General features: G+C 43.7%; 51 protein-coding genes, 3 tRNA genes, 1 rRNA gene and 2 other RNA genes. 47 read left to right on the top strand and 10 right to left on the bottom strand.

What is annotated here, in order from left to right; translation table 11 throughout:
* Positions 1–157: 157 nt before the first annotated feature.
* From G3RUM_RS02125 to ftsA, 8 genes are all read left to right on the top strand, one after another.
* A tRNA-Asp gene (locus G3RUM_RS02125) sits at positions 158–234 on the top strand.
* 88 nt (positions 235–322) lie between these two features.
* Positions 323–1,204 carry a hypothetical protein gene (locus G3RUM_RS02130; protein ID WP_129734928.1) on the top strand — a complete coding sequence of 294 codons (882 nt, stop codon included), beginning with the start codon at positions 323–325 and terminating at the stop codon, positions 1,202–1,204.
* Between the two features lie 52 nt (positions 1,205–1,256).
* Positions 1,257–1,475, top strand: a complete 219-nt coding sequence (locus tag G3RUM_RS02135) for a 30S ribosomal protein S21 (RefSeq protein ID WP_129734930.1) — start codon at positions 1,257–1,259, stop codon at positions 1,473–1,475.
* A 56-nt stretch (positions 1,476–1,531) separates the two neighbouring features.
* Positions 1,532–2,125: an adenylate kinase family protein gene (locus tag G3RUM_RS02140; RefSeq protein ID WP_129734932.1), complete on the top strand. Its 594-nt coding sequence runs from the start codon at positions 1,532–1,534 to the stop codon at positions 2,123–2,125.
* The gene (map, locus tag G3RUM_RS02145) at positions 2,064–2,891 is read left to right on the top strand and encodes a type I methionyl aminopeptidase (RefSeq protein WP_129734933.1); all 828 of its coding nucleotides are present in this window, start codon (positions 2,064–2,066) and stop codon (positions 2,889–2,891) included. Before G3RUM_RS02140 ends, map begins: the two co-directional genes overlap by 62 nt.
* A gap of 47 nt (positions 2,892–2,938) precedes the next feature.
* Positions 2,939–4,678, top strand: a complete 1,740-nt coding sequence (locus tag G3RUM_RS02150; protein ID WP_129734935.1) for an ABC transporter ATP-binding protein — start codon at positions 2,939–2,941, stop codon at positions 4,676–4,678.
* Positions 4,671–6,449 carry an ABC transporter ATP-binding protein gene (locus tag G3RUM_RS02155; RefSeq protein WP_129734937.1) on the top strand — a complete coding sequence of 593 codons (1,779 nt, stop codon included), beginning with the start codon at positions 4,671–4,673 and terminating at the stop codon, positions 6,447–6,449. The genes G3RUM_RS02150 and G3RUM_RS02155 overlap by 8 nt, the downstream gene beginning before the upstream one ends.
* A gap of 42 nt (positions 6,450–6,491) precedes the next feature.
* Entirely contained in the window at positions 6,492–7,727 is a 1,236-nt protein-coding gene (gene ftsA, locus G3RUM_RS02160; protein ID WP_129734939.1) for a cell division protein FtsA, read from the top strand.
* Positions 7,728–7,754: 27 nt separating this feature from the next.
* On the opposite strand, the gene fic is transcribed toward ftsA, so the two are convergent.
* Positions 7,755–8,324 (bottom strand): protein adenylyltransferase Fic, encoded by a 570-nt coding sequence (gene fic / locus G3RUM_RS02165; protein ID WP_129734941.1) that lies wholly within the window; start codon positions 8,322–8,324, stop codon positions 7,755–7,757.
* A gap of 80 nt (positions 8,325–8,404) precedes the next feature.
* On the opposite strand from fic, the gene ftsZ reads away from it, so the two are divergent.
* The 16 genes from ftsZ to G3RUM_RS02245 all read left to right on the top strand — a co-directional run bounded on the left by ftsZ (position 8,405) and on the right by G3RUM_RS02245 (position 24,251).
* Positions 8,405–9,559: a cell division protein FtsZ gene (gene ftsZ / locus G3RUM_RS02170; RefSeq protein WP_129734943.1), complete on the top strand. Its 1,155-nt coding sequence runs from the start codon at positions 8,405–8,407 to the stop codon at positions 9,557–9,559.
* Between the two features lie 20 nt (positions 9,560–9,579).
* A complete protein-coding gene (locus tag G3RUM_RS02175; protein ID WP_129734945.1) occupies positions 9,580–10,029 on the top strand; it encodes an ATP cone domain-containing protein in 450 nt (149 codons plus the stop codon).
* 3 nt (positions 10,030–10,032) lie between these two features.
* The gene (locus G3RUM_RS02180; protein WP_129734947.1) at positions 10,033–10,287 is read left to right on the top strand and encodes a hypothetical protein; all 255 of its coding nucleotides are present in this window, start codon (positions 10,033–10,035) and stop codon (positions 10,285–10,287) included.
* Positions 10,288–10,294: 7 nt separating this feature from the next.
* Positions 10,295–11,095, top strand: a complete 801-nt coding sequence (locus G3RUM_RS02185; protein ID WP_129734949.1) for a mechanosensitive ion channel family protein — start codon at positions 10,295–10,297, stop codon at positions 11,093–11,095.
* Positions 11,096–11,319: 224 nt separating this feature from the next.
* The gene (ileS, locus tag G3RUM_RS02190) at positions 11,320–14,280 is read left to right on the top strand and encodes an isoleucine--tRNA ligase (protein WP_164998338.1); all 2,961 of its coding nucleotides are present in this window, start codon (positions 11,320–11,322) and stop codon (positions 14,278–14,280) included.
* Between the two features lie 237 nt (positions 14,281–14,517).
* Positions 14,518–14,742 carry a hypothetical protein gene (locus tag G3RUM_RS02195; protein ID WP_129734953.1) on the top strand — a complete coding sequence of 75 codons (225 nt, stop codon included), beginning with the start codon at positions 14,518–14,520 and terminating at the stop codon, positions 14,740–14,742.
* 265 nt (positions 14,743–15,007) lie between these two features.
* Positions 15,008–15,337 carry a DUF5663 domain-containing protein gene (locus tag G3RUM_RS02200; RefSeq protein ID WP_129734955.1) on the top strand — a complete coding sequence of 110 codons (330 nt, stop codon included), beginning with the start codon at positions 15,008–15,010 and terminating at the stop codon, positions 15,335–15,337.
* Entirely contained in the window at positions 15,330–16,997 is a 1,668-nt protein-coding gene (locus G3RUM_RS02205) for a hypothetical protein (protein ID WP_129734956.1), read from the top strand. Before G3RUM_RS02200 ends, G3RUM_RS02205 begins: the two co-directional genes overlap by 8 nt.
* 19 nt (positions 16,998–17,016) lie before the next feature.
* Entirely contained in the window at positions 17,017–18,414 is a 1,398-nt protein-coding gene (locus tag G3RUM_RS02210) for a DUF11 domain-containing protein (RefSeq protein WP_129734958.1), read from the top strand.
* Positions 18,415–18,439: 25 nt separating this feature from the next.
* Complete coding sequence (gene rplU, locus G3RUM_RS02215; protein WP_129734960.1) at positions 18,440–18,748, top strand: 50S ribosomal protein L21; 309 nt, start codon at positions 18,440–18,442, stop codon at positions 18,746–18,748.
* A 47-nt stretch (positions 18,749–18,795) separates the two neighbouring features.
* Positions 18,796–19,572, top strand: coding sequence for a ParA family protein (locus G3RUM_RS02220; protein ID WP_129734962.1), 777 nt, complete (start codon positions 18,796–18,798; stop codon positions 19,570–19,572).
* A gap of 2 nt (positions 19,573–19,574) precedes the next feature.
* Positions 19,575–20,420, top strand: a complete 846-nt coding sequence (locus tag G3RUM_RS02225) for a ParB/RepB/Spo0J family partition protein (protein ID WP_129734964.1) — start codon at positions 19,575–19,577, stop codon at positions 20,418–20,420.
* Between the two features lie 45 nt (positions 20,421–20,465).
* The gene (locus G3RUM_RS02230) at positions 20,466–21,953 is read left to right on the top strand and encodes a RelA/SpoT family protein (protein WP_129734966.1); all 1,488 of its coding nucleotides are present in this window, start codon (positions 20,466–20,468) and stop codon (positions 21,951–21,953) included.
* Positions 21,954–21,969: 16 nt separating this feature from the next.
* Positions 21,970–22,563, top strand: a complete 594-nt coding sequence (locus G3RUM_RS02235) for a peptide deformylase (protein WP_129734968.1) — start codon at positions 21,970–21,972, stop codon at positions 22,561–22,563.
* Positions 22,560–23,618: a hypothetical protein gene (locus tag G3RUM_RS02240; protein WP_129734970.1), complete on the top strand. Its 1,059-nt coding sequence runs from the start codon at positions 22,560–22,562 to the stop codon at positions 23,616–23,618. The genes G3RUM_RS02235 and G3RUM_RS02240 overlap by 4 nt, the downstream gene beginning before the upstream one ends.
* Positions 23,619–23,621: 3 nt before the next feature.
* Complete coding sequence (locus G3RUM_RS02245) at positions 23,622–24,251, top strand: HD domain-containing protein (RefSeq protein WP_129734972.1); 630 nt, start codon at positions 23,622–23,624, stop codon at positions 24,249–24,251.
* Positions 24,252–24,313: 62 nt separating this feature from the next.
* Here the strand turns inward: G3RUM_RS02245 and G3RUM_RS02250 are convergent.
* A tRNA-Thr gene (locus G3RUM_RS02250) sits at positions 24,314–24,389 on the bottom strand.
* 96 nt (positions 24,390–24,485) lie between these two features.
* On the opposite strand from G3RUM_RS02250, the gene G3RUM_RS02255 reads away from it, so the two are divergent.
* From G3RUM_RS02255 to G3RUM_RS02285, 7 genes are all read left to right on the top strand, one after another.
* A complete protein-coding gene (locus G3RUM_RS02255; RefSeq protein WP_129734974.1) occupies positions 24,486–25,076 on the top strand; it encodes an HdeD family acid-resistance protein in 591 nt (196 codons plus the stop codon).
* Position 25,077: 1 nt separating this feature from the next.
* Entirely contained in the window at positions 25,078–25,443 is a 366-nt protein-coding gene (locus G3RUM_RS02260) for a hypothetical protein (RefSeq protein ID WP_129734976.1), read from the top strand.
* Between the two features lie 2 nt (positions 25,444–25,445).
* On the top strand, positions 25,446–27,071 hold the full coding sequence (locus G3RUM_RS02265) for a glycosyltransferase family 2 protein (protein WP_129734978.1): 1,626 nt from the start codon (positions 25,446–25,448) through the stop codon (positions 27,069–27,071).
* Positions 27,071–27,856, top strand: a complete 786-nt coding sequence (locus G3RUM_RS02270; protein WP_129734980.1) for a helix-turn-helix domain-containing protein — start codon at positions 27,071–27,073, stop codon at positions 27,854–27,856. The genes G3RUM_RS02265 and G3RUM_RS02270 overlap by 1 nt, the downstream gene beginning before the upstream one ends.
* Positions 27,857–27,918: 62 nt before the next feature.
* On the top strand, positions 27,919–28,941 hold the full coding sequence (locus G3RUM_RS02275) for a C45 family autoproteolytic acyltransferase/hydrolase (RefSeq protein ID WP_129734982.1): 1,023 nt from the start codon (positions 27,919–27,921) through the stop codon (positions 28,939–28,941).
* A 15-nt stretch (positions 28,942–28,956) separates the two neighbouring features.
* Positions 28,957–29,550, top strand: a complete 594-nt coding sequence (locus G3RUM_RS02280; RefSeq protein WP_129734984.1) for a class IV adenylate cyclase — start codon at positions 28,957–28,959, stop codon at positions 29,548–29,550.
* Positions 29,551–29,591: 41 nt separating this feature from the next.
* Positions 29,592–29,668 (top strand) — tRNA-Val (locus tag G3RUM_RS02285).
* Between the two features lie 125 nt (positions 29,669–29,793).
* On the opposite strand, the gene G3RUM_RS02290 is transcribed toward G3RUM_RS02285, so the two are convergent.
* A complete protein-coding gene (locus tag G3RUM_RS02290) occupies positions 29,794–30,390 on the bottom strand; it encodes a formate/nitrite transporter family protein (RefSeq protein ID WP_129734986.1) in 597 nt (198 codons plus the stop codon).
* Between the two features lie 168 nt (positions 30,391–30,558).
* On the opposite strand from G3RUM_RS02290, the gene G3RUM_RS02295 reads away from it, so the two are divergent.
* The 9 genes from G3RUM_RS02295 (at position 30,559) to G3RUM_RS02335 (ending at position 37,774) form a co-directional block, all read left to right on the top strand.
* Complete coding sequence (locus G3RUM_RS02295; RefSeq protein WP_129734988.1) at positions 30,559–31,230, top strand: hypothetical protein; 672 nt, start codon at positions 30,559–30,561, stop codon at positions 31,228–31,230.
* An 80-nt stretch (positions 31,231–31,310) separates the two neighbouring features.
* A complete protein-coding gene (gene thrS / locus G3RUM_RS02300; RefSeq protein WP_129734990.1) occupies positions 31,311–33,047 on the top strand; it encodes a threonine--tRNA ligase in 1,737 nt (578 codons plus the stop codon).
* Positions 33,035–33,784: a tRNA (adenosine(37)-N6)-dimethylallyltransferase gene (locus G3RUM_RS02305; RefSeq protein WP_129734993.1), complete on the top strand. Its 750-nt coding sequence runs from the start codon at positions 33,035–33,037 to the stop codon at positions 33,782–33,784. Before thrS ends, G3RUM_RS02305 begins: the two co-directional genes overlap by 13 nt.
* Positions 33,777–34,382 (top strand): transcriptional regulator, encoded by a 606-nt coding sequence (locus tag G3RUM_RS02310; protein ID WP_129734995.1) that lies wholly within the window; start codon positions 33,777–33,779, stop codon positions 34,380–34,382. The genes G3RUM_RS02305 and G3RUM_RS02310 overlap by 8 nt, the downstream gene beginning before the upstream one ends.
* Before the next feature lie 8 nt (positions 34,383–34,390).
* Positions 34,391–34,837: a hypothetical protein gene (locus tag G3RUM_RS02315; protein WP_129734997.1), complete on the top strand. Its 447-nt coding sequence runs from the start codon at positions 34,391–34,393 to the stop codon at positions 34,835–34,837.
* Between the two features lies 1 nt (position 34,838).
* Positions 34,839–35,483 (top strand): site-2 protease family protein, encoded by a 645-nt coding sequence (locus G3RUM_RS02320; RefSeq protein ID WP_129734999.1) that lies wholly within the window; start codon positions 34,839–34,841, stop codon positions 35,481–35,483.
* A 165-nt stretch (positions 35,484–35,648) separates the two neighbouring features.
* Positions 35,649–36,497 carry a reverse transcriptase-like protein gene (locus G3RUM_RS02325; protein WP_129735001.1) on the top strand — a complete coding sequence of 283 codons (849 nt, stop codon included), beginning with the start codon at positions 35,649–35,651 and terminating at the stop codon, positions 36,495–36,497.
* Between the two features lie 26 nt (positions 36,498–36,523).
* An RNA gene (gene rnpB, locus G3RUM_RS02330) (RNase P RNA component class A) lies at positions 36,524–36,861 on the top strand.
* 217 nt (positions 36,862–37,078) lie between these two features.
* The gene (locus tag G3RUM_RS02335; RefSeq protein WP_129735003.1) at positions 37,079–37,774 is read left to right on the top strand and encodes a hypothetical protein; all 696 of its coding nucleotides are present in this window, start codon (positions 37,079–37,081) and stop codon (positions 37,772–37,774) included.
* Positions 37,775–37,830: 56 nt separating this feature from the next.
* On the opposite strand, the gene rpmB is transcribed toward G3RUM_RS02335, so the two are convergent.
* From rpmB to ssrA, 6 genes are all read right to left on the bottom strand, one after another.
* Complete coding sequence (gene rpmB, locus G3RUM_RS02340; protein WP_129735005.1) at positions 37,831–38,058, bottom strand: 50S ribosomal protein L28; 228 nt, start codon at positions 38,056–38,058, stop codon at positions 37,831–37,833.
* Position 38,059: 1 nt separating this feature from the next.
* Positions 38,060–38,407, bottom strand: a complete 348-nt coding sequence (gene rplT / locus G3RUM_RS02345; protein ID WP_195157058.1) for a 50S ribosomal protein L20 — start codon at positions 38,405–38,407, stop codon at positions 38,060–38,062.
* A gap of 2 nt (positions 38,408–38,409) precedes the next feature.
* A complete protein-coding gene (gene rpmI, locus G3RUM_RS02350) occupies positions 38,410–38,604 on the bottom strand; it encodes a 50S ribosomal protein L35 (protein WP_129735009.1) in 195 nt (64 codons plus the stop codon).
* A gap of 109 nt (positions 38,605–38,713) precedes the next feature.
* Entirely contained in the window at positions 38,714–39,289 is a 576-nt protein-coding gene (gene infC / locus G3RUM_RS02355; RefSeq protein ID WP_164998339.1) for a translation initiation factor IF-3, read from the bottom strand.
* Between the two features lie 38 nt (positions 39,290–39,327).
* Entirely contained in the window at positions 39,328–40,842 is a 1,515-nt protein-coding gene (locus G3RUM_RS02360; protein WP_129735013.1) for a YifB family Mg chelatase-like AAA ATPase, read from the bottom strand.
* Between the two features lie 484 nt (positions 40,843–41,326).
* Positions 41,327–41,680: a transfer-messenger RNA gene (gene ssrA, locus G3RUM_RS02365) on the bottom strand.
* A 645-nt stretch (positions 41,681–42,325) separates the two neighbouring features.
* Here ssrA and G3RUM_RS02370 point away from each other — a divergent pair.
* The 4 genes from G3RUM_RS02370 (at position 42,326) to G3RUM_RS02385 (ending at position 46,489) form a co-directional block, all read left to right on the top strand.
* Positions 42,326–42,679, top strand: a complete 354-nt coding sequence (locus tag G3RUM_RS02370; protein WP_129735015.1) for a hypothetical protein — start codon at positions 42,326–42,328, stop codon at positions 42,677–42,679.
* A 17-nt stretch (positions 42,680–42,696) separates the two neighbouring features.
* Entirely contained in the window at positions 42,697–43,224 is a 528-nt protein-coding gene (locus tag G3RUM_RS02375; protein WP_129735017.1) for a hypothetical protein, read from the top strand.
* Between the two features lie 109 nt (positions 43,225–43,333).
* Positions 43,334–46,063, top strand: coding sequence for a DUF8128 domain-containing protein (locus G3RUM_RS02380; RefSeq protein ID WP_129735019.1), 2,730 nt, complete (start codon positions 43,334–43,336; stop codon positions 46,061–46,063).
* A gap of 24 nt (positions 46,064–46,087) precedes the next feature.
* The gene (locus G3RUM_RS02385) at positions 46,088–46,489 is read left to right on the top strand and encodes an iron-sulfur cluster assembly scaffold protein (protein ID WP_129735021.1); all 402 of its coding nucleotides are present in this window, start codon (positions 46,088–46,090) and stop codon (positions 46,487–46,489) included.
* On the opposite strand, the gene G3RUM_RS02390 is transcribed toward G3RUM_RS02385, so the two are convergent.
* Complete coding sequence (locus G3RUM_RS02390) at positions 46,464–47,618, bottom strand: cysteine desulfurase family protein (protein ID WP_129735023.1); 1,155 nt, start codon at positions 47,616–47,618, stop codon at positions 46,464–46,466. The genes G3RUM_RS02385 and G3RUM_RS02390 overlap by 26 nt on opposite strands.
* A gap of 79 nt (positions 47,619–47,697) precedes the next feature.
* On the opposite strand from G3RUM_RS02390, the gene G3RUM_RS02395 reads away from it, so the two are divergent.
* The 3 genes from G3RUM_RS02395 to G3RUM_RS02405 form a co-directional block, all read left to right on the top strand.
* Positions 47,698–49,683, top strand: a complete 1,986-nt coding sequence (locus G3RUM_RS02395; protein ID WP_129735025.1) for a DNA gyrase/topoisomerase IV subunit B — start codon at positions 47,698–47,700, stop codon at positions 49,681–49,683.
* A gap of 9 nt (positions 49,684–49,692) precedes the next feature.
* Positions 49,693–52,260 carry a DNA gyrase subunit A gene (gene gyrA / locus G3RUM_RS02400; protein ID WP_129735027.1) on the top strand — a complete coding sequence of 856 codons (2,568 nt, stop codon included), beginning with the start codon at positions 49,693–49,695 and terminating at the stop codon, positions 52,258–52,260.
* A gap of 264 nt (positions 52,261–52,524) precedes the next feature.
* Positions 52,525–52,962 (top strand): 16S ribosomal RNA (locus G3RUM_RS02405); the annotation flags it as partial.

Consider the following 52,962-nt stretch of genomic DNA (forward strand, 5'->3'; position numbering starts at 1 on the left):
CTTTCGTTTCCCCTAGATGCAAGGCATCTAGGCGGAAATGGAGGTTCTCTTTTTTGCCTAGATTTCTGGCGCCATAGCGCCAGAAATCAGAAGGAGAGAGAAGAGGAAAGTTCGTAGCCTTGCGCTTTTTCCCAAAGTACGATATAATAAAGAAGCTGGATTCGTAGCTCAGTTGGTTAGAGCGCTGCCCTGTCACGGCAGAGGTCGCGAGTTCGAGTCTCGTCGGATCCGCCAAGATAGTCCCTTTGGGACTAATTTTTGTTTGCCATTTTGTAGTAATAAAATAAAACTTTTATGCTAAAATCATAGAAACAGGAGGCTAATGGAAAACGAACTGTCAAACAGTATAAAACAAGTTACAGAACCAGAAGAAACACCAACCATAAATCTGCAAAATCAAGCAACCAAATCAACTAAGTCTACCAAACCATTAATTATTATTCTCGCTATTCTTTTTGCCCTGTCATTGGGTACCGCTGCTGTATTCGCTTATTTATATTTCAGCAATAACTCTCAAACACTGGCCAGTACCCCAAATACCACGCCAGAGATTACCGAGCCTACCGAACCCGAAAATGAACCAGAAGCCAATACTGTGTCCATAGCTCAAGTCGAATCATTATTAAGGGACAAATACAAGTTCGACGCCCGAGAAACAGTATTTATCGACGGATGGCCTAGATATATAGAAAAATTAAATCAAGCAGATAAAATTCTCTTTACGATTTATCAACTCTGGGATAATGGCATACCGGCTGCTGTTCAAAATATTTCATTTGATGACTTCAATAATACTTACGTTTACTATTTTGGCAGTACTGAGCCACTAGAGAAAAAAGATTATCAACTTGATTCTGTTATCTCTAAAATCATTTATCGTCCAGAAAACGATAGCTTTGACATTTATTTCCCAGATGGGATAGGCGGAGTTTCTTTTACTAGATTGTTGAGCAAAGTGAATAATGTTACTGCCACAAAAGATGGTTTCAAGGCCACAATTTTAGCAGTTACGATAGACTCTAGAGTTCAGCAAGACGCAGAAGAATTTTTAGGCAAATCCAGCCAGGGGGATGGAAAATGGTTTTACGAAATAATCATGGCTGATGATGTTCTGGAGGAAATTCGCGACAGCCTCTCTGCCTATGAGTTTAATTTTGTCAATGACGACGATGAATATAAATTAGTTTCCATTGAGAAAATCTAGCCTGCATCACCTCTTGCCATATCTCTAAACCTGTGATATAATACACCTCAATATGGCTATTAAAGTTACTAGAAAAGATCAGGGCGAGGCGAACGAAAACATCATTCGTCGTTTCAACCGCAAAGTTCTCCAGAGTGGCATGATGCCTCTTAAGAAGTCGCAAATGCGTTTTAGCAAACCTATCTCTAAACGCGAGCGTCGCTTAAAGGCTATTATCCGCGAAGCCCGCAAGGCCGAAAAGACCGAGCGAATCAAGCTAGGACTAAAGTAAAAATCACCCCGAAAGGGGGATTTTTTATGCTATAATAAACCCGAAAGGAAAACATAATGATTATTCTATTTGGTTTAGCGGGTTCAGGTAAAGGTACACAAGGTCGCGCCCTTGCAGAAATTTTTGGTTGGCGCTGGCTTTCGGTGGGTGAGGCTATTCGCCAAACCAACGAATATGACGATATCATTAACCAAGGCAATATGATCCCGGATGCTGACGTCATCAAAATGATGGGCAAACAAATCGCCAAAGCCGAAGCTGAAGGGTTTGATGTAATTTTGGACGGCTATCCGCGCGATGCGGTCCAGACCAAATGGCTACTAGACAACATGCCGGAAAAGCTCGACGGAGCTATCATCCTAGAAGTACCAAAGGAAGAATTATTAGAGCGTCTGGCTCTTCGTGGCCGCGATGATGATAAAGAGCGTGCTAGTATTGAACGTCGCTTTGCTATCTATGAACAAAATATTAGTTCAATCTTACCTTTGCTTGAAAATGCCAATATCCCAATTAAGCGTATAAACGGTGTAGGCAAAGTAGAAGAAGTTACCGATCGGCTTATAGGGGTGACAAAAGAGTTAAACGCGAATGCAACCGAACAAGAAAGCGACGTCAACGGTGGAGAAATCGAGCGTAGCTATGGTGAATAAAGAAACCGCCGATGCCAAGACCTTACAAGAGAAAATCACTGCCATGCGTGAAGGTGGCAAAATCCTTGGGAACCTTTTGAGAGATCTCAAGAATTATGTAAAGCCTGGCATGACTGGCAAAGAAATCGACGCTTGGGTCCGGCAAGAAATCACGAGGCGCGGTGCCGGTGTCGCTTACGACATGCTAGAAGAAGAATTTCCCGGGGCTATTTGTATTTCGGTAAACGACGCCTTGGTTCACGGCGCTCCTACCGACGAGCCTCTCGAAGAAGGCGACAAAGTCTCCTTTGATCTGGATGTCTACTATAAAGGGTATTTTACTGATTCTGCTTTTACTATGATTGTTGGCGAAAAGGCTAACCCTGCCGTGAAAAAGATGATCCAAGTCACGGAGTCTTCCATGTGGGAAGGTATCGAACAGGTAAAACCTGGCGCTCATATCGGCGACATCGGGCACGCCGTAGAAAAGGTTTTACGCAAAGGTCATCTCGGTGTGATCGAAAATTACATCGGCCACGGTATTGGCAAAACTATGCACGAAGCTCCTGAAGTCCCTAACTATGGTAAAAAAGGCCACGGCTACAAACTAGTAGAGGGCGACACCATCTGTATCGAGCCAATGTCTTGCCTTGGTAAGCCGACTAACTACGTGGACAAAGACAGCAATTGGACCGTTCGTATGAAAGATGGCTCCATCGGCTGTCACTGCGAACACACGATTTTGGTTACTGCAGACGGCTACGAAGTTTTGACCTTGCCCGACTAGCCCTTCAAGGATACCAACAGATAAACATTAGTGATATAATTAAGCTAATGTTTAAGAGCTATTGGCGGAACTACAAAAAGTATTGTCAGGTAGTAGAACCCAGCAAGTGGCTGCTAGGTATTTATTTTGCTATTGCTTTGATTTGTTACGCTTGCGATATTGCCAGGCCATTTGTAGCGTCTTTTATTATTGGAGCCTTGATGAACCAAGACGCCGACGCTACCTATCTATATATTTTGATCTATTTTTGCGTTTCGTTTGGGTATCGGGCGGCCGAATTTGCCACCTGGAGACTCTATTCTAAAGAATCTGGCCGGGATTACCTCATTCTGCACGACAAAATTTTCAACAAAATTATCAACATAGATAGCAATTTTACGCGTGAAGTCAAAAAAGGTCGTTTTATGAACACTATCAACGACGACTTATTTAATGTCAGCGAGATTGGCACTTACACTATTGAACTGTTTCTAACGACAATACAAGTTCCAGTTATCTTAATTATCGTAGGATCATATAATATCGTAGCTGCAGTGCTGATTTTAATTTCTATGATACTTTACTTTATCGTTTGCGACCGAGCGGATCGTAAATTCAATACCTTGTGGGAGAAAAAACGCGAAGAGGATGACAACTATAGCAATCTGATAGGCCAAGTTGCCGATGGCCTGCAAGAAGTCAAATCCTTTAATATGCTGCCCAGGCTACGTAGAAAATTGAGCATTATCCAAAATCGCTACAGTGCATACTACAAAAGGGAACGACGCTACCGTAGAATTTGGGGCATTGATTCAAAATTCATCTATTATGGTTTTCAAACTTTATTGTATATAGTTTTAGCGACATTTTTAATAAATGGCAAAATAGAATTAAACGTATTGATCATGATCATTGCTTATCATGAAGACATTATTAATTCTTATGTTGGCGAAATGATTAGTTGGATAGATGACATTCGTACGCGACGCATCTCCCTAAATAGAATTGAAGATATCCTAAACTATCGTCCAAAAAAAGAAATCGAATTTGGTCGTACTGGTATCGAAAAACTCAGAGGCGAAATCGAATTTAAAAATATTACCTTGAAGTTGGACCAAAAGAAAATCATCAACAACTTATCTTTAAAAATTAAACCGCACGAAGTAATAGCAATTGTTGGACCACCCGGGGCAGGCAAGACGATGATTTTGGATATGTTGCTTAGATTGCAACAGCCCACAAAAGGAAAAATTTTGTTAGATGATATTAACATCAATGAATTTTCGCGGGAGATTTATACTTCTTCAGTGGCCGTAGCAAATCAAGTACCGTTCGTTTTTAATATCTCAATTCGGGATAATTTGGGGTTTGCTAACACCGACATCAAAGCGCAAATCAAAGCCTGCAAAACGGTGGGGATCCATGATTTTATCGAAACTTTGCCTCAAGGTTACAATACGATTTTACGAGAGAATGCCTCTAACGTATCTGGCGGGCAAAAACAAATGATTTCAATTGCACGTACGATCCTCACTAACGCAGAGGTTTTATTGCTAGATGACATTACTACCTCACTAGATCCAGACACTGCGACATTCATTCCAAAATTAGTTGAAAAATTAAGGAAAGACCATACAGTAATAATGGTCACCAAGAAACCAGAACTAATGACTACGGCCGACCGCATCGTCGTTTTGAACCAGGGTAAAGTCGAAGCTATTGGTACGCACAAGGCTTTAATCCGAAAAAACGAGACTTATCGTATGTTGCAATTCGCTTCTTCGAGCAGGAGGTCGCGCAATGCTTAAACACGGTTACTATCTTAAGTTTGCGCAGCGTTTCTTCGCTCTCAAGGTAACAAAGAAGAGTTACATAACGCATTTAATAATATCAGCGACCCTTAGAACGTTCTCGTTCCTTCTGATTCCACTTACGGCATCAGAGGTTATTAAAGGCTTAGAAGACCAAAACTACCAGTACACCTTTTTTGCGATTGGTTTGTTTGCGGCAAGCGCAATTTTGTATATAATTTGTCATCGTTATAATTACTGGGCATATTATATTAACGCAAATAGCATCCACAACGTTTTGCAACAAAAAATCCTAGACAAAATTATCGAGTTTGATGTCTGTTTTTCGGCCGGCGTCTCTAAATCAACTTTAATTAGTACAGCCTTTCGAGATGTTGACCGAGCGCGGCAGGCTCCGGATCAATTATGTGATGCCGTAGTCCTGGTTTTTGGCATTCTAATTAGTACTATTATTCTATGCGTAGTTGATCTAAGAATAGGCCTGATTGTTTTGAGCTTGCTAATCCTCTCGTTTATTGATTTTATGCATCATACCAAAAAACGCGATAAGTTTATGTCCACGATGCTTGACTATTCCGACGAATTATCGGGGCTCTACTCGCAGATGATCGACGGCTACAAAGAAGTGCAGACACTAAATTTGGAAGAAAACCTTTCTGAATATCAAAAGAAATTCAAATTTATTTGGAATAAACAATATCGCGCCCAGAGATTTCACCGTGATTTTGCTGCATCGGTCACCCCACTTCTCGTGGGCATTGGCCGAATATTGATCTACTTAATCTCGGCCGGCTTAATTTTAAATGGTGAGTATGATATAGCGGTATTAGTGTTGGTAATTGGGTATTATGAAGATATCATTGATAAGTATGACGAAATTTGTGACAATATCGACAACATTTCGCGTAGCTACGTAGCGATAGATCGGTTGTACCGTTTGTTGCACTACAAAACCCCACAGGCAATTGAATTCGGAGAAGATAAAACCGACAAAATCAAGGGCACAGTGGAACTAAGAAAAGTAAGCTTTGATTATAAAGAAGCCCCCAAGACTTCACCGGACGGTACAGTTTTGGCGCCACTAGTCCAAAAACATTCTGGCCTCAAAGATGTCTCGCTCACGGCGGAGCCAGGCAAACTAACAGCGATAGTTGGCAAATCTGGTTCAGGTAAGTCTACTATTTTTCGTCTACTCCTCAGATTTTATAAATTAGAAAATGGTGAAATTTTGCTGGATGAAAAGAGTATTTATGACTACACAGAAGACGTTTATGCAAACAACGTGAGTCTAATGTCCCAGAAGCCATTTATCTTTGACATGACGATACGCGAAAATCTAAGTCTAATAGACAGCAACCACGAACATCAAATTGCTGCCTGCAAAAAAGCCGGTATTCACGATGATATTATGAAGTTACCTAAAGGATACAACACGGTTTTAGAGCGAGACGGTAATAATTTATCTACCGGGCAAAAGCAACTGCTATCTTTGGCCAGGATACTACTTTCTAAATCTGAAGTTTTACTATTTGATGAGGTCACTTCTTCACTAGATAGTTCTACTACAGACAAAGTGATGACCTTGCTCAAGAAAATTAAGAAGAACCACACCGTTATCATGATCACTCATAAACCAGAATTAATGCGTGTTGCCGACCAAATCATCGTCATAGACAAAGGCAAAATTGTCGGCAAAGGGAAACACCGAGAGTTAATGCAGGGCAACAAAGTTTACCAAAGCTTGCAAAAGATATATCAAGAGCAGTAGCTCAAATTTCGAGAAAACGAAAAATAGTGTTATAATAAGCTTATGGATAACGACAAGCGCTTTGTTACTGGCTTAGATGTGGGTACGGAAAATATCCGCGCCGTCATTGCTTCGGTGGATAAAGACGGCCACTTAGCCGTAGTCGGCTACAACGAAGGTAAATCCGCCGGTATGCGAAAGGGTGTTCCCGCTAATCTTGCCGGTCCTGCCAGCGCTATCGACAAAATGCTTGGTGAGGCTGAACGCATGGGTGGCTATGATGTCCGCAACGCTTATGTTTCTATTAATGGCTCCAGCATTTTATCTACTCGTACCGAAGGTATGATTGCCGTTGGCACGGTAGAACACGAGATCAACGGGGAAGATTTGGATCGCGTTGAAGATGTCGCCGTATCTGGTCGTATCCCAGCCAACCGTGATGTTCTGGATGTAGTTCCGCTAGAATATGCCCTGGACGGCCAAGGGGGAATCAAAGACCCACTCGGTATGTCTGGTGCCAGGTTAGAAATGCGCGCTTGTGTGGTCTCCGCTCTCACTCCGAATTGTGAAAATCTCAAAAAAGCCACTGCCGCCGCTGATGTCCAGGCCGAAAGGCTAGTTCCTAGCGTAATTTCCGCCGCCAAAGCTGTGCTCTCTGACCGCCAAAAGGAAAACGGCGTTGCCGTAATAGATATGGGTGCCGCTACAACTTCGGTTGCGGTCTACGAAGAGGGTGACCTACAATACGTTGGCGTGGTTCCAGCCGGATCCAATAATGTCACCAATGACCTCGCTATCGTCCTTGCCATTGATCCTAGCCTTGCCGAGGAGATCAAACAACGTTTTGTTACTGGCAATTTCGATACCGAAAAATCTCCCGTCATCAAAATTGGCCGGGAAGGCAAAGATGAACGTGTTTTCGACCGCAAAGAAGTAGAAGAGGTCGTAAAAGCCCGCCTCGACGAAATATTTGGCGAAATTCGTAAAAAACTCAAGGCTGCCAAATATGACCAGCGTTTGCCGGAGGGAATTATCTTAGTAGGCGGTGGTGCCAAGATGCGTGATATCGATCTTTTTGCTAAAAAATCCCTTGAGGCTGCCGTCAAAATCGGCACCCCGAAAGGGCTTGGTGGCGTGTCTGACGCCATAGAAAAGCCCGAATTTGCCACTGCCGTAGGCCTAGCTATGCTTGCTGCCGAAGAGGGCCAATACACTCCAGTTGGTGGCAAAAAGGCTAAAAAGGGCCTTAAAATGCCAAAAACGCCCGGTTTGCTGAAAAAACTCTTTTCAAAATTCTAGTTTCCGCCAACTTTACTAGAGAGTTGATTACTCGTCAAATAACCTATGAACATCGTACTCAGACTGCTCTTCGTAATCGTATGAAGATTGAATCCCCTTCATATAGACTTCTCGGTCATCGATGTCTTGCGTCAGAGCTGATTCTAGTAAGGTCCTAATTTCTAGATCATTAATTGGCGAACGCTCCATTGCTGAAAGATATTCTTCTTTACCAATTTTGGACCAATCTACGCACTTACCTAGTCTTTTTTTCAAGATTTGGTCTAACCAAATACGAGTTGCCCTACCATTACCTTCACGGAATGGATGCGCCACGTTCATTTCCACATATTTTTTTACGATTTCATCAAAACTATTCTCTGGCAGGTTATCAATTGTTTTTAGCGTGTCGCTTAAATATATTACTGGCGCAAAACGAAAGTTTCCCTTAGCTAAGTCAACATCACGAATTCGCCCAGCGAAATCAAAGACATCTTGAAAAAGGAATCGATGAATCTGCTGTAGCCCCTTGGTGGTGCCCACCTCAAACTCATTAATTCTGCCACTGTCATACAACTCCACGGCGCGCTTTTTGCTAGCCAGCTCTTCGTTTTTCATATCTTTATTATAACATAATGCCCCTTGATTTTCCCATAGAATAGATATATACTAATACTATATTAAAGCGAGGATAAATTATGCCAGAGGTAAAACCGACAGAGGTGGAAAGCAAAGCCAGTATTAAAGTTGTAGGAGTCGGCGGCGCCGGCGGTTCCGCTGTGGAACGGATGAAAGAAGTAGGCCTCTCTGGTGTAGAATTCGTCGCCATCAACACTGATGCACAGGCCTTGCATCACTCACCTGCCGACACTAAAGTCCACATTGGCAAAGGCCTCGGTGCTGGGGGCGACCCAGAAAAAGGTCGTGAAGCCGCCGAAGAAGGCAGAGAAGCAATCGAAAAGGCTCTAGACGGCGCTGATATGGTATTTATTACTCTTGGGGCTGGTGGCGGTACTGGTTCTGGTGCTGGTCCTATTGTAGCAGAAGAAGCTCGTAAAAAGGACATCCTCACCGTAGGCGTAGCCACCAAGCCGTTTACTTTTGAAGGCGCTCGCCGTCGCGCTAATGCCGACCTCGCTATTGACAAGCTTGCTCGCCAAGTAGATGCACTCATCACCATTCCAAACGATCGCTTACTTCAAACCATTGATCCTCGCACTCCACTCCTCGAAACTTTCAAGATTGCCGACGACGTCCTTCGCCAAGGCGTTCAAGGTATCTCCGAACTTATTACCGAGCATTCACTTATCAACCTAGACTTCGCCGACGTCAAAGCCATTATGAAAAACGCCGGCTCCGCCCTCATGGGTATCGGCCGTGCTTCTGGTGAGAACCGTGCTGTTATTGCTGCACAACAAGCTGTAGAGTCGCCACTAATTGAGGTAAAGATTGAGGGTGCCCGTGGTGTGCTCTTCAGCGTGGCTGGTGGCTACGATATGTCTATGAGCGAAATCCAAGAAGCTGCCGAAGTCATCACTGGTGCCGTTTCGCCAGATGCCAATATTATCTTTGGTGCTTCTATCCGCCCAGAGCTCGAAGACGAAATCGTCGTTACTGTGGTAGCTACTGGTTTTGACTCTGATTATTACAATGAGCCCGAGCCAGAGCTAGAGACCACTAGCTTTAAAGACGAAAAGCCCGCTTCTGAACCCAAAGATTTTGCCTTAGAGAACAAATCCAACATGTGGGACTCTATCAAGAATGAGCCCGAGCCAGAGCCTGTAGCTAGCGACGACGACATGGATGTTCCACCATCCCTGCGCGAGCGCCTAAAAGGCAAGAAAAGGAAATAACTTACCAAAAGGAGACGCGGGTGGAACGAAAATTTCGTATCGGAGACAGCAAAGTTCTAGAGAGCCGCGAGACGGGGGACGGTCGCTTGATCCGCCGCCGCCGGGAGTCTAGCGACGGCCATCGCTTTACTACCTATGAACGAATTGAAATGCCTCCACTTACTGTAACTAAACGTAGCGGCAATAAAGAAATCTACGATCGCGACAAGCTATTATTAGCTGTCAAGCGCAGTGTCGGGAAGTTTTTTAATTCTGAATTAGAAGTAGAAGATGTCGTCAACCGCGCATCAGACATACTGTACGGCTATGGCATCGACCAAATTACTTCGAAACAAATCGGCGAAGCCGTCCTCGACGTATTGGCTGAAGTAAACGAGGTTGCTTACGTTCGTTTCGCCTCGGTCTTTCGTGAATTTAAGACTCTAGAAGATTTCGAAAATATTTTAAAGGAACAAAAAAGGAAAAAATAATTTATGCGGGTGGTATGCATTTATCGCGACAATCAAGATTACTCTCGTGCTGTCAACGAATGGCTCGAAAACTTTCGCCGCCAAACCGGTCGAGAGATAGAAACTATGGACCCAGATAAGAATATTAGTTTTTGTGAAACCTACGGCGTAGTAGAGTACCCCACTATTTTAGCACTGGGCGAGATGGGCGACGTCCGCGCTTCTTGGCGTGGCCGCGATTTGCCACTCATCAACGAAGTTTTATACTATATGATATAATAAACATATGCAATTAGTAGAAGATATTATTAGTAACACCTGGTTCCAACGCGCTTTTTGGTCAATCATCGTAGTTCTACTTAGTCTACTAATTTACCACGTTATTTCTAGGTTTCTTACCGCTAAGGAAAAAAGAAGCTCCAAAATCATGAGCAACAAAAAGAACAAAACGCTTATTCGAATGCTAAAAAGCATAGTTGCTGGCACCCTCAGCATTATTACGGTTTTAATGGTGCTAGAAATCTATGGAGTCAATGTTACTTCTATGCTAGCCGGCGTCGGGATTGCTGGTATCGTTATTGGGTTTGCTTTGCAGGATTCATTAAAAGATATTATCCGCGGCTTCGTTATTGTCTCAGATAATTACTATGAAATCGGCGATGTTATCAAATTTGGTGACAATCTCGGCCCAGTAGTCTCGGTTAGCCTACTTACTACCAAAATCCAAGATATCAACACTATGAATATTGTTTCTATTGCCAATCGCAATGTCGATAAGGTAGAGGTAGACCCAGGCTATATTTATATCCCAATCCCCATGCCATACGAGCTAAAAGTAGAAAAAGCCGAAGAAATTATGCATGAAATAGTCAAAAATCTGCAAAAACAAGAAAGAATTGCCACCGCTGCCTACCAGGGAATCACTAAATTTGACACCTCTGCGCTCGACTATCAAGTAGCTGTCACCTGTGATCCTACAGATCGCCTCCAGGCTCGTCGCGATGCTCTCTGTGCCATCTACACCACCATGGAAGCCCACAAAATCCACGTTCCCTACACCCAGCTTAATCTCCACCAGAAGAAATAGGCTTTTAACGTTTTATTTTATCTACCAAATATGGTATACTAAAAGAAAGCATCTGAGCAGCTATCACCTGCAAGCTGGCGGAAGAAAGGTAATCCCCGATTAGACCCGCTCGTGAATCCGCGTAAGAGATAAATTAAGCGCCGGCAAGAACCGGAAATTGGATGGTACCGCTCCCTAAGAGTTCCAATGGCAGAACCATTGGATTTTTTAATAAAAGGAGCAAAATGAAATATCAAGCCGGGCAAAGAAGAAAAGCCATAGAATACGAAAAAGCCATTGCCGAGTGGTGGAAAAAGAACAAAATTTTTGAACAATCAGTAGAGAATCGCCCAGTTGATAAGTCTTATGTTTTTTATGATGGCCCGCCATTCATCACTGGTTTGCCGCATCACGGTACACTCCTTAGTTCCATCGTTAAGGATGTTGTCCCGCGCTACTGGACCATGCAAGGCTACCGAGTAGAACGCAAATGGGGTTGGGATTGCCATGGCCTACCAGCAGAGAACTTCGTTGAAAAGCAACTTGGCATTACCGATCGCCGTGACATTGGTACCAAATGGAGTTTAGAGGATTACATTATCAAAGCCCGTGAATCTATGGTCGCCAATTCTGAAGCCTGGCGCAGTACCATCGAACGCGTTGGTCGCTGGGTAGATTTTGATAATTGCTATCGCACCATGAATAAAGATTTTATGGAATCTGTTTGGTGGGCGTTTAAACAGCTCTACGTTGCCGGCAAAATCTACGAAGGTCGCAAAGTTTTGATGTACGATACCAAATTTGCCACCCCAGTGTCCAAAGCTGAAGTCACCATGGATAACGATGCCTATCAAACCGTTACTGACCCTTCCGCCTATGTGAAGTTTAAACTAAAAGGCTCCGACGAGTATCTCTTAGCCTGGACCACTACTCCATGGACCTTGCCAGCCAATATGTGTTTAGCCATCAACCCAGATTTGGATTACGGTGTATATAATGTAGATGACGAGAAATGCATCGTCGCTTTAGAACGTGCAAAAATTTTGTTCAAGGATATCAAACCCGAAAAAGCGTTCAAAGGCAAAAGCCTAATCGGTAAAGAATACGAGCCCATTATCAAAGTAGCCGACGGTCTTTATGATCTTGGCCTACGCGGCGATAAAGGCACAGTGGCTCGCAAAGATACCTATACTGTATTGCCGGGTGATTTCGTCTCGGCCGAAGATGGTACTGGCATTGTTCATATTGCTCCTGCCTACGGCGAAGACGATTACGCTCTGTCTCAACAATATGAAGTGGACTTTGCTGATGTGCTAGATGAAAATGGCTATTATTTACCCGAAATGGCCGAAGAATTGCATAAACTTGGCGTGCGTGACACCGACGAAGCCGGCATCCAAGCTTGGGCTGGCAACAAATTTATTGCCAAAGTTCTAGAAGAAAAGGGAATTATCTATAAGATTGAGTATATCCAACACGAATATCCTTTCAACCCGCGCAGTAAAGAGCGCATCATGTACCGTGCTTTTCCATCCTGGTTCTTTGATGTCGAAGGCCAAAAACCTTTGATGCTTGCCGAAAACGAAAACATTCATTGGTTCCCAGGCTACCTTAAGCATGGCCGCTTTGCCAAGAACATCGAAGCTGCGCCAGATTGGAATTTGTCTCGTGACCGTTTCTGGGCTACCGCTATGCCAGTTTGGAAGGGTGATAAAGGCAGCATTAGGGTAGTTGGTAGTTACGCTGAACTTAAAGAGCTCTCTGGCAAAGAACTTGAAGACTATCATCGTCCTTGGGTAGACGAAATCGAGTTCGACATCGATGGCGAACACTTTACCCGTATCGAAAAAGTGCTTGACTGCTGGTTCGAATCTGGCTCTATGCCGTTCGCGCAGCTGCACTATCCTTTTGAAAACAAGGAAAAATTTGAACGCAATTATCCTGCTGACTTCATTGTGGAATATGTCGGCCAAGTCCGCGCCTGGTTTTACTATGTCCACGCTGTAAACACTACCTTGGCCGAAATCGGCGCCTTTGGTAAAAAGGCCCAGGCCGGCGCCAAAAACGCTTATAAAAATGTAATTACTACCGGTACTTTAGCGGGGAACGATGGCCGCAAAATGAGTAAATCTCTCGGCAACTACACCGACCCGAACGCCCTGATGGACCAATATTCCGCTGATAGTCTCCGTTTCTTACTGCTTAGTTCGCCGGTCCTCTCGGGCGAAGATTTTGCCCTGCTAGATAAAGACGTCTCCGACGTTAACCGTAAACTAGCAATGATTTGGAACGTCTACGATTTCTTCACTACTTACGCTGAGGTTGAAGGTTGGGATAACGAGAAAGCTTGGCAGCCAGCCTCCCACAGTCTATCTGCCCTAGAAAATCCGCTAGACCGTTGGATTTTGTCGCGCCTTCATCAAGTCAAGGCAGAGATTATTGCCGGCATGGCCGAATATAACCTTCCAAAGGCTCTCGAGGGAGTTTTGCCATTCATCGACGATCTTAGCAACTGGTTCGTACGTCGTAGCCGCCGCCGTTTCAATAAAAACGACGACTCGTCAGATAAAGCCGAAGCGTTCTGGACTCTCTACACGGTTTTAACCAAAACGGCCGTCGTCTTGGCGCCATTTGTACCGTTCCTGTCTGAGGAACTTTACCAAAAAATGACCGGTTCGGACAGCTCGGTACATTTACTGAACTATCCACAAAATACCGAAGTAGACAGCGAGGTATTAGAACAAATGGCTCGCACCCGTAGTATTATCACCGATGCTCTAGCCTTACGTATGCAAAAATCCGAAACCGAGCAGCAAATCAAAATCCGTCAGCCTCTCGCTAAGTTAACCTACCCTGGCGAAAAGCTACCAGAGTTCTACGAACGAATTATTGCCGAAGAGGTTAACGTTAAGTCTGTCGAAAATGGGGAAGAACTTTCCCTGGATAAAACCCTCACCGAAGAGTTAAAAATGGAAGGCTACGCGCGTGAACTCATCCGCGCCATCCAATCTGCTCGTAAACATGCCGGCCTCCAGGTTGACGACCAAATCAAGCTTTCGTTGTCCACGGAACTACCAAGAGATTATGAAGATCTAATTAAGGCAGAGGTAAATGCCATTGAAGTCTCTCAAGACCAAAATTACGCTCACGATGAAATCGCTAAAATCAACAGCGAAAATATCACAATCTCGTTAGAAAAAGTGTAGTTTATAAGAAATTTTTGTCAGCACAATGAGATTTAGACCAGATTTTTGGACGTTGTTTTTTTGCAAAGCTGATAAAAATTTCGTATAAACTACCACTGTATATTTGACAAAAATGATATTTTTAAGCATAAATACTATTGACAAAATCACACATGTGTGCTATACTCAAGACAAGTTAGAAAATAAAATAAAAATTCTAACAAACAAAAATAAAAATCAACAAAAAAGGAAAACAAAATGACAGAAACTATCAAATTACCAACCAAAGTGATCAACTCTGATTGGAAAGACGACACCGTAGATTACGAAACCTACGGCACCCCAAAACAAGAAATGGAATATATTTCGCCTGACGCAATTTCAAAAGAGAGTATCGAGAGAATTAAGGCCCGCAAGTTAAATCACGCTCGTGGCCGCAACGTACTTAGTATATTCAGCAAAAACGAAAAAATTACAGCGTAATACAATTCATAGATAAGTCAAAAGTCAAAGTTTTCCAAAAGAAAGGACAAGCCAATGTAAGACAAATCCCATAAACTTTAAGAGAAAGGAATCGCCTATAAGATAGACATCACCAGAAGCCATAAATTACATTTAAAAACCGAACATCATGTTCGGTTTTTAAATGCCCAGGAAAGTCGGCCAATCATACAATAAAAGTTGACCTTAAAAAAAGGTTATGTTAAACTGAAGCCAGAAAGGTCTACATTATTAAATAAAAAATACCATGGATGAATATCTTATCGATCGAGAAATTTTAGAACAATTTGTCGACGAACTCATGAAACAAAAACCACTGCCAGCCAGCACTGCAGAAGAACTCAATACTCTGAGAGAGAAAAATATCAAAGCTCTTGATGACCAGATTGCTAAAGCCGTCTTCGGCAGTTTAACGGCTCCGCAACTAGAAGAAATCAATAAAATTCTTGACAGTGGCGAAGAAAAACCCGAAGTTTTTCAAGAATTTTTCCAAAACGCTGGTGTAGACCTACAAAAAATTACTAGCGAAACGATGACTAAATTTAGTGAACAGTTTTTAGGAGGTCAAAATGCCTAATCCAGAAGCCCCAGAATTTAATAGCAGTACGACAAGTTCCGGCGAATTCACCAGCGAAACTCCTCGTTACATCAACGAAGAGCGCGGTGAGAAGGCCAACAATACCGTGATTAACGAGAAAAAAGCAGAAAATGCTGCCACCGGCGAAAGGCAATATACCAAGGCTGAGCAAGCTCGCATCGACGAACTAGTTTCCCGGTACCAAGAACTCATAGGTATAAGTCAAAGAATGAAAGAGAACATTGCGGCAAAAGAGCAAGCCAGCGCGGGCGGGGAGCAGTCACCAGAAGATCCTACAACCCCAGAGGATAACCCCGCATCTTCAGAGCAACAACCATCACCAGAAAATCTCCAAAGTACGATTGAAAAAGCCAAGAAAAACCGTGGTCTGAAAGGGGTGTTGATTGCTACGGTATCGTTAGTCTTGGCTGGGATAATCGCTGCCGGTACCTGGGCAATGTTCCATCTCAACGGCGACAAGAATAAGACTAATCTGCCAGATCAACCCATTTCTACAGAAGCATTTGACGCTACTCTCGGGGGAGGGGAAAACCAAGAAGCCAAAGGCATCTATGATGGTTATGGCGAAAAAGGTATGTGGTTATCCGAGAATAAGGGTGGTACTTATGACTTTGCGTCTGCCAAGGAGACTGCCGAAGCTTGCGACGACGACGAATGTGAAATGATGAAATATACTTCACGAAACCAAGTTGAAAGTTATGCCGACTACATTGCTAACCTTCCTGAAGAGTTGCAACCGGAAGGGTTTAAAGGCCTTACCATCTTGGAAGCTGAGAAAAAACTTGAAAGCCTCCCCGACGAGGAATATGACGCTATCAAACAACAATTTGACGGCATCATAGACGGAGCCTTTACTCGCGATGTTACGCTTGATGGCGACTACCATAACTCTTATATGCGTTTGATTGACCCTTCAAAGCCGGCTACTCACGACAACATGGAACTAGTCGAATGCACTACCCATGAAAGCGGCACTAGAGCCGTAGAGTTATACTGGACCGACGACGGTACTGCCTATGGTAAGGTTATTGGTACCATGACAGTCAAAATAACACGTGACGATAATGGCAATATTATTGGCGGTTGTATGCAGGTCGTCAACCCAGTCGGTACTCATTCCAATATTTACACCGGTATGAGTACAGTCACTGACAACCCGACCCCTGGGAACCCTACGACTCCAAGTAATCCTACCCCGGATAATCCTACTCCAGATAAACCTGACACGCCAACCGAGACTATCAAGCCAAAAGACCCCAATAACCTCATTCGTATTGACGAACAAATCCAAGAAGACATTGCAGAAGATATCGGCACAGACGAAGTTCGTGTTACTCCTAACCCGGGTGTTAGCGATAACGACATCACAGACAGACCGTCATCGGATGACTACCAGGGTACTAGCCCAGATATTGTTCAAAACGACGATTCCAGAGAAGCTGAACCAGTTCAAGACCAAGTTAGCCCAGAGAATAACTATAGCGAAGATCGTGGCGGGGCTAATGCCGACGAGTACGCCCCAGTCCAAGATGATCAAGCTACTCAAGATGCCGCTGACGCTGCCGAAATTCCAGTTGATGAAGCTCCAACTGGCGGTACAGAATTAAACGATATTTTAGGTGAACTAGGAATAAACTAAGGGTGAGGGAAAGGAAACTATGAAAAACACCACACTCAAAAATAAATTAAGTATATTAGGATTAGCTGCTGCGTCATTTGGCTTTAGTATCTTTAATATCCAGTCAGCACTCGCTTGGGGCCCACAGCGTGATACCTTCACTATGGAAACCCCGGCTACTTACCCGACTTTCAACTCGATCACTAACAATCCTACCATTGGTGATGAGCGCGACTTTGTGCGTGTCGGCGAGATTGATGCCAAGGTCACTGACCTTCAAAACGAAGTTATTGTCGTGCCAGGCCGGCAATATCTAGTCTACATTTATTTCCACAATAACGCCTCGGCTACTTTTAACGATTCTGCTCACAACAATTCTGGCGTAGCTTTACGCACCCGCATGTCCTCAGCTTTTTCCACTGTGCTAACGCCATCTAACAAGGGAACTATTTCGGCTACTATCACGGCCGACAATTCCAACCCTGGCTCAGTCTGGGATGAAGCCTACATGACCACATCTACCGATAAAGTTCTATTGCGCTATGTTGCAGGCTCCGCCAAAATTTACAATGATTGGAAAGCTAACGGTTCAGTTATGCCGTCTAGCCTGTTTACCGAAGAAGGTACTTTACTTGGACTTAACTCCTTAAATGGTGTAATCCCCGGTTGCGAGGAATACCACGGTGTAGTCACTTATGTACTTCAAGCGGAAGAACTTGGTGGTTCTATTGATAAAACAGTTTCAAAAGATGGCATTAACTTTGGCGAAAGCGTCAATCTTGCTCCCGGCGAAGAAGCTATCTTCCAATTAACTATTGCCAACACTGGCGATATAGCCCTTACTAACGCCACTATCAAGGACACCCTCCCGGCTGGCCTTACCTTAGTCCCAGGTAGTGTCAAGCTTCGCGCTAATGAATCCACGACTTGGGATCAATTATCCGACAATATTTTCGGCACTGGCTATAATCTTGGCACTATCGGCACTGGTAACACCGTGTATATTCAATACAAAGTCACCGCTGGTACCGACTTTGATTGTACGGGTACCGAACTTACCAACAACGCTACGCTTACTTATGATAGCGAAACAACGTCTGGTGATACCAAATCTGATTCTACTACCATCACCGTCAAGAAAACCGACTGTGAGGAGCCGGACGTCCCGCTAGATAACTGTGAAACTAACCCAGGTCTTGAAGGCTGTAGCACCCCAGAGAAGAACTGTATCACCAATCCCGAGATGGAGGGCTGCCAAGAGCTCCCTAATACTGGCCCAGTAGAAATCATTATGGCCATTGTTATTATCACTGGCATTGGTGGCGGAGGATATTATCTCTATCGTACGCAAAAGACCTTGAAGACTGTTAAGGATTCAGTTTCCGGTAAAGACACTCCTGGCCAAGGCTCTTCCCAAAAACCAAATGATATGGTATAATAGACCGAGTTAATCAAGGAATAATATGAAGAAAGCAGTTATCCTCGTAGGTGGGAAGCAATATCTCGTCGAGGAAAAAGAGACCCTACGGGTGGACCTCCTCCCGGAAGGCACCAAAGAGCTCGAAACTGACGCTTTGCTTCTTATTGACGGTGATAAGACCACGGTTGGCACTCCGACAGTAAAAGGCGTGAAGGTTTCAGCAAAAGTAGTCACGCCCGAGCTAAAAGGTGACAAAGTTCGCGTTATTCGCTACAAAGCTAAAAAACGCGTCCACAAAGAAACTGGCCACCGCCAGAAATACTCCGAAATTGAAATTACCAAGATCGGTTAAACAAAATAAGCCCTCCGGGGCTTATTTTATGTTATAATATAAGCATTATGAGTGCGAAGGTAATATGTGTGACTAACCAAAAAGGCGGTGTGGGCAAAACTACTACTGCGGTAAATCTTGCATATTATCTAGCCAAAGACAAGAAAAAAGTCCTACTTGTAGATTTTGATCCTCAGGGCAATGCCACCTCTGGACTTGGCGTTGAAAAAACCGACAAGAATGCTCTGGGCACTACCATGACGGACGTAATTCTTGGCGCTGCCCCACTAGCGCAAGCTATTCATCCTACCAAATATAAGAATTTCGATCTAGCTCCTGCCACTCCAGAGCTCGCTAATGCCGAGGTAGAGATTACTGGCATGCAGAAAAAATTTGTTCGTTTGCGTGACTGCTTACGCACTGTAACGAATGACTACGATTACGTTATCATTGATCTTCCTCCTTCTCTTTCTCTCCTTACTGTCAACGGCATGATCGCTTCAAATTATCTCTTACTTCCAGTCCAAACCGAATTTTATGCCCTAGAAGGCGTAGCTCAACTTCTAGAAAGCATGAAGCTTGTCATGAAGCAGGCCAATCCTAGTCTTAAGCTTCTCGGTGTACTTGCTACTATGTATGACAAACGCACTAGCCTTTCTGCTCAAGTTTTTGAAGAGATCAAAAAATACTTCAAAGACCTAACCTTTAAAACTACCATCCCACGTAATGTCCGTGTAGCCGAAGCTCCGTCTCATGGTGTACCAGTAGGAGCTTATGACAAATTCAGTAAGGGAGCTAAAGCTTATAAAGAATTTACCAAGGAAGTATTAGAAAGGACAAAATAAATATGGCAAAAGGTTTAGGTAGAGGTTTTGAAAGTCTAATTCCTACTGAATTGATTGACGAAGAATTCGATATTACTGCTGCAGAAGATAAGAAAGACAGCGAACTAAAAGAGCTCAAAATTTCCGACATTATCCGTGATGAAAATCAGCCACGCCATGAATTTAGTAAAGAAGCTATCGAAGCTCTCGCTGCCTCCATCAAAGAACACGGCGTGTTGCAGCCTATTGTCGTCACCAAAGAAGACGGTAAGTACAAAATCGTCGCTGGTGAACGTCGTTGGCGCGCATCTAAAATTGCCGGCCTAGACAAAATTCCCGCGATTATCCGCACACTAGACAGTCAGAATCGCCTCGAACTCTCCATCATAGAGAACGCCCAGCGTGAAGATCTTAATGCTATTGAGCTGGCTACTGCTTATGCCAAACTTAAAACTCAGTTTAACTTGTCCTCTAAGGACATTGCTGCCAAAGTGGGGAAGAGTGAGGCCTCTATTCAAAACACTATGCGCTTACTTAATCTCCCCGATGACGTTAAGAAAATCATGGTTAAAGAAAAGCTGTCCGAAGGAGTGATGCGGCCTCTCGTTTCCGCTGACGAGAAAACTATCAAAAAAGTCTTACCCAAAATCATCAAGGAAGGCTGGACTGCTCGCAAAGCAGAACGCTATTTTGCTGATAACAAGAAAAAATCTTCTGCAAACCTGGTTAAGCGTGATGCTTATCACAAAGAAGAAGACGCGCTTAGTGCCAAATATAACGCTGTAGCCCGTATCTCTGGCCGTAGCCTTACCTTTCGTTGTAGAACTGAGGAAGATCTTAAATCACTAATTAAAAATTTATCCAAATAACCCTACTTGGCATTATATTTTCATTAGAGATGTTATAATGAAAATATGAAGCCTGCTACTGACACGAAGAAATCTTCTGAACGCATAAATCATGCTATAGATGTAGCTAAGCAGGCTCACGAAGGTCAGTTCCGCAAAACCGGCGAGCCATATATTATTCACCCATTGGCCGTAAAGAAAATCCTAGAGGAATGGGGGATGGACGAGGACACTCTCATCGCTGGCGTCTTGCATGATACCGTAGAGGATACTAGTCTTACTCTAGATGATATCCGTAAAGAATTCGGAGAATCCGTGGCCTTTTTGGTAGATGGTGTTACTAAACTCTCTAACGCTCGCACCGGTATGCGCGATATTGATACCTATCTTCCCGCCACAAAAGACAATTTTCTCCGCTTGATGATCGCCTTAGGCGACGATATCCGCGTTCTTATCATTAAGCTGGCAGATCGTCTACATAACATTCGCACCCTTTCTGCTCTCCCGCCAGATAAACAAAAGAAAATCGCTAAAGAAACTCTCGAAATTTTTGCACCCCTAGCAGACCGACTCAATATGGGCCAACTCCGGGTAGAGTTAGCCGACCTTTCCTTCAAGTACGTGGACCCGAAGCGCTTTAATGAGCTCAAAACCCTCATCGCCAAACACAATAAATCTGCCGAGAAATCACTCCAAAAAATTGAATCCGAAATCACTACTGCTCTAAAAAAAGAAAAAATCAAGTTTGAACTCTCCGGCCGTGTGAAGTCTGTTTACTCCCTTCACAAAAAACTCGCTAAGCACAACCAAAACATCAACGAGATTTACGATCTTACCGCTTTGCGTGTCATCGTTGAAGATATTACCGATTGCTACCTCACCTTAGGCGTAATTCACTCTCTTTACAAACCGATGGGTGGCCGTATCAAAGATTATATCGCTATGCCCAAGCAAAACGGCTACCAATCTCTCCACACTACAGTTATCACTAAGGATAAACATGTGGTAGAGTTCCAGATTCGCACTCGTGAAATGCATGAATATGCTGAACGCGGTTTGGCTGCTAGCTTCTACTATAATGAGCAAAAACTTACCGAAAACTACAAAAAAGGGAAGATCGAACATTTGCCAACCAACCTTCTCTGGATTACCGAGCTCCAAATGACCGCCGCCAAGCTTCGTGAGGGCAAAAAAGTAGACTTGAAAAAACTCAAACTCAATCTCTTCGCCGACAAAATCTTTGTCTATACTCCCAAGGGCGATATTATAGATTTGCCCGCCGGCGCTTTGCCACTAGATTTTGCCTACCGCTTGCATTCCGAAATTGGCGACCACGTGGTGGGCGTCAAAATCAATGGGAAGATGAGCAATCTGAACAAAAAATTAGAACAGGGCGACATTGTCGAGATTCTTACCTCTAAGAACCAGAAGCCGAATACTTCTTGGCTAGACCGTATTATCACTGCCCACGCTCGCCAAAAACTCCTCCATCGCCTCAACCGCTCTGCCAGCCCAGCAGAACCCAAAAAATCCCGCAAGCCTCGCAAGAAATAACTATAGATGCAAAAACATGAATAAAGTTATTCAAAAAACTATCAAACATGACGAAGCATATTTACGTCAAATTTCCAAACCAGTTTTATTTGAAGATCCAAATCTCGCAGGCGACATTAATTTGCTCAGACAATTTTGTAAAGACAGCAATAATTGCTTGGCTTTAGCTGCTGTGCAAGTCGGTGTTCCTAAAAGAATTATTTATCTAAAGAACACAACGTTGGCCCTTTATGATAAAGATAAATCTTATAACGAAGCAAAAATTCTGATAAATCCCAAAATTATCTCTCGGAAAGGAGCTGCTAAGTTTTGGGAAGCTTGCGTGAGTTGCCTAGACTACACAGGCCTAGTTTGTCGGCCGTACCAGATGAAAATTGAGTACTACGATCAAAGAGGTAATAAACATCTCAAAACCCTGACAGGCTTTGAATCTACAGTAGTGGCGCACGAGATAGACCACTTAGACGGTGTGTTACATATAGATATAGCAGAAGAAATTTTGCGAATGGACAAAGAAGAACGCAAAATTTTTCGGAAAGACCATCCGTACGTGGTAATTTCTAAAACTTGTGATTATAAGGAGCCGACGCCACGGATCTACAAGGTATGAAGAACATAGCCAATCTCCCCAGCCCTGGTATTACCAATTACATACCACACTCCAAAATCCAAGAATTTTTTAATGTTTTAGAGCCAAACTTTCCGACTTGGCTTTCTGAATATATCAATACTCCAGAAATGCTGCATCAGCAATATATTAGCACCACTTGTGGCACTATCTATTCTAACCTTTTTGAATCAGATTTTTTCTACTCCAATCTAGATCATTCTGTTGGCGTGGCACTGATTGTTTGGCATTTTACTCACGATAAAAAGCAGACTCTAGCTGGCCTATTTCACGATATCGCTACACCTACTTTTAAGCATTGCATAGACTTTATGAATGGAGACTATATGACGCAAGAAAGTACCGAAGATCTCACTACCCAAATTATTGAGAATTCGCTAGAAATTACTGCCTTACTTTCTCGTGACAAGATCAAAATCTCCGAAGTAGATAATTATCATCTTTATCCTATTGCCGACAACGACACGCCCAAGCTAAGTGCAGACCGCCTAGAATATTTCTTAGCCCATGGCATCTTCACCTATCGAACTATCGATTTTGACCAGGCCAAGATATTTTATCGAGATATTGAAATTGAAAAAGATAAACAAGGCGTGCTAGAGCTTGGATTCAAGACCAAAAAAATTGCACGAGATTTTATTCGGAATGTTTGTATGCTATCGACCATTTTTCATGAAAATCGCACGCGGTATTCTCTGCAATTTCTGGCGGATATCCTGAAGAAACTAAACGTTGCCGGATGCATCAGTAAAACAGACCTATACAAATTAAAGGAAAGCGAAATTACAGACATTATTAAACAATCCAAATATAGTGATGCGTTTGATGAATGGCGTAATGCTAGATCTATAAAAGCTTCAAACACTCAACCAAAAAATACGTATTATATCCGTCACCCGGCCAAAATCCGCTATGTTGACCCGCTTTGCCGGGGAGCCAGGATGTCCGAAGCTTGTCAACTTGCCAAGCAAATGATTGACGAAAACCTCTCTTACGATATGAGCCAGTATGTGTATCTAGACAATGTTATAATATAGACCATGAGCAAACAGCAAAATATTCTAACTTATTACGCAATTTGCAATAAGCTAAAAGACACCATCCGTACTGGCTGGAAAAAATGGAACGTTCAAAGACCGCGTCTTGAATCTGTCGCCGAACATGTCTATGGTACCCAAATGCTCGCGCTAGCCATATATTCAGAGTATGGCTATGACATTGACATCACGAAAGTCATTTTTATGCTTGCTATTCATGAAATCGGTGAGACTGCTATTGGCGACTTTACGCCTTTTAGTATTCCACATGAAGAGAAAGAACGCCTTGAACACGAAGCCGTCCATAAGGTTCTTGCTGGGCTCATCAAGCATAACGATATTGAAAAATATTTCCTCGAGTTTGACGCTCACGAAACGGCAGAATCTAAATTCGCCTACCAGTGTGACAAACTAGAAGCCGAGTTGCAAGTTAAAATATACGATGAAGAGAGATGTGTCAATCTCCAAGATTTACCAGATAACGAAGTTACGAGCAATGCAGAAGTCCAAGAACTTATTAAGAATTATCCATGGCCTGAAGCTTTCGCAATTTATGACCGTAAGCTTGTCGGCTACGATCAAAATTTCCTTGAAATTAGTGAATACGCCGTCAAGCATAAAGTTATTCAATAAAAAGCTCGTCCCCGCCATTAAATCCATAAAAATCACCAGACCTAAAGGTCTGGCAATTTTTATGGAGCCGATGGCAGGGATCGAACCTGTGACCTGCTCGTTACGAATGAGCTGCTCTACCAACTGAGCTACATCGGCACCCAGTGCTAAACTACATCAGCTAAACTCTGACAGCCAGCACTTGCTAAATTATACCACATTTATGATATAATCAGAATAACTAAGGAGAAAATTATGTCTAAGGTGGAAATTATTAAACGTCCTGTAGAAAGGCTCGGCTGGGACCTTAAAAAATCTGCGTGGTCGGCTGCTATTGAATCTCTAATAATTATGTTCCTCGGTATTTTGTTCGTCGCTTGGCCAGATATCACTGTGGTAGTTGTGGCTAATGTTCTCGGTGCCGTCTTTATCGTTAGCGGTATTTATCAAATTATCAATTATTTTGTGGTTAAAGGACAAAATGACTTCTTCAACAATGGCCTACTTACGGGCGTAGTGGCGTTACTGATTGGTATCGCTGCTATCGTAATCGGTGAAGACATCGCCAATATTTTCCGTATTATTATCGGCATCTGGATGATTTACGAATCTTTAGTACGTGTTAATACTTCCATTAAACTCCACGCTACCGGAGTTAAAGTTTGGAGTTATATTTTGATTATCGCCCTAGTGATGCTAGCTTTGGGAATTTTTGTTACTTTCAACACCGGTGCTGTCGTGCAACTTATCGGCTGGATGATGATCTTGACTGGCATCGTCGGTATTGTTGGCGACATCATATTTATCCAGCAGATTAATACCGTTATAGAAAAGCTTACCAAGTAATATGAGACTTACCTTCAAAGAAGACATTATTAAGATCTACCAAACCGAACGTGGCGTTTTAATTTTGATGATCCTTAACCTCTTAATCTCTATTGCTCTATTAATTTTTTCTCTTATCAATCTTAACCCCAACAGCGCCGTGGTAAAAGTTGGCTACGGCGACATCGGTGGGTATCGTGACGGGTCTTGGACGGATATGCTGGCTTTCCCACTACTTGCAGCAATTTTTGGCATCTTACATAATTTACTGGCACTTCGTATCTTTCATAAGCGTGGTAGTGGTATGACTAAGTTCTTTCTTATCATAACTGCTGCCCTCATTGCTGGGACGTTTTTGGTACTAATTCGCCTTCTCGGAGAAAGCTAGTAATGCGTAGAAATCTAGAAATCCCCCAGGGTAAACGCACTAAATTATATCGTTTCCTTGAGATTCTTCCCGGGGCAATCTCATATGGTGCCATAATCCTGTTGTTCATTTTGTCTTTAATTGATCCGGTGCTGGGCGCAGTTTATTTGTTTGCCCTCATCGCTAGTACTTTAGTGAAAGCTGTAGGCGTGGCTTACCGCACGGTTCAAGGCTACGAAGTTATTAAGCGTGCCGGGCGAGTTGATTGGCACAAACGAGTAGAAGATTTGTCTCATCCTCACGAGGCTTTTGAGCGCCTGCGCGATGATGACAATAAAAGCTACCACTTTGATGAGCATATCGAAAATCTCAAGATGATGGCAGCAATGGGGAAGGAATACCCTAACCCAGACAAAATTTATCATGTAGTAATCATGACTGCCTATAATGAAGGCGAAGATGTCTTAGGCCCATCTATCGAGGCAGTGCAAAACACCACCTTTCCCAATGATCGCATTATCTTTGCTCTCGCTTATGAAGAGCGAGGTGGGGAAGCGATAGAACAAACTGCCAAGCATCTCAAAGCTCAATATAAGGGCGTTTTCCGCGATTTTCTTTTAGTCAAACATCCAGCTAATCTTTCTGGCGAGGTAGTTGGTAAGGGGCCCAATCTTACCTATGCTGGCAAAGCTGTTGCTAGATACGTTGAAGAAAAACATTTGCCAGTAGAAAACATTATCGTTACATCCCTGGATAGCGATAACCATATGGCGTCTAAATACCTAGATTCCGTTGCCTACGAATTTATCACCCACCCCAACCGTCAACGCCTCAGCTACCAGCCAGTTTCGCTGTTTATGAACAATATTTGGGACGCTCCCGCTCCCACCCGTGTCATCGCCGTCTCCAATTCGTTTTTTAATGTTATTTCTACTATGCGTCCCCACACTTTACGCAACTTCGCTTCTCATTCACAGCCTTTACAAGCTCTAGAAGCCATGGATTTCTGGAGCAAGCGCACTATCGTAGAAGACGGCCATCAATACTGGCGCAGCCTTTTCTTCTTTTCAGGCGACTACTCAGTGTTACCAATTCGTATACCTATTTATCAAGATGCCGTTATGGACGATACCTTTTGGAAAACAGTCAAAGCGCAGTTTATACAAGTTAGACGTTGGTATTATGGTGCATCAGATGTAGCTTACGTCGGCTCGAGGCTATTTGTTAAAAGTGGCCAACGCATCATGCCGTTTTGGCAACTATTTCCCAAATTTTGGCGTCTGTTAGACGGCCACATCACACTTGCCATTATGGCGCCACTTATTACTTTCGGCGGTTGGGTCCCCATGATTATGAATCTTTCATCTCATACTATGGTGGCTTACAACCTTCCTAACATAGTTAGCGTCATTGAGACGGTTGCTTCTATCGGTCTACTTATTACAGTTTTGGTTTCTTTCCGTATGCTACCTAAACGTCCCGCTCGCTATCGTAAAGGGCGAAACATTCTAATGATAATCCAGTGGATTTTAATGCCGATCACATCTATCCTCTACCAATCTGTTGCTGCCTACTATGCTCAAACTCGTTTGATGCTTGGTAAATATATGGAAAAGTTCGACGTCACTCGCAAAGTCATCAAGAAATAATGGATAAACTAAATAAAGTTATCAATTATATTGAACGTAACCTAGACAGGCAAATCTCGCTGCATCATCTTGCCAGGATCGCCGGCGTCAGCCAAGACACCTTACCACGCATTTTTATATTTTTGACTCATATGTCAATGTATGACTATATCCGCAAGCGACGTCTTTCCAAGGCTTATGAAGATCTTAGAAATACTAGACTCAGAATTATTGATGTCGCTCTCAAGTATGGCTATAACTCCACTGCCACTTTCTCGCGTGCTTTCAAGAAAGAGTTTAGCCTCACTCCACTTCAGGCTCGCAAAAGCCGTAAACGCATCACAATTTTTCCTAAGCTCTTGTTCCAGGGTGATACCCACCCAGATAGTGGTTTAGAAGCAGAAATCATAAATATCCCAACTACCACACTCTACGGAGCTATGGTTGTCAGTGATGACTACGATGGCTTATTATATAAAATCCGGTGTCTATATAATCAACTTCGTGCCAAGGGTCAATATCAAAATTGGGATAAGATTGGCCGATACGGCGTTTACTACACCGACAAGTCCCATTGCTATTTTGCCGGCACCAAGCATAAGGATGTTGGTCTTATGGAGTTTCGCCTGGCAGGGGGCAGATATGCTGTTTTTCACCTCAATTCTCGTCAGCAGAAGGCAATCTTAAAGTTAGAAGAAAGAGTCTATAAACAATGGCTGCCGGCCACTAACTTTATGGTCGGAAAAGGCCTCAACTTTGAACTTTATCACTCAAATGGCGTAGATTTGTATTTTTCTATCCGATAATTTTGACATATATCGCACGCCAAATATCAAAATTCTAGATAACAACATGTTATAAATAGGTCATGTTAAAATTCACTGGTACCTACTACGAATTTGGCGAGTATATTGGTCGCCAGCTTATCGAGAACAATCACGATTTCGCCGTGGATATGAATGACAATATTATGCGCCGCCAGCTCAAAGTCTATCAAAAATATTACCCAGAAATGCTAGAACAGGCTAAGGGAATTGCTCACGTTACTAGATTGCCAGAAAAACAAGTTATTTATAATGAAATTGCCACCCACCTAGAAGCTAGGAAACGTCGATTAGCTGCCAAAAAGGGCTGTACTATTTTTGCCGTTCGTCAAGGTAGGCAAGTTTTTATCGGTCGCAATTATGACTGGATGCCGCGTGTCCGGATGATTTTTGAAAAATGCGATGTTAATTTAGCAGGGAAATATCGCTACTTCGCCTTTAGTGATCAGAGTACTTGGCCTGGTCATCTTGGACACAAAACCTGGGAATATGCCACCGAAGACGCCATCAACCAGCACGGTCTCTATATTGGCTTAACCTTCTCTCATATAGATAGATGGGCTTACGGGGTGGATTCGCTACATATTTTGCGATATATCGCCGAACATTGCCGCACCACAAAAGAAGCATTAACGGCGTTTCGTAAAATTCCGGTCAACTGTGCACAGAATTTCCTGATCGCCGACAAGACTGGCGACATGACTATAGTCCAGCATTATGCTCATGGTTTTGAAGTCGTTCGTCCTGATCAGCGCGGAGTTTTAATTCTTACCAACCACGCCCTGACTCCTAAAATCCAAAAACTTGATAAAGTTCGTCAAGATAACCCTGTCCATGACACTTATGTGCGCTACGCCGAAGCCGAGCAGTTAATCACTTGCCAGCTTAAAGGGATTAACAATAATACTGAATTCCAGTTTACTGACATTTGGCCTATCCTCCGACGTTCACATTATGTATACAATGAAGAGACTATCTGGTCTCTAGCGTTAGAGCTTTCTTCTGGCCGTTACAACCTATACTACGACACTGCTATGGGCCAAGAACAAGAGAAATTTGGTTTTTAATGATATCATATTAATATGAAGCTTGAGATTGAGGCTGTCTTTTGTGGCATCGACAAGAATAAAATCCGCGAAAAATTACGATCCCTCGGCGCTAGGCTTATTGTTCCTGAGCGCAAAATGGTCCGTACGGTTTTTCATTTACCGCACAACCCAAAGCATTGTTTTGCGCGTGTTCGTGACGAGGGCGACAAGATTGTAGTAACGTACAAAGAATTTGATAACGATAGTGCTACTGGCGTCAAAGAAATTAATCTCATAGTCAACGACTATGAAGACGCAGTAGAACTTTTACGAGTTCTTGGCCTTCATGAAAAATCCTACGAGGAATCTATGCGTGAAACCTGGGAACTGGACGGTGCTGAAGTTTGTATCGACACTTGGCCATGGATCCCCACTTATGTCGAGGTCGAAGGCACCTCTGTAGAAAACATGACGGCCGTTTCTCAGAAATTGGGCTTCAACATGGAGAATGCTCTCTACTGCAGCGTGGGGCATATCTATGAACTCTATTATGATGTCAAAGAAGAAGATATCAATGCTGGTCTGGATCATTGGGATCATATCGAATTTGTCCCCCTGCCAGATTGGCTAGCCGACAAAAAGAAATAATACTTCCGAAAAACTCAATTCTATGATATAATATGCAATACGGGTGATTAGCTCAGTTGGCTAGAGCGTCTCGTTTACACCGAGAAGGTCGGGGGTTCGAGCCCCTCATCACCCACCAGGGATTAAAGAAAGGGCCGCAGGCTCTTTATTTAATCCCTGATAAATATGGCTCGAGCCCAGGGTTCGCACCGAGCGAAGCGAGGTTCCTCCGCCCCTCATCACCCACCATAAGCCCGCTAGGGTTTATTTTTTTTGTTCAGTATTTTTCCTGCACCACCCCCACGCTGCAATCGCCCCTACGAAATTGCCCGCCGCACATAATAAAATTGTCCAACTAAAATCTACTGCTACGCCCATTGTAATTACATTGGCGATCGAGTGTTGAAACCCGCAAAAAATAAACAAGGGCACCCCTAGTAAAATCCCTAAACTTGTCCCACGTCTGTACAACTCTACCGCAAGATACATAATCACTCCACACATCACGGATTTTAAGAAGAACTCTAAACTCACGCCCCAACTCGCTACTTTTGCCTCAGCCACCCCCACAATCGTTGCATCAAATAAGCTAAATATCACCCCAATTGCATATCCGCATACCAGATTAACTAACAAAATTGTCGCCAAATCAGATACCCTGATTCCGTCTTCCACCAAAAACCCACATTTGCCAGTAAAGAGGTTTAGCCCAAGTACGCATACACCTAGCAGCCCGAAGGCAAACAGAAATGGCCCTACTGGCTCGCCAATCTTTAATAAGACGAAATCTCCCAGGCCGATTAGGAGGCTCGCAGCTGCCGATAATCGTACGAGATCAAAATAATGCCAGAATTTTTTCATAATTACCTCCAAATTATCCCAATTATACTAAAAATAAGACAGAAATAAAAACATAAACATTTTAAAATTTTAGTTAATGAGACATTTGTCGCATTAAACCAAATTTCGCAAAATTCGCCCCCACTAACCATGATAAAATCACCCCAGAAGGAAAGGAGCGTTATTTTAATGCTAAAAATTGTAGTTTTTGATAGTGGCTACGGCGGGGAATTGTTCGCGGACTATTTGCAAGAGAATATCCCCATCGTAGATATTATTAGGGTGATAGACTGGCGCAACTCCGATAAGATTTTAGCTAAGCCCAGCACTGCCCGTCAGGCCGCGGAGAAGGCCGTCCTCCCTTATATCGGGAGGGTAGATCTGATCATTTTTGCCAATTATTTGTTGTCTATTACGAGTCTAAAATATTTTCAGCGCAAATATACTGGCCAAAAATTCCTCGGTTTAACCCTAAAAATCCCAGATTGCCAGTCCAAGTGCAGTACACTCATTCTGACTACCAAAGCCGTCTCCAGGACCATAAGTTATCGTAACTATATTTTTCACCTCAAATGTCATACTAAAACTATAACTCTAGATGCCTGGCCTGGCAAAATAGATGACGGGGAGCTAACCGATGACGATATCTCTATGGCGCTCAAAACTCTCCTGCTAGGAGAAAAGAACCAACCAAAGAACATTATCCTTGCTTGTTCTCAATTTAATGATATTAAACCTACCCTTCGGCATTATTTTGGCAATAAAGCCAAAATCTACGACAGCTTCGACGACACCTTGCGAGAAGCATGCAAAATTCTCCGAATTCGTGGAGGAATAGGTAAGAAAAAGAAACGTAGCTAACACAGGCTCCAGAGCCCCGTTGTTGATTTTTTCCTCTCTATAAATTATAATATATTGGTAATTTAAAGAAAGGATAAAGCATGGAAAATGTAGAAAAAATGAGACATACTTTAAGCCACGTGCTTGCTGCCGCGGTGCAGGAGCTTTATCCTACTACAACATTTGGTATCGGACCAGCAATAGAAAATGGCTTTTACTACGATATTGATTTTGGCGATACCAAAATTTCCGACACCGATTTACCCAAAATAGAGAAAAAGATGCGCGGCATTATTGCTCGTAAACTACCAATGACTAAACGTGTAGTTTCTAAAGACGAGGCCCTAAACTGGGCACACGAGCGCAACCAGACTTATAAAATCGAGTTAATTGAAGATCTACCGGACGGGGAAGAGATTTCTTTTTATGACCTAGGCGATGTCTTTACTGACCTCTGTAAAGGTCCGCACGCTGAAGATACCTCTGAACTTGGTGCCTTTAAACTTACTCGTATTGCCGGGGCCTACTGGCGAGGCGATGAAAAGAGGGAGATGCTCACTCGTATCTACGGCGTAGCTTTTCCTACTGAAGAAGAACTACAGGATTACCTCAAAAAACAAGAAGAGGCCAAAGCCCGCGACCATCGCAAACTCGGCAAAGAGCTAGATTTGTTCTGTTTTTCTGATTTAGTCGGCTCGGGACTACCATTATTTACCCCACGCGGCACGATTTTGCGTGACTTACTTAATGATTTTACTCAGGGTTATCGTTTGAAGAACGGCTACAAAAAAGTTTGTATTCCGCATATTGCCAATGTAGACTTATATAAAACTTCCGGTCATTATGAGAAATTCCCAGAGATGTTACAGCTTGTCTCTCAAGAAAGTGGTGACAATCTAGCCATTAAACCGGTCTCTTGTCCACATCATTCACAGATTTTCGCGAGCTCACCACGCTCCTATAAAGATTTACCAATCAAATACCTTGAAACTACTATGGTTTATCGCGACGAGCGCAAAGGCGAGCTTGGCGGCCTCTCACGCGTTCGTGCTATCACCCAAGACGATTCGCACGTCTTTTGTACTGAGGATCAAATTGGCGATATTTTCGGCGAGCTAATCGCCGCGGCCAAAGATCTATATCAGAAGATTGATATGAAATTACGTCTTCGCCTTTCATTCCGCGATGATGGCGATGGCTATATTGGTACCCCAGAAATGTGGGAGAAAGCTCAGAATGCCATCAAGGAGATGGCTGATAAGTTTGAGATGGATTATTTTATCGGTGAAGGCGAAGCCGCCATGTACGGCCCTAAAATGGACTTCATGGCAGTAGATGCTTTGGGGCGCGAATGGCAACTAGCTACCGTGCAGCTAGATTATGCTATGCCGGCTCGCTTCCATTTGGAATATACTGACGTCGATGGCGCCAAGAAGACTCCAATTATGGTACACTGCGCCCTGATTGGCTCTATTGAACGCTTCATGAGTGTATATTTGGAACACACTGCCGGCTGGTTGCCAATGTGGTGCGCTCCCGAGAATGTCCGCATCCTTACCGTAAACGATCAGGTTGCAGATTATGTTAAAGAAATCACTGATATCCTAAACGGCGTAGAGTTAAATAGTCCGCTTTCGCACAATAAAATCCGTTACACGGTGGACGATTCGGCTGACTCACTCGGAAAGAAAATCCGCCGCGCTACTAGTATGAAAATTCCAGCCGTCCTAATTGTTGGGCCAAAAGACGTTGAGGAAAAGGTGGTATCCGTACGTTTGCGTGACAGAGAGGAAAAAGTTGCGCTAAGTAATCTCGCCGAATTTCTATGTCAACTATAGTTATCCTGGGCCCCACTGGGTCCGGTAAGACCGGCGTTTCTATCAAAATCGCTCAAACCATCGGTGGCGAAATTATCTCTGCTGACAGCCGCGCTATCTATAAAGGTATGGATATAGGTACCGCCAAACCTACCGTAAAGGAAATGGACGGTGTGCCACATTACGGGTTAGACCTAGTAGAACCTGGTGAAAGATTTACCGTAGCTGATTGGAAGGTTTACGCTGAAACCAAAATAGCCGAAATTAAAGCGCGTGGTAAAGTTCCAATCGTTGCCGGTGGTACTGGGCTATACATCGATGCCTTGATTTACGACTATCACTTCAAGGGCCCTACCGGCGCCAAGATCGGCGATTTTGAACAAAAAAGTTGTTCAGACAGAACAGAGGTAAAAGGTGATTTTCTCGTCATTGGAATTAAATGGCCTTCCGAAGTTTTAAGGGAAAGATTAAGACAGCGTATTGATGCTATGTTTTCGCCGGAGCTTTATCAAGAGACCAAGGACTTAGTAAAGAAATATGGTTGGGGCAACCAAGCAATGAAAAGTGATATTTACGAATACGCGTGGAAATATTTGAACGATAAGCTCACTTTAGAAGAAGCCAAAGAACAATGTTTTTATGAAGATTGGCATTTAGCCAAACGTCAGATGACGTGGTTTAAACGTAATCCAGAAATAATTTGGCTGGCGCTTGAAGAAGTTTATCCATATGTGTTAAAATATATACATAATGAGTAAAGAAACTAACACGCCAACAGAAAAATTATTCGGGTCCAAAACTCGCGCCAAACTCTTAAGGCTATTCTTCGAAAATCCTGAAAAAAGTTTTTATGTTCGCGAGATGACTAGAGTAATAGACGAGCAGATTAACTCGGTCCGGAGAGAACTACTTAATCTTGAAAGTATTGGTATTATCAAAAATGAAACTTTTGATAATAAAGTTTATTACTCGGCCAACAGCAAACACCCGTTTTATCGTCCAATGATCGATATTTTTTCGAAAAAAATTGATACAGCTCGCGAAAAGGACGTTAAAGAAACTACATGGGAAGAATACTGTCGTCCAGTCAAAAATTATCTAAAAGGTCTCATTGTTACTAATCGTCTACCTGGCCAAGACGGCATAGACCTTTTAATTGTCGGCAATGATAAAACCAAAAAACTTACCCGCTGGGCTGAAGTTATCGAAAAGAAACAAGGAAAGCCCATCAATTATGTAATCATGTCTCCAGATGATTTTTCTTATCGCAAAAGTGTGCGTGATCGATTCATCGCAGAAATCTTTGAAATGGAAATTACCGAAATCATCGACCCGGAAAAAATAATTAAAGAATAGGAGCAAGGATGTTTGAAATTGAAAGCAAATCTCCAGACGAGATCACTATTATCACCAAAAAGACCACCATTAAGTTTAATACTGCAGATGCCATCATTGACGCAAATTTACCCGTCGGCAACATTGTTGGCTCAGGCGAATTCGAAATCGGTGATGCTACCATCCGCGGTATTGCTACCGAGAGTGGTAAGACTATTTATGACGTAGAAGTTGGCGGTGTTCATACTGGTATCATCGGCGGGATAGAAGAAAATCTAGACGACATCGTAGCCGATATCCTCTGCACTTCATCTGTTCGGGCCATCCGCGAAATTGAACCAAAACTAATCATAGCTATGGGCAACGTGGACGGCATGGTAGCGGATCTTAAGCTTACTGCTCGTACAGAGAAGAAACTTAAAGTCAAGAATCTGGATAGCCTTCCGGCTACTAAAGAAGTGGTGGTGTTAAATTAAGATGAATCTTAATTTTGGCTATATTGTCATCATCTTAGCTATTGTACTTTTTTCGGTGGTTCTGCATGAACTCTCACATGGAATTGTAGCCTATTGGTTAGGAGACCATACCGCTAAGGATGCCGGTCGCCTCACTTTTAATCCTATTAAACACATAGACCCGTATATGTCTATTCTGGTGCCGGTTGTACTATATATACTCGGTGCGCCAGTTTTTGGCGGAGCTAAACCAGTGCCGGTGAATTATCGTAATCTCAAAGGTAAAGAATGGGGAATGGCACTCGTGGCTTTCGCGGGCCCATTCACCAACTTTCTCTTAGCCCTTACCTTCTTTTTGATCGGCCACTTTACTGGTCTGCTCGCTGGTAGCGGCGGTGCAATTTGGCGTTTTGTCTTTACCGAACTCATTTATGTAAACCTCGGCTTTATGATTTTTAACCTTATCCCTATTCCGCCTCTAGACGGCTCGCGCATACTCTACGCCATCGCTCCAGACGCCTTTCGCAATGTTCTGGCCTCTATGGAACGTTACGGTATTATCATCGTCTACTTCTTAATTTTCTTTTTTGGTGAAATTTTTTCTCACCTTATGGTGAATGGCATGAACGGTGTACTGGACTTCTTCTACTTTCTAGTAGGACGCTAGTATGGTATAATTAAATTAGCCTTACTGGCGACATGATTTTCCTGAATAATCATGTTTTAGGGATTTCGTGGCTTACACCCGTGGGTGTATCGCATAAGATTTTACCCACCTTGTATATATTACGGGGAAAACAGGCTGGTGAGGCTTTTACGATAAGAGGTGGGAATGAAACAGAGAATTCGCGTAGTTGGTTTGATTAAAAACGAAGAAGGGGTATTGGTTTTCAAGCGTAGCCGAGGCCGTAGTGACGCCCCGGTTTTTTGGGAGCTTCCCACTGGTAAAATTAAATTTGGCGAACAGCCCGAAGAAGCCATGGTTCGCTCGCTTACGGAATATACTGGTTTAAATGCTTCACAGATTAAGCTCAAAGATGTAATTACCTTTCTGGCTCCCGAAGGGTCTAGCCAGCTCAGCAATCTGTATATTATTTATGAGCTTGGTATAAGTAACCCGGTAAAGCCCACACCGCAAGATCGCTACACAGCCTATAAATTCGTCAAAGATTTCACTGCCTCTAGTGTTCGTCTCAATGAAACCAGCATGTCAGTGCTCGAAATTGAAGAGGGTAAAGTTACTCCAGGTCGTATTTCACCCCGCGATACTGCAAACAGCGTCATCATTAGCGTAGACGGTGCTTCTCGCGGCAACCCTGGTCCTTCCGGTATTGGTTACTGCATCCATGATAACAATGGCAAGATTACAGAACGCAGAGGCGAATTTATTGGTTTTGCTACTTCACGCATGGCTGAGTATTACGCCATGAGAAAAGGCATTGAACGCGCTATCGAACTCGGATACAAGTCTGTTCGCTTCATCTCAGATAGCCTGATGGTGGTAAATCAACTAAACGGCATCTTTCATATAAAAAACCAGGACATTATCCCCGTCTATAAAGATATCCAGAAAAAAATAGAGAATTTCGACGCAGTGTCATTCACTCATGTCCCTCGTAGCAAAAATATGATTGCTGATTCTGAGGCTAACGCCGCTATAGATGAAACATTACGGAAGTAATCCTAGTTTATATGTTATAATATAGGGGAGCCTGAAAGGCGACCGCTTTTCATAAGAGGAAAGTCCGGGCAACGCAGAGCAGGGTAGTCGCTAACAGCGACCGTCCGTAAGGATAGGGAAAGTACCACAGAAACAATACCGCCCCTTTAGGGGTAAGGGTGAAAAGAGTGAGGTAAGAGCTCACAGCGCGCTGTAGCGATACGGTGCGGAGGCAAACCCTACCTGTTGCAAGGAGCACTATACACCTTCGCTCGAGGATGTGCGCTCACCGCTAGAACGTTATAGCAATGTAACGTCAAGATAGATGGTCGCCAACCATATATTATATATGGTTACAGAACCCGGCTTATAGACGGCTCAATATCAAAATCTCTCCCGAAAGGGAGATTTTTTGATATTTTGAAAATATGCTACAATGTAAATGTCTACATCAAATAATATATTTTTCGAACTTGCCTAAGCAGAGAACGGCAACCGTTCGAAAAAATGATAGCTTAGGCTCATTATTTGGTGTAGACAGCCGAGAACGGTTGTCGTTTTTTATGTAAGCGACGAAATAATAATAAAATAAAGGAGGTAAAATGAACCACAATTCATTTCCAAGTGGGGAGCAAACCCCTGCCCATCAAGATGACGGGGATGCCGCCGAATTTCCATCATTCGAAGAACATATTAAATCAATGGATACCGAGAATCTAACACGAATAGATAACAAAATTGGCCGAGATATCGCAAAAAATTTGGACACAGAAAAAATTAAATTCGACAGATCCTTAGAGCAAACATCAAAGTCTCCAGATTACAGAAAAGATAAAGATGGGAACGTTTACTTTGGTAAGATTGGCGATACTATTGTCTTCGGAGAAACAAAACATACTCGTAAAGTGGATGATTTTCCCCACGAGACCAATGAAGAAGATTATGATAACTCCGTCGTTGGTATCAGAACTGATGACGGCAATCAATACTATATCTCGCAAGGAGTTTTTCTGGATCATGGCAATGACAAAAAAGTAGATTTATTGAAAAGAAGACAAGACGACCCGAATTATCGCTTTCCAAGCATTACCATAGGGGAACCGCTGCCGTACAATTCGATCGCCAGGGATATACCAGAAGGAACAAATATTGGTATCGTTACAGAAGTAGTTTGCCTTGGCGAAGCTCCCTCAACGTCCCCAAACGAAAACAAAACCAAAAAGGATATTCAGGAGTATATTGCTAACGAAATCAAACAGAGCGAAACTGCAAAGCGAATCAGGCATATACAACATTAAGCAAAGAACGACACAAAAAACCGCCCGAAAGGGCGATTTTTTGATAAAACAATAATTTATTTACTCGCTTTTTTCTCGGCACGAGCCTTTGGTGATTCAATTAGACCCTTTTTCTTCAAAGTACGAAGTGCCGATGTAGACACGTTGCACTTAATCTTCTGGCCATTAATAATCAAAGTCCGCTTCGAGACATTTGGTTTAAACACCTTGCGAGTATGGCGTTGGGAGAACGACACATTGTGGCCGTACATCTTACCCTTGCCGGTAATTTCACAAATTGCCATCTTATTTCTCCTTTACCGTATTAACGATTGCCTTAAACGCCTCAGGATTATTGACTGCTAAATCTGCCAAAACTTTACGATCTAGGTTGATGTTTTTGGCTTTCATCCCAGCAATCAACTGCGAGTAGGAAACACCAAGCTCGCGCGAAGCGTTATTGATGCGGGTAATCCATAGCGCCCTAAGATCGCGCTTTTTGTTGCGACGATCGCGATAGCTGTATTGCAAAGCCTTAATCACGCCCTGCTTACCCAAGCGGTAACTACGAGTGCGAGCGTGTTGCATCCCCTTAGCAGCTTTTAAAATCTTCTTGTGTTTCGCGTGCGCCGCGACACCTCTTTTAACTCTCATGATTAAACCCCCAACGCTTTCTTAATATTCTTATTGATTTTGCCATTGATAGTAGCAGCAGTTTTCATGTTGCGCTTCCTGGCTTTAGACTTTTTTGCGAGAATATGATTCCCGAACGCCCGCTCACGCACCAACTTGCCAGAACCGGTAATCTTGATCCGCTTAGCGGTACCTTTATGCGTCTTTAACTTTGGCATAATAGTTTTCCTTTTTATTGGTTAATATTGCTTATGGCTAATCTGTTTCTGTAAAATTTACAACAACGCATAGCCTAAAGTTCAATCGGGAAGCCGTGGAAGTAGGAAATTACTTCTTCCGTACTTGTGCCGATAGGTTACGCCCGTTCATTTGCGGCTTGCCTTCCATGACGATGCCTTCACCCAGTAAATCAACCACTTTATTTAGCAAATCTTGGCCGATCTCTTTGTGCGCCATTTCGCGCCCACGAAAAATTATTAAAATTTTTACTCGGTCGCCGTCGTCTAGGAACCCACGCATCTTACGGACTTTAATGTTAAGGTCATTGTCGCTAATTTTTAGGCCAATCTTCATCTGTTTTAGCTCGGATTGCTTTTCACGAGCTTTCTTCCGATTCTTGGCTTCTTCTTTCATCTTCTGGTACTGGTATTTACCCCAGTCGATGATCTTAACGACCGGTGGGTTGGCATTAGCGGCGATTTCCACTAAGTCCACCCCCTGCTCGTTCGCGAGAATCTGGGCCTCTTTGCTCGACATAATGCCAAGCTGCTCTCCACTAGCACCAATTACGCGCACCTCTGGATAACGGATTTCCGAATTGAGGCGGGTGCGTGATGTAGTTTTTATGATAGTCCTTTCTTCTCTTGAATTAACCTGGTGATAATTATACCAAACTTTATGCAAAAATACAAGAGCAATATGGGTGGGGAACAACGTTAAATTTACCGTTTCCTATAGGTCAAAGCTTCGGCTAAATGTTGGGCTGAAATTTTATCGGTTCCAGCTAAATCTGCAATCGTCTGTGCCACTTTAATGGTTTTAAAATATGATCTAGCCGAAAGGCTTAAACTCTCCGAAGCCCCAGCTAGTAGCTTCTCGGCCGCAGGTTCCATTTTGAACAGCTTAGTCACTTGGAAGCTAGACAGGGAACTATTGTAAACTCCATCCCGCCCATACCGGGCTTTTTGTCTCCTGATTGCCTCTGTTATATTATTTTTTACAACACTATGTTCGCTAGCTTCATCTGGCAAGTCTTTTAGCAAATCCGTATTGTCTACCTTTTCGACATTAATATTCATATCTATCCTGTCAAACAACGGTCCAGATAGCTTCTTCTGGTAATTTTGAATTTGCACTTCGGTACACTTGCATTCATGGGCGGGATCACCCAGATATCCACAAGGGCAAGGGTTCATTGTGGCTACTAGCATGAAATCCGCTGGATAGGTAGTCTTATGGTTTGCCCTAGAGACGGAAATTTCTTTATCTTCTAAAGGCTGTCGCAATGCCTCTAATACAGAGCGTTGAAACTCTGGTATTTCATCTAAAAACAAAATCCCTTTATGTGCTAGGGAAATTTCCCCTGGACTGGCCGCTGCCCCACCGCCAATTATAGAGGTAGCACTCGCCGTATGGTGAGGGTTACGAAACGGTCTAACCCCCACTATCTCATCTTTAGATATTCCAGCAATAGAGTAAATTTTAGTAATGTCAATTTTTTCCGCTGGGGTTAACTCTGGTAATAAGTTCGCTGCTGCCTTAGCTAGTAAAGTTTTACCGGCCCCTGGTGGCCCAGAGATTAAAATGTTATGATGTCCGGCAATCGCAATTTCTAGTGCTCGCTTCGCGAGTTTTTGTCCTCGAATGTGGTCCAATATCTCACCCGTAAGACATTTCGCAACCCTTTTGTGGTTAACACCAGCATCACTAGCTACAGGGGGTGCTATTTGGCCTTTTAGAGCCAAAAATAGACCTCGCAGCGTATCTACGCCGTAAATGTTTATTTTGTCTACCAACGAGGCCTGAGTTAAGTTTCTCCTTGGTACGTACATTTCAGTATATCCGGCGTCTCGTGCAGCCTCGACTACGTTTATAATACCTTTTACTGGCCGTATTTCGCCATTCAGTGATAGTTCACCCACAAACATCTTGCCAGCTACATCTCCTTTGATTAACTGGTTTGAGAGCACTAATACCGATAACGCTATTGGTAAATCTAGATATGCTCCGTCTTTCAAAAGTTCTGCTGGCGCTAGACTAATCGTCACTTTTTTATCAGGGAAAAAGAACCCAGAGTTCACTAGCGCACTACGCACGCGCTCTTTTGCCTCACTGACGGTTTTATTGGCCATGCCAACGATATTAAACGCCGGTAACCCCCTATTCATGTCCCCCTCGACTTCTACTAGTTTGCCCCCGAAGCCGTAGGGGATTGCAGAATGAATTTTAGCGATCATACGCTTTAGCTACCATGACAATATTAAATTTTCAACCCCCGGCTTCAAGCCCATGCTTATTTTAGCCACGGTTTAACCGAAAAACAAACAATGGACAATTTCAGAACATGAAAATGCTTGTGGAAAACTCGCTAAAAAATACAAAAAATTGTTCAAAAAATGTATTGACATTAGCATTTTTTCGCGATATTATAGAGATAGCTTTTGAATAAAAAAATTATTCAAAAGGTCAAAACAAAAATTTAGCCAAAATAACTCCACACTCTACAAAGCAGGCCGGTTTTCCTCGCAGTTACCGGCCTCTTTCTATGGTTTTTAAAAGTATAGTCTGCACGTTTTGCGAACGAGACCACAGCCAGTCGCCTAGACAAAGCGCCTTCGCTACTTTCCGCAAACTCTAGAACAAAAATACGAGAGCAAGCTCTCGATTTTTAGTTTTACAAACTCGCTTAGAAAGAAACTACGTTTTTCCTCGCTCTTTCCGTGGTGGAGCTGGGGGATACTGCCTCCCCGTCCGTACTGTCACAGGGTTGTGATTCTACGCACATAGTTTTCTGTTTTATCTTGGCACACATTGCTAGCTGCAGAAAACGAAACTAACAATAGCCATAGCTAATTTTCGAATTATTTCTCGCTAATTAAATAACCTTATCTCCGTTATATAATAATCCTAGCCCTACGGAGTCTTGAACCAGAACCAGCCTATAAATAAATTAGGCATAAGCCGGCATGTATGCAACATGCGCGGTTTTTGTGTTTTTTACACTTATTAATACTTACGGTATTCAATCGGCACGCCTCACAACTGTTAACAATTCGTCTAAGCTTTGTCAGCCCCAACTAATCTCATTATACCATAAACCCCATCTAAGCACAACTTGAACCAAGCTTCAACGGTCGGGTCGACACGAATATTGCAAAAATAAAACATCAAAATAGCTAAACTGTTGTTAATTTTACAACAGTTTGTACAAAAATTTAGAACAGGGAATAAATAGATAAAATGTTGTAGAAAATACTCTAAAAAAGTTGAACAAATCTATTGATTTTTTATAATTTTTATGCTAATATCAAGACAGTCGAGATGACTAAAACAAAAACTAAAAACAAAAGGAAAGCATGAAGAAGAAGAGATTCAAAGCTAGAAATAAACCATAAAGCTTGGCGGGCGAAAAGGTAATTTCTAGCCATAAATTACAAATAGGAATTACCTAGAGCTCCGCCAAAAGACCACAAAGGTCAAAGACGTAGAGCGCGCAGTCAAATCTTTCATTAGCACCTTCCATAAAGCAAACCATAAACCAGAATGAAAGAAAACGGCAGCAAGGACAATGCTTCACCTAGCGTGAAGCGGTCAATAGGGAAAAGCGGATCAGGGGTTGCGGCCAATAGTTGTGTTTATAAGAGTCGGATAACCCCCCGCCCCCCACAAAACATAGATAAACACTTGGGGGCTTACCAGTTTTGTGTTACAATATTGGTTATGAAACATAACCGTGTTGTTATTATCGTTAGCATAGTTGGACTCGCAGCTTTACTAAGTATGCTAGGATTCACATCTCCGACGGAAATTGGACCGTTCGGAGTTTTATTATTTTTTACAACAGTTTATTTAGTGGCATTTGGAATAATTACGCTTATCATGCAAAGTTTTATGTATCTAGCATTCAAAAAAGACACTTTTCGCGGCAAAGATTACCTTTACTCTGCAGTACTGGCGTTTGGGCCGATCATGTTCCTGATGGCATGCTCTTTTGGTGCTATTAACCTCTGGACTACAGCGTTGATCTGTTTGTTTATATTTTTGGCAGAATTTCTAGTAGCAAAACGCATCTAGTGTGATAAAATAAGCATATGGACTATGGTCAGAATGGGCAATCGGACAGTAGAATCGCAAATTCTGATCTTTTTGCTTCCGGCCTTACAGAGGGTGCCGGTGTAGCTCCAGAATCCTCCAACCCAGACACCAACGAAAGTCTCCATGCCGACGACGCCTCAATTTCTTGGCAGCGCAACCCTCAGGAAGTCGGCAACAAACTTATAGGCCTATCTAGTAATTATGACAAGGACCGACAAGGCGATCAGTATCCACCCAGCGTTGAGCTCGGCGTAATTGAGCCTACCATGCCTCCGGGTGCAACTGAAGAACTCAATCCAGAAATCATCGATCAAACTAAAGCCATAGAACATAGTTTTGATAAAACCGTAATTAAGACTGACGACAGACTAGACCCCGCCGCTCTTAAAGAAATAAACGCAGCTAGTAGTCGACTCGACCACACCGGGGACATCGCCGACTTTTATGATGCTGCCAGAAACATGACTATCGCAAATCTCACCAATTCGTTTGGCAACAATTCGGCATGGAAGGAAGACGTATGATCTGTACCTGTTTTAGTATTTTTTACAACAGTCTAGGACTAACAGCTAAACCGTGTTGCCTAGTTAGGTTATTTAGTAATACGTTTCTTGAAGAAAGGTATCGGGACTAATGGAACCTTGGGTGGTGGTACTCGTCGCAATTCTAGCAATCGGCGTTATCGCCGCGATTTTTGGTGGCACTCGTATCTCTAAACTTCGCAGAGCTAAAAAATACGAGCGTGGCCTCAAGATGGTACCACTTTTAATCCACCTACCACCTACTACCGATGATATTGAGGCTAGCGGTCGTGATAAGCGCGACATTGCTAATGAAGCAATCTCTAAAGCACAGGTGATGTACTCAATCCTCTCTTCTACTATTACTAAAGGACTTAAGACCAAACTCTACGGACAACGCCATTTTTCTCTGGAAATTATAGCCAAGAACGGATTTATCAAATACTATGCGATAGTTCCGGCGGTTCTTAAAGAGACGGTACGCCAAGCTGTGCAGTCGGCCTATCCCACCGCTCGCCTCGAAGAAAAACGCGAAGACAACATTTTTAAGGGTGGTGCCGGTGTTGAAGCCGTAGCGGGAGCCGAACTTACTTTAAGTAAAGACTTTTACTATCCAATTGCTACTTATGAAGATACCAAACGCGATGCTCAAATGGCTATTCTGAACGCGCTCTCTAGTGTGGGTAAAAACGAAGGCGCTTCCGTACAAATTTTATTCCGTCCTGCACAAAAAAATTGGTCAGAAAGTGCCAAACAATACATCGAAAACATGCAAAAAGGCAAAAAGAAAAAGACTATTGGGTCCGGAATTGGCGATTTTGCCATGGATCTGATTCGGGCCCCTTGGGAAGTACCTGGTGAGCACGAAAAACATGAACAGGAAACTATAACTAATATTAAACAAGACGAGATTACGGCCATTACCAATAAAATGCGTTTTCCAGCTTTTGAAACCTTGATTCGTGTTATAGCCAGTTCCGAAAATAAACCCCGCTCAGAAGCGATTGTGGGCGGTATCATCTCGGCCTTTTCTCAGTTTAACTCGCCAGAGCTCAACGGCTTCAAAGTTAATACCTTTAAAGATCCTAAAAAACTCGCTATTGACTATACTTTTAGATTTTTCCCACTCCGGATGCGCTCAAATATCCTTAATAGTGTGGAGCTAGCTTCTATTTTTCATCTGCCGGAACAAACTTCTATTCCTAACTCCCAGGTTGAACGTCAGCTCACCAAACAAGTAGACGGTCCAGCTCGGCTAGCTACCGAAGGTGTATTTTTGGGAACCAACGAATTCCGTGGCACCCAAAAAGCTATCTATCTTGACGAGAAAAACCGCCGTCGCCATATGTATGTCATTGGGCAAACCGGTATGGGTAAATCTGTCTTTCTTGAAAACATTGCCTTCCAAGATATGTGCGATGGCCGTGGTTTTGCCTTTATCGACCCCCATGGCGATGCCGTAGAAGCCCTTCTTCAACGTGTGCCAGAGGAACGTATTGACGACGTGATCTACTTCGACCCGGCCGATATTGAACACCCGGTCGGCATGAACATGTTTGAATTTACTACTGCCGATCAGAAAGATTTCATTGTACAAGAGGGAATTAGTATGCTCCAATCCTTATTTGACCCCAATAACCAAGGCTTCTTTGGCCCTCGTGGCCAGCACATGTTCAGAAATGCGGCTCTTCTTCTGATGAGTGACCCTGCCGGCGCTACCTTTATTGACATCCCTCAGTGTTTCACTGATGCCGAATTTGTTAAATCTAAACTTAAGTATGTCACAGACAAAGCCGTTTACGATTACTGGACTAAAGAGTTTCCAGCTTCTCAGAAGAGTAACGATGCTGGGGAAGTTATCACTTGGTTCTCTAGCAAATGGGGGCCCTTCATCTCTAATACCATTATGAGAAATACTCTCGGACAGGTAAAATCCGGCTTTAATATCCGCGAAATCATGGACAATAAAAAAATTTTCCTGGTTAACCTTTCCAAGGGGCGTCTCGGTGATATCAATGCCAACCTTCTCGGTATGATTTTTGTCATGAAGTTTCAGCAGGCCGCCATGAGCCGTCAAGATATTCCAGAAGAGGAACGTCAGGATTTTTGTCTTTATGTAGATGAGTTTCAGAATTTCGCTACTGATAGCTTCGAATCTATTCTTTCGGAAGCTCGAAAATATCGCCTTAACCTTATCGTAGCCAACCAGTTCATGACTCAGCTTACCGAGAAAATTCGGGAGGCGTTACTTGGTAACGTCGGCACCATTATTTGTGGCCGTATCGGTGTAACAGACGCAGATTTGATGGTGAAAGCCTTTACTCCCACTTTTACCGCCGAAGATCTCACTAAGACTCCCAATTTCTCCGCTGTGGCTAAGGTGATGATGTTCGATATGCCATCCGCTCCTTTCACAATGAAATTACCCGCTCCGATGGGGGAACCAAACGAGGAGTTAATGGATAGCCTAAAGGCCTATTCTGCTACTAAGTTTGGCAAAACTCGCGCCGAAGTAGAAAAAGAAATCCAGGATCGTTGGAGCGCCGCCGAAAAGGCTAAAAAGGCCGAAACTTCAGAAATTGCGCCAGAGCCTCCTAAAAGCCCCACAGACGCGACGTCTGCTAAAAATGGTAAGAATACTAGCTCCGCGCCTAAAACTGCTCCAGCGGCCCCAAAATCGTCTAAAAAAGGCTTTTTAGACGACTGGATCGCTAAAAATCCTACCCCCGCCCCAAAATCGCCTGAACCAACTCCGACCCCCACGCCAGTAAACACCCCAGACTCCACCCCGGAACCAGAACCAAAATCACGGCCAGACGAAGCTGTGTTTAGAGTCCGCTAGGATATTTATGTTATAATCTTGACCATGAACGAAGGGCAAGATTGGATTTATACCGATACCGTAAAAGACCACTTTTTGAACCCGCGCAACTTCCTTATGGGCGACGAGAGCAAGTTTGAGTGCGACGCTACCGGTATAGTAGGTAACCCTATCTGTGGTGACCAGATGAAAATGTTTATCAAAGTTGACCCGATAACCGACAAAATCACCGACCTACGCTGGAAGACTTACGGTTGCGCTTCAGCCATCGCTTCTACCTCAGCGCTTTCCGAACTTGCTAAGGGGAAGACTCTAGACGAAGCCCTCAAGATCTCTGCCGAAGATATTGATAACTACCTTGGGAAACTCCCCAAGCACAAGTTTCATTGTTCTGTTTTGGGCCACGATGCGTTAAGGAACGCTATCGAGAATTATCGGCAGCAATAGTGCTAATTTGTTGTAGTCTTTCAATAATTCCTGGCAACACCCGCATTACCGCCTCTACGTCTTCCTTGGTATTTTCTAACCCAAAAGAGAACCGTATCGAAGAATGCGCCACCTCGGCATCCCCAGTTTTTGCCATTAGTACGTGTGATGGCTTAGTGTCTCCGGCCGCACAGGCTGAACCAGTAGAAACCACTATCTCCTCTGCATCTAGATATAACTGGATAGATTCACCTTCCGCTGCCTGAAAAGATGCGTTTAAGATATTTGGTAGGGAGACACCCGGTGTTAAGTCTGTATTAAGCGAGCTTCCTGGAATCTCGGCTAGGATTCTCTCAGCCAGCTCATCCCTTAAATCACGTATTGTAGTGTCGTATTTCTTCCAGGTTTTTTCTCTTAAAACATATTCTAATGCCGCACCAAACCCTACAATACCCACCGTGTTATAAGTGCCACCTCGCCGTTTATTTTCCTGATTACCTCCGATAATCAAAGGTTTCAAAGGCACCCCTTTTCGTACATATAGCGCCCCCACGCCCACTGGCCCGCCTATTTTATGCGCGGAAAATGTCGCATAGTCCGCCCCTAACGCTTTCACATCTATCGGCATTTTACCTAGCGCCTGGGTTAGATCAGAATGCACGTAGGCACCTTTTTTTACTGCTACTAGTGGCTTCCCCCAACCATTCTTCTTATCAAACATTTCTGGACAATCTATGACCTTATCTCTACCGGCCCGCTCTACTACCCCAGCCAAATTCAAAACTTCTCCAATTTCGTTATTTACTAGCATATAAGAGTATAATTTTGGCAATTTTTCACCCCTATATTCTTGCGCCGTCTCTATAATAGAATGATGTTCCAGAGGCGAAGTCTCTATTTGATGCCCCTCAAAAGTGCGGATTACAGTATTATTGCTCTCTGACGCCCCCGAAGTAAAAATAATCTCTTCTGGCTCAGCATTTATCAGTCGCGCCAGTAATTCGCGCGTATGTTCTATTTGGTTCATTGCTAAATGTCCAGGGGTATGCAGGGCTGATGCGTTAGCAAAAAACCGCGTTTCCGCCTGGTGCATTGCCTTCATTACTTCAGGTAACAGCGGGCTCGTTGCTGCATAGTCTAAATAAACCATGCCCACATTATACCACGCTTGAATTTTTCGCCCTTAAGGTGTATATTAGAGAGGTATATTAAGAAGAGGTATAACAAAAATGGCTGACAAAGCGGGAGATTACGACTCGTCAGAAATTCGGGTACTAGAGGGCCTCGAGCCTGTCCGTTTACGCCCTGGCATGTATATCGGTTCTACCGGTTACGATGGCTTGCATCACCTTATCAAGGAAATCGCTGATAACTCTATCGACGAAGCTATCGCGGGCTACGCAAACAAAATTGATATCACTATCCTAAAAGACGGCGGCGTCCGTATCGACGACAACGGCCGCGGTATCCCTGTAGACATCCATCCCAAAACTGGTAAATCCACTCTAGAGACGGTTCTTACCGTGCTTCATGCTGGCGGTAAGTTCGGCGACGGCGGTTACAAGGTCTCATCTGGCCTACACGGTGTAGGCTCCTCAGTAGTAAATGCCCTTTCTACCCATATGGTAGCCGAAGTTTACCGCGACGGTAAATCTCACCATATTGAGTTTGATGTCGGTAAGCCCACTTCTGAGCTAAAGATCACCAAGGGCACTCCGCGTAATTCTGGTACCTCTATTACTTTCTATCCCGACCCCTCTATCTTTAAAGAAACCACCACTTTTGACTATAACTGGGTATCTAACTACGCCCGTCATCAGGCCTATCTTACCAAGGGCATCCTAATCACCGTCACAGATGAACGTACCGGTGCCCACGAAGCTTTCTACTTTGAGGGCGGTATCAAAAGTTACGTCAAACGCCTCAATAATGGCAAAGAAGTCCTCTCTGATGATATCTTCTATGTAGACAAGCAAATCGGTGACTCGGCTGTAGAAATTGCTTTGCAATACAACGACAGCTACGCCGAGACCATGAAACCTTTTGCTAACAACGTTCTTACCCCAGATGGTGGCATGCATGTAGTTGGTTTTCGCACCGGCCTTACCCGCACGGTGAACGATTACGCCCGCAAAAACGGTCTTTTGAAAGAGAAAGAAGACAACTTAACAGGGGACGACATCAAAGAAGGCCTCACCGCTGTTATCTTGGTAAAACTGCCCGATCCTCAGTTTGAAGGTCAGACCAAAAACAAGCTTGGCAACCCAGAGGTCCGCGGCTATGTAGACAAGGTAATGACCGAATATTTCGGCTATTATCTAGAAGAAAACCCCGCCATTGCTAAAAAAATCGTCAACAAAGCCACTCTCGCTGCCCGCGCTCGCAAAGCTGCCCGCGCCGCCAGAGATAACGTCATTAGAAAAGGCGCCTTTGAGGGTCTAAACTTGCCATCTAAACTCGCCGATTGTTCTAGCCGCAACAGGGAAGATTGCGAACTCTTCATCGTAGAGGGTAACTCTGCCGCTGGTTCTGCTAAGGAAGGCCGTAATCCGCAAATCCAAGCTATCTTGCCCCTTCGCGGTAAGGTACTAAATACCGAACGTGCCCGCCTAGATAAAATGCTCGCCAACCAAGAGCTCGTCTCTCTGATTAAAGGCCTCGGCGTAGGCATCGGGGAACAGTTCAATATAGATGGTCTGCGCTACGACAAAATTATCTTCATGACTGATGCCGACGTCGACGGTCTTCATATTGCCACTTTGCTTATGACTTTCTTCTTCCGCTATATGCCTCAAGTAATAGAGACAGGACATGTTTACTTAGCTAAACCACCTCTGTTTGGTTTAATCAAAGGCACCGGTAGTACCCGCAAGATAGATTATCTCTACGACGAAGTTGCTCTAGAAAATAAATTAACCGAGAAAATTGAAGAACGTCGCAAAAACGGTACCAAGATCGACGAATCTGGAGAGCGCTTTAAGCAAGCTGGCTACACCGCCCAGCAGCGCTTTAAGGGTCTAGGCGAAATGGACGCTAAGCAACTTTGGGAAACCACGATGGACCCAGAAAACCGCATCCTAGTCCAGGTACACATCGATGATGCTGAAAAGGCTGACGCAGTATTCACGAAGTTAATGGGAGACCAGGTCGACCTCCGCAAAAACTTCATCCAGGCCGGCGCTGCTAGCGTGGATTTGGATGATCTAGACTTCTAAGGAGAAAATATGGAAGACGATAAGAGTAAAAATAACCAAAATGTAGACCCTGAAGAATTATCTTCCGAGGACCGTAAGCTTGAGCGAGCGCCCTCGAGTGTGTCCGAGGGAGATGATTCTGAAGGGTCTAACACTATTGTTGATGGTATCGAGCGCCGTGGCGTCGAAAACACCATGGAGGAATACTTCCTGAAGTATTCCATGTCCGTTATTATTGACCGCGCACTCCCTGATGTCCGCGACGGCCTCAAGCCCGTAAACCGCCGTATTCTCTACACGATGAATAAAAACGGCTGGAAAGCCCCCCATGCTACAGTGAAATCCGCTCGTATCGTCGGTGACGTCATGGGTAAATACCACCCACACGGCGACTCGTCTATCTACATGGCAATGGTTAACCTCGCCCAGCCTTGGAAAATGCGCTACACTCTGATAGAAGGCCAGGGTAACTTCGGTTCAATGGATGGCGACGAACCAGCCGCTTACCGTTACACCGAGGCTCGTATGGATAAGGTTGGCGCCGAACTTCTCACTGATATAGAGAAAGACACCGTAGATTTCCGCGACAACTTTGACGGTACCGAACAAGAGCCAGTAGTATTGCCGGCCGCTTTGCCAAACATTCTCTTAAACGGCCAGATGGGTATCGCCGTAGGTATGGCTACCAATATCCCACCGCACAACCTTGGCGAGCTAGTAGATGCCACCGTTGCCCAGATAGATAACCCGGAAATTGCCCTAGATGAACTAATGAAATACGTCAAAGGCCCAGATTTTCCAACCGGTGCCGAAGTTTACGGGGGCGCCCCAATGCGCCAAGCTTACGCCACCGGTAAAGGCTCTGTCGTTATCCGCGCCGTCACTAATATTGAAGAGCGCAAAAATGGCCGCTACAACATCGTAGTTACCGAAGTTCCTTACGGCATGAGTAAAGAGGGCTTTATCGAGAAAGTTCGCGAGCTTGTCTTATCTAAAAAATTAGATCACATTGCCGATGCTCGTGACGAATCCGCCCGTGGTAAAATCCGCATTGTAGTAGAACTCAAAAAAGATGCCTTCCCAAAAAAGATTTTAAATCAGCTCTACAAGATGACTGGCTTGCAGACCGCTTTTCACTACAACATGCTAGCTCTAGTAGACGGTGTTCAACCGCGTATCTTAGGACTAAAGGAAATCTTAGGTGAATTCATCAAGCACCGCCAAAAGGTTGTCCGGCGCCGTACCGAGTTTGAGCTGAAAAAAGCCAAAGAGCGCGCTCATATCTTGGAAGGTTTGAAGATCGCTCTAGATAATATTGACGAAGTTATCAAAGTCATCCGTTCATCTTACGATGACGCCGATAAACAATTGATGAGCAAATTTGGTCTTTCAGAAATCCAGGCCAACGCTATCTTACAGATGCAACTTCGCCGTTTGCAAGGTCTAGAGCGCGACAAAATTGAAGAAGAATTAAAGCAGCTTCATGAGCTTATCGCCACGCTCGAAGCTATCCTTGCCGACGAGAACGAAATTCTACGCGTCATCAAGGAAGAGCTTATCGCCCTCAAAGATAAATATGGTGACAAGCGTCGTTCCAAGATTATCAATCACGAAGTTGGTAAATTCTCCGAAGAAGAACTCATCCCAGAAGAGGAGAGTGTTATTTTGCTCACCTCCGAAAACTATATGAAGCGCGTACCACAGACCGATTTCCGTAAACAGAATAGAGGTGGCAAAGGTAAGCGTGGTATGACTACCAAAGAAGAAGACGTCATCGCTCAGATTCTTACTGCCAATTCGCACGACTTCTTACTTTTCTTTACCAACCAGGGAAGATTGTTCCGCATGAAAGCTTACGAAGTGCCCCAGGCTTCTCTCGCCGCCAAGGGTACTGCCGCTGTTAACATGCTCAATATGCACCCAGAAGAGAAAATCACTGCCATCATCAAACAGGGTGACGCTGGCGCTAACGGTTACCTCTTCATGGCTACCAAGAAGGGCACTATCAAAAAATCTGCAATCAAAGACTTCTTTAACGTCCGTAGCAACGGTCTGATTGCCATTAAGCTAGACGAAGGTGACGAACTCAAATGGGTCCAAGAAACCACCGGCGAAAACGACATCGTTATTAGCACCTCTGCTGGCCAGGCCACTCGGTTCAACGAAAAAGAAGTTCGCGCCATGGGTCGCGCTGCTATGGGAGTGCGTGGTATGCGCCTCCGCCCGAAGGACGAAATTGTCGGTATGGATGTAGTAACTGATCCTAAGCAAAAGCTCATCGTGGTATCCGCCAACGGTTACGGCAAAGCCACCCTAGTTTCTAACTTCCCACCACACAAGCGAGGCGGTGTGGGCATTAAGGTAGCTGCTGTTACCGAAAAGACCGGCCCGATTGTGGCAGTTCATACTCTAGATCCACTCGCCAAAGAAGTAATTATGATGTCTACCAAGGGCCAGGCTATCCGCGTAGCGATGAAAGAGATCCCGACGCTCGGCCGTGCTACCCAGGGTGTTCGCATCATGAAAATGAGTGAAGGCGACAGCGTAGCTTCCATTGGAATAGTTTTGCCAGAAGAAGAGCAAGATAAACCGGCTTAAATTTCAAGAAACGTGACAAAAATTCAAAAAAAGTATTGACAAAAAACCCGGACTGCGATAAGATGGTATCAGTCTAAAGCTGCGAGTAGTTATTTTAACAGTCTTTGGAAATATTTTAACAATTTAGTTGTGCAATTAATCATCGTCAGTTTATATTTTATGTTGAGTTTTATCTTAGCAAAGCTAAGTATAGTTCTTCGCGTTCTCTGAAAAGAAACTAAAGTTTCTTTTCTCTCGAACGCTTGAACAATCAAACTAAACACTTTAATGGAGAGTTTGATCCTGGCTCAGGATGAATGCTGGCGGCGTGCCTAATACATGCAAGTCGAGCGGTAACAGGGTTTCACCGTTTCCTTGACACACTTGGCCAACGTGCAAGTGGAAGAATTCGAGGGAACAGTGAAACTGCTGACGAGCGGCGGACGGCTGAGTAACGCGTGGGAACGGACCCCAAACTGAGGGATAACTACTCGAAAGAGTGGCTAATACCGCATGTGATCTTCGGATTAAAGGATTTATCCGGTTTGGGACTGGCCTGCGTACGATTAGATAGTTGGTAGGGTAACGGCCTACCAAGTCGACGATCGTTAGATGGTTTGAGAAGATGATCATCCAGACTGGGACTGAGACACGGCCCAGACTCCTACGGGAGGCAGCAGTAGGGAATCTTTCACAATGGGCGAAAGCCTGATGGAGCAACGC

It is taken from the genome of Candidatus Nanosyncoccus alces, assembly GCF_004138395.1.
Lineage (GTDB): Bacteria > Patescibacteriota > Saccharimonadia > Saccharimonadales > Saccharimonadaceae > Nanosyncoccus > Nanosyncoccus alces.

What these genes read in the sequence shown, in the direction of transcription:
- G3RUM_RS02130 (WP_129734928.1), top strand. Translation starts at nt 323, where the DNA reads ATGGAAAACGAACTGTCAAACAGTATAAAACAAGTTACAGAACCAGAA.
- G3RUM_RS02135 (WP_129734930.1), top strand. Translation starts at nt 1,257, where the DNA reads ATGGCTATTAAAGTTACTAGAAAAGATCAGGGCGAGGCGAACGAAAAC.
- G3RUM_RS02140 (WP_129734932.1), top strand. Translation starts at nt 1,532, where the DNA reads ATGATTATTCTATTTGGTTTAGCGGGTTCAGGTAAAGGTACACAAGGT.
- map (WP_129734933.1), top strand. Translation starts at nt 2,064, where the DNA reads ATGCAACCGAACAAGAAAGCGACGTCAACGGTGGAGAAATCGAGCGTA.
- G3RUM_RS02150 (WP_129734935.1), top strand. Translation starts at nt 2,939, where the DNA reads ATGTTTAAGAGCTATTGGCGGAACTACAAAAAGTATTGTCAGGTAGTA.
- G3RUM_RS02155 (WP_129734937.1), top strand. Translation starts at nt 4,671, where the DNA reads ATGCTTAAACACGGTTACTATCTTAAGTTTGCGCAGCGTTTCTTCGCT.
- ftsA (WP_129734939.1), top strand. Translation starts at nt 6,492, where the DNA reads ATGGATAACGACAAGCGCTTTGTTACTGGCTTAGATGTGGGTACGGAA.
- fic (WP_129734941.1), bottom strand. Translation starts at nt 8,324, where the DNA reads ATGAAAAACGAAGAGCTGGCTAGCAAAAAGCGCGCCGTGGAGTTGTAT.
- ftsZ (WP_129734943.1), top strand. Translation starts at nt 8,405, where the DNA reads ATGCCAGAGGTAAAACCGACAGAGGTGGAAAGCAAAGCCAGTATTAAA.
- G3RUM_RS02180 (WP_129734947.1), top strand. Translation starts at nt 10,033, where the DNA reads ATGCGGGTGGTATGCATTTATCGCGACAATCAAGATTACTCTCGTGCT.
- G3RUM_RS02185 (WP_129734949.1), top strand. Translation starts at nt 10,295, where the DNA reads ATGCAATTAGTAGAAGATATTATTAGTAACACCTGGTTCCAACGCGCT.
- ileS (WP_164998338.1), top strand. Translation starts at nt 11,320, where the DNA reads ATGAAATATCAAGCCGGGCAAAGAAGAAAAGCCATAGAATACGAAAAA.
- G3RUM_RS02195 (WP_129734953.1), top strand. Translation starts at nt 14,518, where the DNA reads ATGACAGAAACTATCAAATTACCAACCAAAGTGATCAACTCTGATTGG.
- G3RUM_RS02200 (WP_129734955.1), top strand. Translation starts at nt 15,008, where the DNA reads ATGGATGAATATCTTATCGATCGAGAAATTTTAGAACAATTTGTCGAC.
- G3RUM_RS02205 (WP_129734956.1), top strand. Translation starts at nt 15,330, where the DNA reads ATGCCTAATCCAGAAGCCCCAGAATTTAATAGCAGTACGACAAGTTCC.
- G3RUM_RS02210 (WP_129734958.1), top strand. Translation starts at nt 17,017, where the DNA reads ATGAAAAACACCACACTCAAAAATAAATTAAGTATATTAGGATTAGCT.
- rplU (WP_129734960.1), top strand. Translation starts at nt 18,440, where the DNA reads ATGAAGAAAGCAGTTATCCTCGTAGGTGGGAAGCAATATCTCGTCGAG.
- G3RUM_RS02220 (WP_129734962.1), top strand. Translation starts at nt 18,796, where the DNA reads ATGAGTGCGAAGGTAATATGTGTGACTAACCAAAAAGGCGGTGTGGGC.
- G3RUM_RS02225 (WP_129734964.1), top strand. Translation starts at nt 19,575, where the DNA reads ATGGCAAAAGGTTTAGGTAGAGGTTTTGAAAGTCTAATTCCTACTGAA.
- G3RUM_RS02230 (WP_129734966.1), top strand. Translation starts at nt 20,466, where the DNA reads ATGAAGCCTGCTACTGACACGAAGAAATCTTCTGAACGCATAAATCAT.
- G3RUM_RS02235 (WP_129734968.1), top strand. Translation starts at nt 21,970, where the DNA reads ATGAATAAAGTTATTCAAAAAACTATCAAACATGACGAAGCATATTTA.
- G3RUM_RS02240 (WP_129734970.1), top strand. Translation starts at nt 22,560, where the DNA reads ATGAAGAACATAGCCAATCTCCCCAGCCCTGGTATTACCAATTACATA.
- G3RUM_RS02245 (WP_129734972.1), top strand. Translation starts at nt 23,622, where the DNA reads ATGAGCAAACAGCAAAATATTCTAACTTATTACGCAATTTGCAATAAG.
- G3RUM_RS02255 (WP_129734974.1), top strand. Translation starts at nt 24,486, where the DNA reads ATGTCTAAGGTGGAAATTATTAAACGTCCTGTAGAAAGGCTCGGCTGG.
- G3RUM_RS02260 (WP_129734976.1), top strand. Translation starts at nt 25,078, where the DNA reads ATGAGACTTACCTTCAAAGAAGACATTATTAAGATCTACCAAACCGAA.
- G3RUM_RS02265 (WP_129734978.1), top strand. Translation starts at nt 25,446, where the DNA reads ATGCGTAGAAATCTAGAAATCCCCCAGGGTAAACGCACTAAATTATAT.
- G3RUM_RS02270 (WP_129734980.1), top strand. Translation starts at nt 27,071, where the DNA reads ATGGATAAACTAAATAAAGTTATCAATTATATTGAACGTAACCTAGAC.
- G3RUM_RS02275 (WP_129734982.1), top strand. Translation starts at nt 27,919, where the DNA reads ATGTTAAAATTCACTGGTACCTACTACGAATTTGGCGAGTATATTGGT.
- G3RUM_RS02280 (WP_129734984.1), top strand. Translation starts at nt 28,957, where the DNA reads ATGAAGCTTGAGATTGAGGCTGTCTTTTGTGGCATCGACAAGAATAAA.
- G3RUM_RS02290 (WP_129734986.1), bottom strand. Translation starts at nt 30,390, where the DNA reads ATGAAAAAATTCTGGCATTATTTTGATCTCGTACGATTATCGGCAGCT.
- G3RUM_RS02295 (WP_129734988.1), top strand. Translation starts at nt 30,559, where the DNA reads ATGCTAAAAATTGTAGTTTTTGATAGTGGCTACGGCGGGGAATTGTTC.
- thrS (WP_129734990.1), top strand. Translation starts at nt 31,311, where the DNA reads ATGGAAAATGTAGAAAAAATGAGACATACTTTAAGCCACGTGCTTGCT.
- G3RUM_RS02305 (WP_129734993.1), top strand. Translation starts at nt 33,035, where the DNA reads ATGTCAACTATAGTTATCCTGGGCCCCACTGGGTCCGGTAAGACCGGC.
- G3RUM_RS02310 (WP_129734995.1), top strand. Translation starts at nt 33,777, where the DNA reads ATGAGTAAAGAAACTAACACGCCAACAGAAAAATTATTCGGGTCCAAA.
- G3RUM_RS02315 (WP_129734997.1), top strand. Translation starts at nt 34,391, where the DNA reads ATGTTTGAAATTGAAAGCAAATCTCCAGACGAGATCACTATTATCACC.
- G3RUM_RS02320 (WP_129734999.1), top strand. Translation starts at nt 34,839, where the DNA reads ATGAATCTTAATTTTGGCTATATTGTCATCATCTTAGCTATTGTACTT.
- G3RUM_RS02325 (WP_129735001.1), top strand. Translation starts at nt 35,649, where the DNA reads ATGAAACAGAGAATTCGCGTAGTTGGTTTGATTAAAAACGAAGAAGGG.
- G3RUM_RS02335 (WP_129735003.1), top strand. Translation starts at nt 37,079, where the DNA reads ATGAACCACAATTCATTTCCAAGTGGGGAGCAAACCCCTGCCCATCAA.
- rpmB (WP_129735005.1), bottom strand. Translation starts at nt 38,058, where the DNA reads ATGGCAATTTGTGAAATTACCGGCAAGGGTAAGATGTACGGCCACAAT.
- rplT (WP_195157058.1), bottom strand. Translation starts at nt 38,407, where the DNA reads ATGAGAGTTAAAAGAGGTGTCGCGGCGCACGCGAAACACAAGAAGATT.
- rpmI (WP_129735009.1), bottom strand. Translation starts at nt 38,604, where the DNA reads ATGCCAAAGTTAAAGACGCATAAAGGTACCGCTAAGCGGATCAAGATT.
- G3RUM_RS02360 (WP_129735013.1), bottom strand. Translation starts at nt 40,842, where the DNA reads ATGATCGCTAAAATTCATTCTGCAATCCCCTACGGCTTCGGGGGCAAA.
- G3RUM_RS02370 (WP_129735015.1), top strand. Translation starts at nt 42,326, where the DNA reads ATGAAACATAACCGTGTTGTTATTATCGTTAGCATAGTTGGACTCGCA.
- G3RUM_RS02375 (WP_129735017.1), top strand. Translation starts at nt 42,697, where the DNA reads ATGGACTATGGTCAGAATGGGCAATCGGACAGTAGAATCGCAAATTCT.
- G3RUM_RS02380 (WP_129735019.1), top strand. Translation starts at nt 43,334, where the DNA reads ATGGAACCTTGGGTGGTGGTACTCGTCGCAATTCTAGCAATCGGCGTT.
- G3RUM_RS02385 (WP_129735021.1), top strand. Translation starts at nt 46,088, where the DNA reads ATGAACGAAGGGCAAGATTGGATTTATACCGATACCGTAAAAGACCAC.
- G3RUM_RS02390 (WP_129735023.1), bottom strand. Translation starts at nt 47,618, where the DNA reads ATGGTTTATTTAGACTATGCAGCAACGAGCCCGCTGTTACCTGAAGTA.
- G3RUM_RS02395 (WP_129735025.1), top strand. Translation starts at nt 47,698, where the DNA reads ATGGCTGACAAAGCGGGAGATTACGACTCGTCAGAAATTCGGGTACTA.
- gyrA (WP_129735027.1), top strand. Translation starts at nt 49,693, where the DNA reads ATGGAAGACGATAAGAGTAAAAATAACCAAAATGTAGACCCTGAAGAA.